40 protein-coding genes, 1 tRNA gene and 1 pseudogene (1 of these 42 cut by a window edge) are annotated in these 57671 nt (G+C 65.1%); 14 read left to right on the forward strand and 28 right to left on the reverse strand.

All coding sequences use genetic code 11. The features are described from left to right. Positions 1–487, forward strand: partial view of a hypothetical protein gene (locus tag ACM9LZ_RS00490; protein WP_416617374.1) — the 3' portion only. Its footprint begins 353 nt before the window's first position; 487 of the gene's 840 nt are visible here — the last part of the coding sequence; the start codon falls outside the window, past its left edge; it ends in the stop codon at positions 485–487. A gap of 9 nt (positions 488–496) precedes the next feature. On the opposite strand, the gene ACM9LZ_RS00495 is transcribed toward ACM9LZ_RS00490, so the two are convergent. Genes ACM9LZ_RS00495 through ACM9LZ_RS00505 form a run of 3 tightly spaced genes read right to left on the reverse strand, consistent with a single transcriptional unit; the run spans position 497 to position 2917 of the window. Next, a complete protein-coding gene (locus tag ACM9LZ_RS00495) occupies positions 497–1240 on the reverse strand; it encodes a nucleotidyltransferase domain-containing protein (protein ID WP_416617375.1) in 744 nt (247 codons plus the stop codon). Between the two features lie 5 nt (positions 1241–1245). Continuing rightward, positions 1246–1737, reverse strand: a complete 492-nt coding sequence (locus tag ACM9LZ_RS00500; protein ID WP_416617376.1) for a CinA family protein — start codon at positions 1735–1737, stop codon at positions 1246–1248. 4 nt (positions 1738–1741) lie between these two features. After that, on the reverse strand, positions 1742–2917 hold the full coding sequence (locus ACM9LZ_RS00505) for a bifunctional 2-C-methyl-D-erythritol 4-phosphate cytidylyltransferase/2-C-methyl-D-erythritol 2,4-cyclodiphosphate synthase (protein WP_416617377.1): 1176 nt from the start codon (positions 2915–2917) through the stop codon (positions 1742–1744). A gap of 277 nt (positions 2918–3194) precedes the next feature. On the opposite strand from ACM9LZ_RS00505, the gene dusB reads away from it, so the two are divergent. Genes dusB through ntrC form a run of 3 tightly spaced genes read left to right on the forward strand, consistent with a single transcriptional unit; the run spans position 3195 to position 6781 of the window. After that, complete coding sequence (gene dusB / locus ACM9LZ_RS00510; protein WP_416617378.1) at positions 3195–4211, forward strand: tRNA dihydrouridine synthase DusB; 1017 nt, start codon at positions 3195–3197, stop codon at positions 4209–4211. Continuing rightward, positions 4211–5329 (forward strand): two-component system sensor histidine kinase NtrB, encoded by a 1119-nt coding sequence (locus ACM9LZ_RS00515; RefSeq protein ID WP_416617379.1) that lies wholly within the window; start codon positions 4211–4213, stop codon positions 5327–5329. Before dusB ends, ACM9LZ_RS00515 begins: the two co-directional genes overlap by 1 nt. A 3-nt stretch (positions 5330–5332) precedes the next feature. Beyond that, the gene (gene ntrC / locus ACM9LZ_RS00520) at positions 5333–6781 is read left to right on the forward strand and encodes a nitrogen regulation protein NR(I) (protein ID WP_416617380.1); all 1449 of its coding nucleotides are present in this window, start codon (positions 5333–5335) and stop codon (positions 6779–6781) included. Positions 6782–6836: 55 nt separating this feature from the next. Here ntrC and ACM9LZ_RS00525 read toward each other — a convergent pair. Next, positions 6837–6941, reverse strand: a pseudogene (locus ACM9LZ_RS00525) (IS5/IS1182 family transposase); the annotation flags it as partial. A 392-nt stretch (positions 6942–7333) separates the two neighbouring features. Here ACM9LZ_RS00525 and gap point away from each other — a divergent pair. The 3 genes from gap to ACM9LZ_RS00540 all read left to right on the forward strand — a co-directional run bounded on the left by gap (position 7334) and on the right by ACM9LZ_RS00540 (position 10350). Further along, positions 7334–8341: a type I glyceraldehyde-3-phosphate dehydrogenase gene (gene gap / locus ACM9LZ_RS00530; protein ID WP_416617381.1), complete on the forward strand. Its 1008-nt coding sequence runs from the start codon at positions 7334–7336 to the stop codon at positions 8339–8341. A gap of 135 nt (positions 8342–8476) precedes the next feature. After that, entirely contained in the window at positions 8477–8710 is a 234-nt protein-coding gene (locus tag ACM9LZ_RS00535) for a DUF3126 family protein (RefSeq protein WP_416617382.1), read from the forward strand. Between the two features lie 245 nt (positions 8711–8955). Continuing rightward, positions 8956–10350, forward strand: a complete 1395-nt coding sequence (locus ACM9LZ_RS00540; protein ID WP_416617383.1) for a hypothetical protein — start codon at positions 8956–8958, stop codon at positions 10348–10350. Positions 10351–10393: 43 nt separating this feature from the next. Here the strand turns inward: ACM9LZ_RS00540 and ACM9LZ_RS00545 are convergent, their stop codons facing one another. Continuing rightward, on the reverse strand, positions 10394–11764 hold the full coding sequence (locus tag ACM9LZ_RS00545; RefSeq protein ID WP_416617384.1) for an aspartate aminotransferase family protein: 1371 nt from the start codon (positions 11762–11764) through the stop codon (positions 10394–10396). A gap of 245 nt (positions 11765–12009) precedes the next feature. On the opposite strand from ACM9LZ_RS00545, the gene dprA reads away from it, so the two are divergent. The 3 genes from dprA (at position 12010) to ACM9LZ_RS00560 (ending at position 16429) form a co-directional block, all read left to right on the forward strand. Then, positions 12010–13131 (forward strand): DNA-processing protein DprA, encoded by a 1122-nt coding sequence (gene dprA / locus ACM9LZ_RS00550; RefSeq protein WP_416617385.1) that lies wholly within the window; start codon positions 12010–12012, stop codon positions 13129–13131. A 49-nt stretch (positions 13132–13180) separates the two neighbouring features. Then, on the forward strand, positions 13181–15859 hold the full coding sequence (gene topA / locus ACM9LZ_RS00555; RefSeq protein WP_416617386.1) for a type I DNA topoisomerase: 2679 nt from the start codon (positions 13181–13183) through the stop codon (positions 15857–15859). A gap of 99 nt (positions 15860–15958) precedes the next feature. Next, on the forward strand, positions 15959–16429 hold the full coding sequence (locus ACM9LZ_RS00560) for a hypothetical protein (RefSeq protein ID WP_416617387.1): 471 nt from the start codon (positions 15959–15961) through the stop codon (positions 16427–16429). Here the strand turns inward: ACM9LZ_RS00560 and ACM9LZ_RS00565 are convergent. The 3 genes from ACM9LZ_RS00565 to recO form a co-directional block, all read right to left on the reverse strand. Continuing rightward, the gene (locus ACM9LZ_RS00565) at positions 16416–17657 is read right to left on the reverse strand and encodes a substrate-binding periplasmic protein (protein WP_416617388.1); all 1242 of its coding nucleotides are present in this window, start codon (positions 17655–17657) and stop codon (positions 16416–16418) included. The two genes, ACM9LZ_RS00560 and ACM9LZ_RS00565, sit on opposite strands and share 14 nt — an antisense overlap. Positions 17658–17765: 108 nt before the next feature. After that, positions 17766–20030, reverse strand: a complete 2265-nt coding sequence (gene parC / locus ACM9LZ_RS00570) for a DNA topoisomerase IV subunit A (protein ID WP_416617389.1) — start codon at positions 20028–20030, stop codon at positions 17766–17768. A 60-nt stretch (positions 20031–20090) separates the two neighbouring features. Further along, positions 20091–20882 (reverse strand): DNA repair protein RecO, encoded by a 792-nt coding sequence (gene recO, locus ACM9LZ_RS00575; RefSeq protein WP_416617390.1) that lies wholly within the window; start codon positions 20880–20882, stop codon positions 20091–20093. 216 nt (positions 20883–21098) lie between these two features. Between recO and ACM9LZ_RS00580 the strand changes: the two genes are divergently transcribed. Further along, positions 21099–23597: a bifunctional diguanylate cyclase/phosphodiesterase gene (locus ACM9LZ_RS00580; protein ID WP_416617391.1), complete on the forward strand. Its 2499-nt coding sequence runs from the start codon at positions 21099–21101 to the stop codon at positions 23595–23597. Positions 23598–23631: 34 nt separating this feature from the next. On the opposite strand, the gene ACM9LZ_RS00585 is transcribed toward ACM9LZ_RS00580, so the two are convergent. Next, the gene (locus tag ACM9LZ_RS00585; protein WP_416617392.1) at positions 23632–25743 is read right to left on the reverse strand and encodes a methyl-accepting chemotaxis protein; all 2112 of its coding nucleotides are present in this window, start codon (positions 25741–25743) and stop codon (positions 23632–23634) included. Between the two features lie 282 nt (positions 25744–26025). Between ACM9LZ_RS00585 and aat the strand changes: the two genes are divergently transcribed. Continuing rightward, complete coding sequence (aat, locus tag ACM9LZ_RS00590; protein ID WP_416617629.1) at positions 26026–26679, forward strand: leucyl/phenylalanyl-tRNA--protein transferase; 654 nt, start codon at positions 26026–26028, stop codon at positions 26677–26679. On the opposite strand, the gene ACM9LZ_RS00595 is transcribed toward aat, so the two are convergent. The 4 genes from ACM9LZ_RS00595 to ACM9LZ_RS00610 all read right to left on the reverse strand — a co-directional run bounded on the left by ACM9LZ_RS00595 (position 26613) and on the right by ACM9LZ_RS00610 (position 29455). Then, positions 26613–27131 carry a DUF2155 domain-containing protein gene (locus ACM9LZ_RS00595; protein ID WP_416617393.1) on the reverse strand — a complete coding sequence of 173 codons (519 nt, stop codon included), beginning with the start codon at positions 27129–27131 and terminating at the stop codon, positions 26613–26615. The two genes, aat and ACM9LZ_RS00595, sit on opposite strands and share 67 nt — an antisense overlap. A 79-nt stretch (positions 27132–27210) precedes the next feature. Then, a complete protein-coding gene (gene mlaD / locus ACM9LZ_RS00600; protein WP_416617394.1) occupies positions 27211–27723 on the reverse strand; it encodes an outer membrane lipid asymmetry maintenance protein MlaD in 513 nt (170 codons plus the stop codon). 132 nt (positions 27724–27855) lie between these two features. Further along, positions 27856–28245 carry an NADH:ubiquinone oxidoreductase subunit NDUFA12 gene (locus ACM9LZ_RS00605; protein WP_416617395.1) on the reverse strand — a complete coding sequence of 130 codons (390 nt, stop codon included), beginning with the start codon at positions 28243–28245 and terminating at the stop codon, positions 27856–27858. A 157-nt stretch (positions 28246–28402) separates the two neighbouring features. Then, positions 28403–29455 carry a putative bifunctional lysylphosphatidylglycerol flippase/synthetase gene (locus ACM9LZ_RS00610; RefSeq protein WP_416617396.1) on the reverse strand — a complete coding sequence of 351 codons (1053 nt, stop codon included), beginning with the start codon at positions 29453–29455 and terminating at the stop codon, positions 28403–28405. Positions 29456–29863: 408 nt separating this feature from the next. On the opposite strand from ACM9LZ_RS00610, the gene ACM9LZ_RS00615 reads away from it, so the two are divergent. After that, the gene (locus ACM9LZ_RS00615; RefSeq protein WP_416617397.1) at positions 29864–33649 is read left to right on the forward strand and encodes a vitamin B12-dependent ribonucleotide reductase; all 3786 of its coding nucleotides are present in this window, start codon (positions 29864–29866) and stop codon (positions 33647–33649) included. 24 nt (positions 33650–33673) lie between these two features. On the opposite strand, the gene ACM9LZ_RS00620 is transcribed toward ACM9LZ_RS00615, so the two are convergent. Then, the gene (locus ACM9LZ_RS00620) at positions 33674–35173 is read right to left on the reverse strand and encodes a tryptophan halogenase family protein (RefSeq protein ID WP_416617398.1); all 1500 of its coding nucleotides are present in this window, start codon (positions 35171–35173) and stop codon (positions 33674–33676) included. A 347-nt stretch (positions 35174–35520) separates the two neighbouring features. Further along, complete coding sequence (locus ACM9LZ_RS00625; protein WP_416617399.1) at positions 35521–38493, reverse strand: TonB-dependent receptor; 2973 nt, start codon at positions 38491–38493, stop codon at positions 35521–35523. 670 nt (positions 38494–39163) lie between these two features. Here ACM9LZ_RS00625 and ACM9LZ_RS00630 point away from each other — a divergent pair. Continuing rightward, positions 39164–41725 (forward strand): glycoside hydrolase family 3 protein, encoded by a 2562-nt coding sequence (locus tag ACM9LZ_RS00630; RefSeq protein ID WP_416617400.1) that lies wholly within the window; start codon positions 39164–39166, stop codon positions 41723–41725. 216 nt (positions 41726–41941) lie between these two features. On the opposite strand, the gene ACM9LZ_RS00635 is transcribed toward ACM9LZ_RS00630, so the two are convergent. The 13 genes from ACM9LZ_RS00635 to ACM9LZ_RS00695 form a co-directional block, all read right to left on the reverse strand. Further along, a complete protein-coding gene (locus ACM9LZ_RS00635; RefSeq protein WP_416617401.1) occupies positions 41942–42856 on the reverse strand; it encodes a tetratricopeptide repeat protein in 915 nt (304 codons plus the stop codon). Positions 42857–43244: 388 nt separating this feature from the next. Further along, a complete protein-coding gene (locus ACM9LZ_RS00640) occupies positions 43245–43694 on the reverse strand; it encodes a hypothetical protein (RefSeq protein WP_416617402.1) in 450 nt (149 codons plus the stop codon). 44 nt (positions 43695–43738) lie between these two features. After that, positions 43739–46876, reverse strand: a complete 3138-nt coding sequence (locus tag ACM9LZ_RS00645; protein ID WP_416617403.1) for an efflux RND transporter permease subunit — start codon at positions 46874–46876, stop codon at positions 43739–43741. Between the two features lie 11 nt (positions 46877–46887). Continuing rightward, the gene (locus ACM9LZ_RS00650; protein ID WP_416617404.1) at positions 46888–48546 is read right to left on the reverse strand and encodes a hypothetical protein; all 1659 of its coding nucleotides are present in this window, start codon (positions 48544–48546) and stop codon (positions 46888–46890) included. 78 nt (positions 48547–48624) lie between these two features. Beyond that, a complete protein-coding gene (locus tag ACM9LZ_RS00655) occupies positions 48625–49050 on the reverse strand; it encodes a hypothetical protein (RefSeq protein WP_416617405.1) in 426 nt (141 codons plus the stop codon). Positions 49051–49195: 145 nt separating this feature from the next. After that, the gene (locus ACM9LZ_RS00660) at positions 49196–49399 is read right to left on the reverse strand and encodes a hypothetical protein (RefSeq protein WP_416617406.1); all 204 of its coding nucleotides are present in this window, start codon (positions 49397–49399) and stop codon (positions 49196–49198) included. A gap of 149 nt (positions 49400–49548) precedes the next feature. Next, positions 49549–49624 (reverse strand) — tRNA-Glu (locus ACM9LZ_RS00665). A 95-nt stretch (positions 49625–49719) separates the two neighbouring features. After that, positions 49720–51243 (reverse strand): hypothetical protein, encoded by a 1524-nt coding sequence (locus tag ACM9LZ_RS00670; RefSeq protein ID WP_416617407.1) that lies wholly within the window; start codon positions 51241–51243, stop codon positions 49720–49722. A 187-nt stretch (positions 51244–51430) separates the two neighbouring features. Continuing rightward, the gene (recJ, locus tag ACM9LZ_RS00675; RefSeq protein ID WP_416617408.1) at positions 51431–53224 is read right to left on the reverse strand and encodes a single-stranded-DNA-specific exonuclease RecJ; all 1794 of its coding nucleotides are present in this window, start codon (positions 53222–53224) and stop codon (positions 51431–51433) included. Between the two features lie 156 nt (positions 53225–53380). Next, positions 53381–54355 carry a class II fructose-bisphosphatase gene (glpX, locus tag ACM9LZ_RS00680; RefSeq protein ID WP_416617630.1) on the reverse strand — a complete coding sequence of 325 codons (975 nt, stop codon included), beginning with the start codon at positions 54353–54355 and terminating at the stop codon, positions 53381–53383. 129 nt (positions 54356–54484) lie between these two features. Beyond that, entirely contained in the window at positions 54485–55783 is a 1299-nt protein-coding gene (locus ACM9LZ_RS00685) for a homoserine dehydrogenase (RefSeq protein ID WP_416617409.1), read from the reverse strand. An 11-nt stretch (positions 55784–55794) separates the two neighbouring features. Next, the gene (locus ACM9LZ_RS00690) at positions 55795–57024 is read right to left on the reverse strand and encodes an LL-diaminopimelate aminotransferase (RefSeq protein WP_416617410.1); all 1230 of its coding nucleotides are present in this window, start codon (positions 57022–57024) and stop codon (positions 55795–55797) included. A 153-nt stretch (positions 57025–57177) separates the two neighbouring features. Beyond that, entirely contained in the window at positions 57178–57624 is a 447-nt protein-coding gene (locus ACM9LZ_RS00695) for a hypothetical protein (RefSeq protein ID WP_416617411.1), read from the reverse strand. Positions 57625–57671: the final 47 nt, after the last annotated feature.

Raw genomic sequence — 57671 nt, forward strand, 5'->3', positions numbered from 1 at the left:
TCGCCGGTTCTGTTCGGCAGCCCCCGGTGATGGCGCGGTGAAAACGCAGCGGGTTGTACAATGGCTGGGCCTGAACCCCGACGTGCCCTATGCCCAGGTGGTGGAGATGTGGATCGCCGCCGACAGGCTGGTCCGCCCCTGCCCCGTCACCGACATCACGGCCGCCACCTGCGGCTTGGACACGGCGGACCAGTGGGGCCCCCCGGCCGTGCCCGGCACGGCCAGCCGCCCCGTCTGCACTATCGGCGATGCCGCATGCCTGGAGAATCAGAGTTACTGGGACTGGTTTTCCAGCAACATGCGGCTCAACCTGAAGGAAGGGGGCGCACCCTGGACACGGCTGGGCTACACGTTCGATTGGAAGCCAAAGGAAAATGGCGGTTTTGAACAGTATGGCGCCAGCGAATTCGTCATGAAGCCGGGCGCGACTTACGAGATCAGTACAGCCTATAGCCTGGCCGAATACTGCGCCACCCCCGGATCATAGAGAGCACCTTCAATCCCCCAGCCGCCAGTCGGCCGGTGCCGGCCGTCGGTCGCCTGCCATGAACCGGCCGCCATAGGGTGCCAGGCAGAGATCGACCAGGGCCAGCACCTCTCCTGCGTCCTGCTGGGCGAACAGTTCCTTGAACGCATGTTCGAAGGTGGCCGCCAGCATCGGGTCCAGGCGCAGCAAGGCCTTGGCCAGGCCCTTGCCGGTACCTGTCCACGCCCCGGCCGCGCGGACGGTGAAATCCGCCAGCTCGATATAGAGGCGGGCACCAATGGCCAGTTGTTCCGCCGCGTTGCGCGGCTGGGCCAAATCCGCCGCCAGATCGGATATGGAATAGCGGCGGGTGCGCAATTCCTCCTCCGTCAGAAGGGGTGGGCCACCATCCAGTACGGACTGCGCCTGTCGCTTCAGTTCCTCGATCAAGGCGGGATCACCGGCGATGGGCAGGCCATTGGCCACCATGCGGGCCAGTGAAGGCTTGCCCAGCCGGCGGTCGGCGTCCCAGAAATAGGCCAGCGTGTCGGGGTCGTGCAGGAACAATTCCACGGCCACGCCCTGCCGGTCGTGGGTTTCCCGGACAGCGGCCGGCAGGTGATGATAGATCAGCACCGCGTCGATGTCCGACCCCGGTCCCGCCGTTCCCCGCGCCACCGACCCGGCCAGAAAGGCGGCGATGATATCGGGCTGGTCGGTCCATTCGCGCAGGATGGCGTCGGCCAGATCGATGGTAGGGGTGATGGCGGTCATGTCTGTCAGGCCCTTCCCGCTTCCAGCACCAGTTCCAGGGCCCGGCTCACCGTGGCCAGCCGCACCGCTTCGCGGTCGCCGGGAAAGACATGGTGTTCGACCCGCACGCCGCCACCCCGGTGCGCGACGCCCAGATGCACCAGCCCGACGGGCTTGGCATCGGTCCCACCACCGGGGCCGGCAATGCCGGTGACCGAGACGGCGATGTCGGCGCGGCTATGGGCCAGCGCTCCTTGGGCCATGGCCGCAGCGACAGGGCCGCTGACGGCGCCCAGTCGGGCGATCAGGTCGGCGGGCACGCCCAGCATCTGCACCTTGGCATCGTTCGTATAGGTCACGAAGCCCCTGTCCACCACGGCGGAGGAACCGGCAACGGCCGTCAGGCACCCGGCGATCAGACCGCCCGTACAGCTTTCCGCCGTGGCCACCCAGAGCCCGCGGGCCGACAGCGTATCACGCACATTCTCGGCCAGGCGGATCAGGTCGGGCGCGAACATCGGCCTACCCCATGACCAGGGGGAGGCGGACGGTGGCCGCGGCCTGGGCCGCTATGCCTTCGCGCCGGCCCGTGAAGCCCAGCCCCTCCGTCGTCGTGGCCTTTACGCTGACGCGGGACGGGTCGAGCGCCAGGATCTCCGCCACACGCGCCACCATGGCCTCGCGGTGGGGGCCGACCTTCGGCCGCTCGCAGATGATGGTGATGTCGACATGGGCGATGACCCCGCCCCGAGCAGCCACCATCTCGGCGGCATGGCGCAGGAAGCGCGCGCTGTCGGCACCCTTCCATTGCGGGTCGGCGGGCGGGAAATGCTGGCCGATGTCACCGGCCGCGATAGCCCCCAGGATGGCGTCGGTCAGCGCGTGCAACGCCACATCGGCGTCGGAATGCCCGTCCAGCGCCGCATCATGCGGCACCCGCACGCCACACAGCCACACATGGTCGCCATCGGTGAACTTGTGGACATCATAGCCGGTGCCCGTGCGGATATCGCCCAATGCGGCCAGGAACAGTTTCTCGGCGCGGGCCAGATCGTCTTTGTTGGTCACTTTCAGATTGTCCGGATCGCTGGGAACAAGGGTGACGGGTAGACCCGCCGCCTCGGCCACGGCGGCATCGTCGGTCAGGTTCAGGCCGGCGCCGCGCCGGTGGGCCGGCAGGATATGGGCGAAGCGGAAACCCTGGGGCGTCAGCGCACGCCACAGCGCCGTGCGGTCCACTGTCCCGTCGCTGCGGATGCCCCCGCCCGCCTCGGCCCCACGCTTCAGCGTGTCGGCCAGCGGGGTGGCGGCGATGGCGGCAGGGGCGGTCTCCAGCGCCGCGATGACGCCGGAGATATCTGCGTGCGAGACCAGCGGCCGCGCTGCGTCATGGATCAGCACCAGATCGGGCGGATGCCCGGCCATGGCCTCCAGGCCATTCAGCACACTGTCCTGGCGCGTCGGTCCGCCCGTGATGGGCGGCGGCAGATCGAGCCCGGCCACCGCCCGGTCATAGAGATCGCGGAAGGCCGGATCGATGACGACGCGCACGGCATTGACCTGCGGATGGCGCAGGAAAGCCTCCACGGTGCGGCGCAGGATGGGCTGGCCGGCCAGCGGCAGATACTGCTTGGGCAGGTCGGCCCCGAAACGCAGGCCGCGGCCGGCGGCGACGATCAGGGCGGTACAGGTGGGCATGTGTTCTCATGGGGCTGCGGGACTAGCCCCGCGACCCTAGCGCGGATGGCGCCCTGCGCCAATGGCCTGCACGGCAGGCAAGCCATGCCGGCCCAACCCCCGCCCTCTCCCCCTGCCCACCCATTTCCCGGGGAAAAAGCCGCCATGCGGTGGTGATCATTGTGTTTTTGCAGGCTTATGTTAATCTCTGTGCCTAAATTTCATGCATCCGCAAGAGTTGCCTGCCATTTGTGCAGAAATCGGCCGGCGGCGGATCAGGTCCAAGGTTGCGTATCCCATGGTCAAGCCGCTTGCCCCCCTTCAGATCGGTCCGGTCCGGATTGATGATCCCGTGATCCTGGCGCCGCTGTCGGGCGTCACCGACATGCCATATCGCCGGCTGGTCAAGCGGACGGGCGCGGGGCTTGTCGTGTCGGAGATGATTGCCAGCCAGGCCATGATCCGCGCCACGCGGGAAAGCATGCTGAAGACGGAATGGAGCCTGGATGAGGCGCCGATCTCCATGCAGCTTGCCGGGTGCGAGCCGGCCGTGATGGGAGAGGCGGCGAAGCTGAACGAGGATCGCGGCGCCCATATCATCGACATCAATTTCGGCTGCCCCGTGAAGAAGGTCGTGAACGGCTTCGCCGGGTCGGCCCTGATGAAGGATGAATTGCTGGCCGGCCGTATCATGGAGGCCACGGTGAAGGCCGTTTCCGTGCCGGTGACGATGAAGATGCGCAAGGGCTGGGACGCGAACAACCTGAACGCCCCGAACCTGGCCCGCATCGCGCAGGAATGCGGCGTGAAGATGCTGACCGTCCACGGCCGCACCCGCTGCCAGATGTATAACGGCACCGCCGACTGGAAATTCATCCGCCAGGTCAAGGAAGCGGTGAACATTCCCGTCATCGCCAATGGCGACATCAACAGTTTCGAGGATGCGGTGCGCTGCCTGGAGGAATCCGGTGCGGATGGCATCATGATCGGCCGCGGCACCTATGGCCGGCCCTGGTTCATCGCCCAGGTCATGCATTACCTGCGCACAGGCGTCATCCTGCCCGAGCCGCCGCTGGCGGCGCAGTTGCAGACCGTCCTGGAGCATTACGACGCCATCCTGGCCCATTACGGGGTTCAGGCCGGCATCAAGATCGCCCGCAAGCATGTGGCCTGGTATTCCAAGGGCATGAACGGGTCGGCCGATTATCGCAACCAGATCATGACCAGCGAAGACCCGGAGAAGATGAAGCAGCAGATCATCGCCTTCTATTCCGCGGCGCTGGACCGCGGCGTCACCGAGCGGGCGGCCGCCTGATGGCGCGGGTCCCGGCGGCGCGCCGGCTTGGTGCCGACATCGATCCGACCTCCATCCTGGCCGCCCTTCCCGACCCCGTCATGGTGGTCGATGGCGACGGGCTGATCCGGTTCATCAACCTGGAGGCCCAGGAATTCTTCGATGTCAGCGCCACGCGCGTGCTGGGCACCCGGCTGACGGACCTGATCCCCGAGGACAGCCCCGTCTTCGCCCTGCTGGACCAGGCGCGCATCACCCACGCCACAGTCTGCGAATATGGGGTGACGGTGGAAACCCAGCGCGTCGGCCCCCATTCCGTCACCATGCAGGCGGCCCCCCTGGGCGACCCGCCGGATCAGGTGGTGCTGACCATCCATGAACGGTCCATCGCCCGGCGCATCGACAAGCAGTTGAACCATCGCGGCGCCGCCCGATCGGTCGTCGCCATGGCCGCCATGCTGGCGCACGAGGTTAAGAACCCGCTGTCGGGTATCCGCGGCGCGGCGCAGTTGCTGGAGGAAAATGCCAGTGAGGACGACCAGATCCTGACCCGGCTGATCTGTGATGAGGCCGACCGCATCGTGGCCCTGGTGGACCGGATGGAGGTGTTCACCGACGGGCGTCCGCTGGAACGCCAGGCCGTGAACATCCATGCCGTGCTGGAGCATGTGCGCCGCATCGCCCAGACGGGCTTTGCCCGCCATATCCGCTTCATCGAGAAATACGACCCCTCCCTGCCGCCCGTTCTGGGCAACCGCGACCAGTTGGTGCAGGTCTTCCTGAACATGGTCAAGAATGCGGCGGAGGCCTGCCCCGACCAGGGCGGGGAAATCCTGCTGTCCACCGCCTATCAGCACGGGGTGCGTCTGGCCGTGGCCGGATCGGACAGCCGGATGCATCTGCCCCTGCTGGTCAGCGTGGCCGATAACGGCCCCGGCATCCCGGAAGATATCCGCGCCAACCTGTTCGATCCCTTTGTTACGACGAAGATGAACGGAACCGGCCTGGGTCTTGCATTGGTTGCCAAGATTATCGGTGACCATGGCGGGGTCATCGACTTTGAAAGCGTGCCGCGGCGCACGATCTTCAAGGTTTCCCTGCCAGTCACCGACCAGAACGGTCACGGAGAGGGTGCCTAAAAAATGGGCGCAACCATTCTCGTTGCGGATGACGATCGGGCCATTCGGACAGTGCTTACCCAGGCCCTCGCCCGCCTGGGACATGAGGTGAAAACAACGGGCAACGCTGCCACGCTGTGGCGGTGGGTGCAGGAGGGCGAGGGCGATCTGGTCATCACCGATGTGGTGATGCCGGATGAGAACGGCCTCGACCTCGTGCCACGCATCAAAAAGCTGCGGCCGGAGTTGCGCATCATCGTGATGAGCGCGCAGAACACCCTGCTGACGGCCGTGAAGGCGGCGGAAAGGGGGGCCTTCGACTATCTGCCGAAGCCCTTCGATCTGAAGGACCTGATGGCCATCGTGCAGAAGGCCCTGTCCACGCCCGTGCCATCCACCAGTCCGGCCCCCGCCCCCGCGGAGGACCCGGAGGAGGAGGCGCTGCCCCTGATCGGCCGGTCGCCGGCCATGCAGGAGATTTACCGCGTCCTGGCCCGCCTGATGGGAACGGACCTGACGGTGATGATCACGGGCGAAAGCGGCACCGGCAAGGAGCTGGTGGCCCGCGCCCTACATGATTATGGCAAGCGGCGGGGCGGCCCGTTCGTGGCCATCAACATGGCGGCCATCCCGCGCGAACTGATCGAGTCCGAGCTGTTCGGCCATGAGAAGGGCGCCTTCACGGGTGCCACCATGCGCTCGACGGGCCGGTTCGAGCAGGCGCAGGGCGGTACCCTGTTCCTGGATGAGATCGGCGACATGCCGCTGGAGGCACAGACCCGCCTGCTGCGCGTGTTGCAGGAGGGCGAATATACGACCGTGGGCGGGCGCACACCCATCAAGACCGACGTGCGCATCGTCGCCGCCACCCACCGCGACCTGCGCACCCTGATCCGCCAGGGCCTGTTCCGCGAGGATTTGTTCTACCGCCTGAACGTCGTACCCATCCGCCTGCCGCCCTTGCGCGAACGGACGGAGGATGTGCCGGCGCTCGTCCGCCATTTCCTGAACCAGGCGGCCCAGCAGGGCCTGCCGGCCAAGACGGTGGACAATGCCGCCATGGACCGGTTGAAGCGCTATCGCTGGCCCGGCAATGTGCGCGAGCTGGAAAACATGGTCCAGCGGCTGGCGGCCCTGTACTCGCAGGAGGTGATCAGCCTCGATGTCATCGACACCGAACTGGCCGAAACCAATCCGGCCGCCGCCCCCACGCAGGAACCCGTGAACGAAGGCCTGTCGGCGGCCGTCGAACGCCACCTGCGGGAATATTTCGCAGCCCATAAGGACGGCATCCCGGCGGCGGGGTTGTATGACCGCATCCTGCGGGAGGTTGAACGGCCGCTGCTGTCGCTGTCCTTGACCGCAACCCGTGGCAACCAGATCAAGGCCGCGCATATGCTGGGCCTGAACCGCAATACACTGCGGAAAAAGATCCGGGACCTGGATATTCAGGTGGTGCGGGGGCTGAAGTAGGTTAAAGCGCCTGGGGAAACCTTTAGAGTCTGATTCGATATTAATGTGAATTGTATCAACATCTTGCGATACTTCGAATGAAGAGTTGAACGGATGCGATGAAGAGCGACGCGGTGGCGGAAGCGATTGTCTGTTGGAGGTCCGTGGCGAGCCGTCGAGAGGCGCCAACATTCGTTGGCTTGGCGACGCCGCACGAGCGGGGCGGCGGCGGTCGCCGCCGGACCACCTTGCGATGAGTTCTACTCATCGCAAGGTGGTATAAACCCAATTAAGAAATGATTCTCCAAACGAGCATTCATCATCGACCGCACCATCCCCGCACAAACCCTGCCCTCAAAGAGTCATGCCGGTAACGCCGTTACCTGAATTGCGGCCGGTTCACAAAAAAACTAAGCTGCAACCCGTGCGCTTCACGCATGGCGGAAGGGACGGTTGTGCCCTTGTATGCGGGGGGTTCAGGGGTTAATTCGGGCTTGGAACATGGGCCGTCCCGCTGCCCATCGGCCCCCGGTGCCAAAGCCGGCGCGGGGTGCCGTTCAATCGGAGGAAAGCATGGCTGTCAAAGTTGCGATCAACGGGTTCGGGCGTATCGGCCGTCTGGTTCTGCGCGCTCTGTACGAGAGCGGCCGGAACGATATCGAGGTCGTCGCCATCAACGATCTGGCCGACGCCAAGTCCAACGCTCACCTGCTGAAGTATGACAGCGTGCATGGCCGTTTCCCCGGCACCGTGGAGGTGGTCGACGGCAATCTGGTCGTCAATGGCCACACCATCCGGTCGGTGCAGCAGCGCGATCCGGCCCAGCTTCCCTGGGGTGAGCTGGGCGTGGATATCGCCCTGGAATGTTCCGGCATCTTCACCTCGCGCGAGGCCGCCTCCAAGCACCTGACCGCCGGTGCCAAGAAGGTGCTGATCTCCGCGCCCGCCACGGACGAGGATCTGACCGTCGTCTATGGCGTGAACCATGACAAGCTGACGGCCGAGCACAAGATCGTATCGAACGCCTCCTGCACGACCAACTGCCTGGCCCCGGTGGCCCATGTGCTGAACCAGGGCATCGGCATCGCGCATGGCTTCATGACCACCATCCACAGCTATACCGGCGACCAGAACACCGTGGACACGTTCCACAAGGATCTGCACCGCGCCCGCGCCGCCGCGCTCAACATCATCCCGACCAGCACCGGTGCGGCCAAGGCCGTGGGCAAGGTTCTGCCGGAACTGAAGGGCAAGCTGGACGGCACCTCGCTGCGCGTGCCGACCCCGAACGTGTCGGTCGTCGACTTCAAGTTCGTGGCCAAGCGCGACACGACCGTGGAAGAAGTCAATAAGCTGATCACCGAGGCCGCCAACGGCCCGCTGAAGGGTATCCTGGGCGCCTATGCCGAGCCGCTGGTCTCCACCGACTTCAACCATGACAGCCACAGCTCGATCTTCGCGCTGAACGAGACCAAGGTCATGGAAGGCAATTTCGTGCGTATCCTGACCTGGTACGACAATGAATGGGGCTTCTCCAACCGCATGGGCGATACCGTGATCGCCATGAGCAAGGCTGGCTGATTTCCCGACTGGTCATGCCGCCGCCCCCGCGTTTATCCTGGGGGCGGCCTCTACCGACAGGGGCGCCGTTCCGGCAAGGGCGGCGCCCCTGGCTTTTCACCCTTCCCGACATGAAAGCAAGAAGGCGGATTGGATATGACCCCCAACGAGATCGCCCGGCTGCAGGCCTATCTGCGCCGGAATTTCGGCAACGACAAGATCACCGTGAACCCCCCGGCCAAGAAGGGCCAGCCCGTTGAAGTGACCATCGGTGACGAGTTCATCGGCACGCTCTATCGGGACGAGGATGATGGCGACATCTCCTATGCGTTCAACATGACCATCCTGTCGGAAGACCTGCCCAATATCGCCCCCGCCAAGGCGAAGTGACACGCCCGTAAAGGTCGTATTTCCCAATAGGGCGCCTGCCGCGAAAGTGGCAGGCGCCCTATTGCTTTTGGTTGAAAATATTTCAGATACCATTCAATATTCCCTCATTGGTTGATCATGTCCTATGCGTAACAGGGCGCAGGTGGACAGGACCGGTCACCATCGATCAACGGGGGGTAACAAGGATGGAACGCAGGTCATTCAGGCGGGGGGGAGCGGCGGCGATGCTGGCGGCAGGCTTGGCAATGGCCGGACTGTCAGCCACCCCCACCCGGGCGGAAGGCAATGCACAGTCGCTCCAGCAGGGCATGGTTCCGAAATCGGCCGTACCCTTCATGCTGCCTGCGGAGCCGACGCCAAAATACCAGCTCAAGTTTCCCGATTTCGGCTATATGCCGCCACCGACGGACTATACGGGCCGCGTCTTCGTCCTGTCCCAGGATTTTCCCAAGACCAAGCCGGCCATTGAACCGGCTGTGGAAAAGATCCTGAAGATCGACTACCGCAAGGACTGGCGCGCCTATCTTGATGCCGTCAAACAATATGTCTTCCAGGGCAATATCGATGCCGAGAATGGTGTGGAAGATGATTTCTTCCTGGAGGACAATACGGTACGCCGCTGGTTTCATGTGCCCTGGCAGCATTGGGGACCCAACGGGCGCGAGGGCTATCACGGCCTGACCAAGGAAGGCCCGCTGCCGGTCGGGTCGCTGGCCCCCGAACAGACCGTCAAGTCCAGCGCCTATGCGGTCGGCTTCTACAACGCCATGGGTGGCTGGACCATCGGGCAGCTCTGGCCTTCCGCCCAGGCGCCGGACATGTCCTATTTCCAGAAGGGCGGCGGCTTCCCCGACGGCACCGTGGTGGCCAAGCTGCTGTTCACGACGCTGGATGAAAGCCAGGTGCCATACCTGACCAATCCCGTTTCATGGAATGCCTATGTCTATCAGGCCGACGTGCCCGGCATGCCGGCCCCCCCGACACCAGGCCAGCGCGTGACGGCGAAGGTGCATCTGCTTCAGATGGACATCATGGTGCGCGACAGCCGGCTGGACAAGCAGGGCGGCTGGGTGTTCGGCACCTATGTCTATAATGGCCGCATGGGCAAGGCCAACCCGTGGGAAAATCTCGTCCCCGTCGGCCTGATGTGGGGCAACAATCCGGAGGTCACGGTCTCCCACACCAATCCCACGCCGACAGCCACGCGGATCAACCCGGCCATCACGGAAACCATCATCAATCCCGACACAAGGGAATTGCCACCCATGCATCTGGGCTGGAATTCCCGCCTGAACGGTCCGGCCGATAATTCGGCCAGCAGTTGCATGTCCTGTCACAGCACGGCGCAATATCCGGCCATTTCCGCCATCATGCCGCAATTCAACAACCCGGCCTTCCCCACCCCGCCCGACGGCCAGGATGCGGGACCGGAATTCATGCTGTGGTTCCGCAACATTCCGTGGGGCCAGGCCTTCAACAAGGGCCACGCCGTGAGCCTGGATTTCAGCCTGCAGATGCAGGGTAGCATCATCAACTGGATCGCCTATACCGACAGTGTCCAGCAAGGCCGGTTCTCGGCTGAATATTGGTCCAAGGGCAATAGGGTGTCGCGCAATCCCGGCCCGGCGCCAGCACAATGACGCCGTGATGCGACCGGGGCGGGACCATTGCCCGCCCCGGTCACTACGTCACCCCCAGGTCGCGCGCCGTCAGGTCCAGCGCCCGCCGGGCCCGTTGTGCGACCTCGTCGGCCTCATCCTCAGTCATGGTCAGGGCCGGGGCGTAGACCAGGCTGTCGCGGATGCCGCGCATGATCAGGTCATTGTGGAAGCAATGGTCGCGTGCCATCAGGCCGACCCTGCCATTGCCGGGAAACCGTTCGCGTGTCCGGCGGTCCTTCACGATCTCGATGGCGCCGATCATGCCCTCCGACCGGATTTCACCGACGATCGGGTGGCCGTCCAGCACCTCTTCCAGCCGCGTGCGCAGATAGGGGCCGATCTCCTCCCCCGCCCGCCGGACAAGCCCGTCGCGTGCGATGATGTCCAGATTGGCCAGGGCCACGGCACAGGCCACCGGGTGCCCGGAATAGGTGAAGCCGTGGTAGAACTCGCCCCCTTCCTCGATCAGGGTCCCGGCCACACGGTCGCCGACCATGACGGCCGACAGGGGGATGTAGCCTGACGTGATGCCCTTGGCCAAGGTCATGAAATCGGGGCTGATGCCATAGCGCTGGCAGCCGAACCAGTGGCCCAGCCGCCCGAAGCCGCAGATCACCTCGTCGGCGATCAGCAGGATGTCGTGTTCGCGGCAGATGCGCCCGACCTCCGGCCAATAGCTGTCGGGCGGGATGATCACGCCGCCCGCACCCTGCACCGGCTCCCCGATGAAGGCGGCCACATTCTCCGGCCCCAGTTGCAGGATCTTCTCCTCCAGCGTGCGGGCCGCCAGCCGGCCGAACGCCTCGGCACCCATCTCCCCCTGTCCCTCGAACGGATAGGGGGCCATCACATGGGCGAAATCCGGCAGCGGCAGGCCGCCTTGCGCATGCATCGCCGGCATGCCGTTCAGCGATGCGGCCGCCATCGTGGTGCCGTGATAGCCATGGTCGCGCCCGATGATGATCTTCTTGCCCGGCTTGCCCTTCAAGGCCCAGTAATGCCGGACCATGCGCACGATCGTGTCATTGGCTTCCGACCCGGAATTGGCGAAGAAGGCGCGCGACAGGCCCGGCGGCGTCAGTTCGGCCAGGCGGGCCGCCAGTTGCACGGTTGGCGCCGTGGTCGTCTTGAAGAAGCCGTGATAGAAGGAAAGATCGGTCAGCTGGCCATAGGCCGCATCGGCCAGTTCCCGCCGCCCATATCCGACATTGACGCACCACAGCCCGGCCATGGCATCCAGGATGCGCACGCCGGCGCTGTCGGTCAGCCACACCCCTTCGGCATGGGTGATGATGCGCGGCCCGCCCAGCGCGGACAGTTCCTTGTGGTCGGTGAACGGGTGCCAGTGATGGGCACCGGACAGGCGCTTCAGTTCGGCGGTATCGACGGACATGGACAAACACTCCCCGGATCGGACAGGCAGACGGCATTGCGGACGGACGAAACCCGTCCCGCCGGCGGGTTGAACCCGATCCGGGCGCAATGCAGCAGCATCTCTTCCTTGGGCGTGGGGCCGGTATAGGTCATGGGCGGATCATAGCGTGCCCGGCACCGCCCGTCACCCGGTCGCCCATCACCCGTTTTGTCATGACCGGGAAAGCCGTTGACAGCAGATGGCGATTGCAGAACCATGCACCCATGCAATCACAGAATTCAACCCTGCCGCTGACCGAACGCATCGACCGCGTCCGCCTGATCCGTGCGGAAAATGTCGGGCCTGTTACCTTCGCGCGACTTCTGGAACGGTTCGGCACGGCCAGCGCGGCGCTGGCGGCACTCCCCGACCTGGCCCGGCGCGGCGGCCGCAAGGCACCCTTGCGCGTGCCCGCGCGGACAGAGGTGGAGCGGGAAGCCGCGGCGCTGGAAAAGCTGGGCGGGCGCTGGCTGTTCCGGGGGGAGGCGGATTATCCCCGGCCGCTGGCCGCCATCGACGATGCGCCGCCTGTCCTGGCAGTGTTGGGCTTCCCGGCCTTGCTGGCCCGTCCCTGTGTGGGCATCGTCGGCGCGCGCAATGCCAGCATCGCCGGGCGCAAGATGGCCGAGCGGCTGGGCCACGACCTGGCCGATGCCGGCTTCACCGTGGTATCGGGCCTGGCCCGCGGCATCGACACAGCGGCCCATCAGGGGGCCATCGGCGGCGGTACCGCCGCCGTGGTGGCCGGCGGCGTGGACATCATCTATCCGCCGGAAAACGCCGGCCTTTACCATGATATCGCCCAGCGCGGCACGGTGCTGGCCGAATCACCCCTGGGGACGGAACCGCAGGCAAGGCATTTTCCCCGCCGCAACCGTCTGATCTCCGGCTTGTCGCTGGGGGTTGTCGTGGTGGAGGCGGCGCTTAAATCCGGGTCCCTGATCACCGCGCGCCTTGCCGCCGAACAGGGGCGCGATGTGTTCGCCGTGCCGGGCTCCCCGATGGACCCGCGCGCCCAGGGCTGTAACCGCCTGATCAAGGAAGGTGCTGCCCTGGTGGAGAATGCGGACGATATCGTCACGCACCTGCATGCCGCCGCCGCGGGCCCCTTGCGCGAGCCGGCCGGGGGACATTTCCGGTCCCCCATTCCCGCCACGGAGGACGAGCGCGAACTGGCCAAAGCACGCCATCTTGTGGTCGAGAGCCTGTCCCCGACCCCGGTTCTCATTGACGAAGTCATCCGCGGCTGCCAATTGTCTGCCGGGGTGGTGTTGACCGTGCTGCTGGAACTGGAACTGGCGGGGCGGCTGCAGCGTCATCCCGGCGGTCAGGTCAGCCTGGTCTGACCGGTCCAATTCGCGGTTTTCCATCGTTCCTCGAAAGGCGGGTCCTTCAGTGGCTGGCAGTGTCGTCATCGTTGAATCCCCGGCCAAGGCCAAGACCATCAACAAGTATCTGGGACAGGACTATACCGTCCTGGCCAGCTTCGGGCATGTGCGCGACCTGCCGCCCAAGGATGGGTCGGTGCGCCCCGAAGAGGATTTCGAGATGGATTGGGAACTGGGCGACCGGTCCAAGCGCCATGTCGATGAGATCGCCCGCGCCGTGCGCGGTGCTTCCCGCGTGTTCCTGGCCACCGATCCGGATCGCGAGGGAGAGGCCATCGCCTGGCACGTGCATGAGCTGCTGAAGGAAAAGCGGCTGGCATCCAAGGCCGAGGTGCGCCGCATCACCTTCAACGAAATCACCAAGAGCGCCGTGCTGGACGCCATTTCCAAGCCGCGCGACGTGGACCAGGAATTGGTCCAGGCCTATCTGGCCCGCCGCGCGCTGGATTACCTTGTGGGCTTCAACCTGTCACCGGTCCTGTGGCGCAAGCTGCCCGGGTCCAAGTCCGCGGGCCGTGTGCAATCCGTGGCGCTGCGCCTCATCTGCGAGCGGGAGGCCGAGATCGAGGCCTTCAAGCCGCAGGAATACTGGACCATCGAGGCAGAGTTCAAAACCCATGACGGCGCCACCTTCACGGCACGCCTGACGCAGTTGGACGGCAAGCGGCTGGAGAAGTTCAGCCTGGGCGACAAGGGGGCGGCTGAGGCGGCGCTGGCCCGTATCCGCCCCATGCTGTTCAAGGTGGGCCGCGTTGAACGGCGCGAGGTGAAGCGCAATCCCTATGCGCCCTTCACCACCTCCACCCTTCAGCAGGAAGCCAGCCGCAAGCTGGGCTTTGGCGCCGTCAAGACCATGCGCACGGCCCAGAAGCTCTATGAGGGCGTGGATATCGGCGGCGAGACGGTCGGCCTGATCACCTATATGCGTACCGACGGCGTGTCCTTGAGCCAGGAAGCCATCGACGGGTCGCGCCGTCTGATCGACCAGACCTGGGGTGATGCCTATGTGCCGGACAAGCCGCGCATCTACAAGACGGCCGCCAAGAACGCCCAGGAGGCGCACGAGGCCATCCGCCCCACCGACCTGTTCCGCCGCCCGGACCAGATGACCCGTTATCTGGACAAGGACGAACTGCGGCTTTACGAGCTGATCTGGAAGCGGACCGTCGCGTCGCAGATGGCCAGCGCCATCATGGATCAGGTGACGGTGGACATCATGTCCAAGGGGGCGGAGGCCGTGTTCCGCGCCACCGGCTCCATCATCCGGTTCGATGGCTTCCTGCGCGTCTACCAGGAAGACAAGGATGATGATGGGGAGGAGGAGGAGAATCGCCGCCTGCCCCCCATGAAGGATGGCGACGACCTGACGCGCGGCAACCTGAAATCCGACCAGCACTTCACCCAGCCCCCGCCCCGCTATACGGAAGCGAGCCTGGTGAAGAAGATGGAGGAACTGGGCATCGGCCGGCCCTCCACCTATGCGTCCATCCTGCAGGTGCTGCAGGAACGCAATTATGTGCGGCTGGAAAAGCGGCGGTTCGAGCCGGAGGACCGCGGCCGGCTGGTCACCAGCTTCCTGGAGAATTTCTTCAACCGTTATGTGCAGTATGACTTCACGGCGGCCCTGGAAGAGAAGCTGGACGATATCTCCGGCGGGCGCATCTTCTGGAAGGATGTGCTGCGGGAATTCTGGAAGCATTTCCACGCCGCCATCGACGACACCAAGGACCTGACCATCACCCAGGTGCTGGATGCGCTGGATGCCGCACTGGGGCCGCATTTCTTCCCCGACCGCTTCGACGCGGAAGGGCAGAAGATCGATGTGCGCGCCTGCCCGACCTGCGGATCGGGCCGCCTGTCGCTGAAACTGGGCAAGACGGGCGCCTTCATCGGCTGTTCCAACTATCCCGAATGCCGCTATACCCGCCCGCTGGCCGTGGCGGGGGAGGATGCGGAGGCCGATGCCGACCGGGAACTGGGCACCGATCCCGATACGGGCCTGACCGTCGTGCTGAAACGGGGACCCTACGGCGTCTATGCCCAGTTGGGCACGAACCTGCCGAAGGAGGAAAAACCCAAGCGCGTGTCACTGCCGCGCGGCATGAACCCGCAGGATGTCGACCTGACCATTGCCCTGGCCTTGCTGTCCCTGCCCCGCTCCCTGGGCATGCATCCCAGCACGGGCGTGGAAATTCAGGCCGGTATCGGCCGCTTCGGCCCCTATCTGAAACATGGCGACGCCTATAAGAACATCCCCGCGGACGATGATGTGCTGACCATCGGCCTGAACCGGGCCGTGGTGCTTCTGGGCGACGGGCCGGCGAAGAAGGCCGTGCAGGGACGCGAATTGGGGAACCACCCCAAGGATGGCAAGCCGATCTCCATCGGCTCCGGCCGGTTCGGCCCCTATGTGAAGCACAACAAGCTGTTCGCCAGCATTCCCAAGGCCCAGAATCCCGACACGCTGACGCTGGAACAGGCCGTGGAACTGCTGGCGGCCAAGGCCGCCAAGGACACGGCCAAGAAGGGGGCGGCCCCCGCCGCGGATGCCCCACCGGCAGAGGAGAAGCCGAAGAAGAAGGCCCCGGCCAAGAAGGCGGCCGCGCCGAAGATGGCCGCGAAGACCGGGACCAGCAAGACGACAACGGCCGCCAAGAAGCCGGCGGCGAAAAAAAAGACAGTGTGAGCTTGCTTTCAGGAACAGGATGAACCACGTTCATTCGTATAAGGGGCATTGGTCGGCGCTCGTGATCGGGCGGCCGGCTGCCATTGCCGGGAGGCTGACATGCGCGCCCTGTTCCTGACGGGTCTGGTCCTTTCGATCATCGCCCTGACCGCCGTGGCGGAAGAGACGAAGCCCGTCAATACTTTCACCCTGCTGAACAAGCCCGGCACCCTGCCCGCCGTCCCGGATTACAGCCAGGGTGTGCCGGCCGCTGCTGCCCCGGCCGAAGATCCAGGCTGCCGCGTGCGCAAGACCGTGGAAGCCGGCGTGTCCATGGGTGGGGTCAGCGGCAAATATGCCGGTGCCCGATTGGATTATGGCAAGGATGACAGGGCGCTGGATCGCGGCTATGCCCCCAACCCCTGCCCCCAGACAGGTTTCGCCATGTCGCTTTCCATGTCTGCCAGCGACATGGAAATGAAACGCCGGGGCGAGAATTATCCGGCCGGCCGGCCCATTGTCGAAGGTATGGACGATGGCATGGCCGATATCGGCAATAACCGGCCCGGCCACCGCCTCAATGGCGATTGAGTGTCCGTTCGATATCCAGTCCGATCGTAACGCCACCCAGCACCGAACCGGGCTTATCGCCGGCAATGGCGAAACTGACCTGGACGTTGAACTGGCCCGTCGACTGGTCGAAGGCGATATTGTCGACGAAGATCGTGTCAGCCCCCTTGGCAACGGTCATGGCATATTTCGCCTCGTCGGCTTGCCAGAGGTCGGAGGGAAGCGGATCGGCGGCCACGGCCACGCCCGCATTGTCGAACAGAAGGATTTCTGAAACCACCCCGCCAGTCGCGGCCCGCAGCCGGGCCAGGGCCGTGGATAGCGGATGATCGCGCAACGACCATACCAGCGAATGGTCGGCCGCAGCACGATGGCTCTGAAATATCTGGTCCTCCTCCACGATGCGGCTGACGGGTTTATCCGCGTTGAGCCTGCCGGCCGCCTTCAGCGCCGGAAGCAGGGACGGCTCGGTCAACAGCCTGTCATGGACCTGTCGGGCCACAGCCAGGGCCAGCCCGCGCTCGGATGCCGTCAGAACCATGTTGGCCGCCGCACAATGGCCGATCTCGCCGTTGAACCGTTCCAGAAAATGCGGGTTCGACCGCAGGAATGGGGCCGCGAAATAGACACCCAAGGGCATATAGCGCTGAAAGCTGACCTGGAACTGCGCAGGATCGGCCCCCGCCTGCTTGATCGCGGACAGCAGTTCCGCCTGGTCCATCAGAACCGCTTCCACCCGGCCGGCCGCCAGCATGCGCAGCAATTGCGTCGATGTCCGGGCCATGCCATCGACATCCCTTCCCTGACCGCGCAACCATTTCAATTGATTGGATCCCAGCACGGCGGCAATGCGGCGGCGTTGGTGCAGATCCATCTTCACGAGACGAATGCCCGCCGGTGTCACCCACACCCAGCGTTCGAGGGCCAAAGGCAGGGAGAGATGCCCGTCACGCGGCCCCTCGGGATCCGGCGCCACGGAGAAAATGCCCGCCACGGCTCCCTGGCGCACCTGTTCGCGGGCGCGCAGCCAGGGCGCAAGGTCAACCTCGTATCGCTGATCCAGCCGGTCCATGATGCAGTCGAGCGCGCGCAACGATGTGCCGCCCAATTCCCCGTTCACCATCTCCTGATAGGGGGGCGCGATATTGGTCAGCAGATGCAGCACTTCCGACGCGCGGGCCTGCACGGTGGTGGATAAAGCCATCCATACCACCAGCAACAGGCGCCCCGCCATGATGACAAGGCGCATGATCCACTCCCCTGCATGCCCGGTTCCGGGACCAAGCCTCAGGAGAAAGTGTAGGTCGGCCCCCGTCGTCCGGATAGATATCCGGAAGGTGCGGAAACTGGCCCTGCATTAACCGGTGAATTTGTTGTTCTTGGGAAAGCCGGTGGGCGGCAGCTTGCCCTGGCTGCCGCGAAAGGCCACCCAGCCGGACAGTTCCGGCAGGGTCACGGTGCGGATACGGCCTTCGACTCCGCCCATTTTCCAGGACAGCCCATCAGCCAGACTGAAGCATTTCACATCCGACAGGCTGGCATCCTTGTATTTCTGCAGCGCCACGCCCTTGCCACGCGCCATGACGGGCAGTTCCTCCAGCTTGAAGACCAGCAGCTTGCGGTTATTGCCGATAACGGCGACCGCATCCCCCTCCACCGGGATCACCAGGGCAGCGACCCCGCCATCGGACGGGTTCAAAACCTGCTTGCCGGCCCGCGTCTGGGCCACCACCTCGTCGGCTTCCACCTGGAATCCACGGCCGTCGCTGCTGGCCACCAGCAGCCTTTGCCCCGGCACGTGCGGGAACAAGGACACGATCTCGGCCTCGCCCAGATCGGCCATCAGGCGCACAGGTTCCCCGAAGCCACGGCCACGCGGCAGCTTGTCGGCGCCCAGCGTATAGAATTTGCCATTGCTAGCGAAGACAAGCAGCTTGTCCGTGGTCTGCACGCGCAGGACAAAACCTTCCTTGTCACCATCCTTGTATTTGGCGTCCGCCGCCTCAGCCGGCGACATATGTCGCGACACGGCGCGTATCCAGCCCTTTTCGGACAGGAAGACGGTCAGCGGCTCCCGCTCGATCATGGCTTCCACCGGCACGACGATATCGGTCGGGGCCTCCCCCACCTCCGTCCGGCGTTCACCCAGCGCGGTCGACCGGCCGAACTTCCTGTCCATCTGCTGCACGTCGGTGCGGATGGCCTTCCAGCGCTTGGCCTCATCCTCCAGAAGGTCGGTCAGCTTAGCCTTCTCGGCCGTCAGCGCGTCATGCTCCTTCCTGATCTCGAACTCTTCCAGCCGGCGCAGGGAGCGCAGCCGCATGTTCAAGATGGCCTCTGCCTGAACATCGGACAGGTGGAAGCTGCGCATCAGTTCCTTCTTGGGTTCATCCTCCTCGCGGATGATGCGGATGACCTCGTCCAGGTTCAGATACGCGACCAGATAGCCGCCCAGCACCTCCAGCCGGTGTTCGATCTCCCCCAGCCGGTGGCGGGACCGGCGGATCAGCACGTCCTGGCGGTGGGCCAGAAAGGCGCGCAGCACCTCATGCAGGGTCATGACGCGCGGGATGGTGCCGCCATCCAGCACGTTCATGTTCAGACTGAAACGGATTTCCAGGTCCGTGTTGCGGAACAACTGCTCCATCATCACGGCGGGATCGACATTCCGGCTCTTGGGCACCAGCACCAGGCGGATATCCTCCGCCGATTCGTCGCGCACATCCTCCAGCAGCGGCAATTTCCGTTCCGACAGAAGTTCGGCGATCTTCTCCACCAGCCGCGATTTCTGCACCTGATAGGGGATCTCGGTGACGACCACCTGCCAGGTGCCCTGACCCAGCGGCTCCTTCATCCAGCGGGCCCGCAGGCGGAAGGCGCCACGTCCCGTGCGGTACGCCTCGATGATATTGGCGCGGCTTTCAACCAGGATGCCGCCGGTGGGGAAATCAGGCCCGCGTATCCAGCTCACCAGCTCTTCCACGCCGACGGGCCGGCGCTTTTCCGGCGGGGGCAGCAACTCGCGCTCGATGATCAGGTTCAGGGCGCCGCAAATCTCCCCCACATTATGGGGCGGGATGCTGGTGGCCATGCCGACCGCGATGCCGGCCGATCCGTTGGCCAGCAGGTTGGGAAACGCGGCCGGCAGCACGATGGGCTCGTTCCCGTCGCCGTCATAGGTGGCGCGGAAGTCGGTGGCATCCTCATCCAGGCCCTGCATCAGGGCCTTGGCCACCTCGGTCAGGCGGGCCTCGGTATATCGCATGGCCGCGGCATTATCGCCGTCGATATTGCCGAAATTGCCCTGCCCTTCCACCAGCGGATAGCGGCTGGCGAAATCCTGTGCCAACCGGACCAGGGCGTCATAGACGGACTGGTCGCCATGGGGATGGAACTTGCCGATCACATCGCCGACCACGCGGGCCGACTTCTTCGGCATGGTGGAGGGGTCCAGCTTCAGCTGGCTCATGGCGAACAGGATGCGCCGATGCACCGGCTTCAGCCCGTCGCGCACATCGGGCAGCGAACGGGAGACGATGGTGGACAGGGCATAGGACAGGTAACGCTCCCCCAGCGCGTCGGCGAGGCGTTTGTCCAGGATTTCATGGGCGGCGTCGGTCATGCCCCATCCATACCAGATAGGGTAGGGGCGTGGGTACTGGCTTCTATCCGTCCTGTCGGCTTATTGCGCCGGGCCGGGGGAGATGGCCCCATCCCCATCGGGCGGTATCCCATGCATCCGTCCGTACCGTTCCACGAAACGGGCACGGGCTGCGGGCAGCTCGGCATGGCGCTGGGCAAACGCGCTACGCGCCAGGAAATGGCCCGTCAGGGCCAGGCCCCGCATCACCTCCACCGGCCCGCCATCGGAAAGGCCCAGCAGGAAGGCCGGCAATTCGAACAGCTTGTCCTTGTACGGTTCGGCCGCTGAAAGGGAAACAGCACGGCCCGTGCGCGGGCTGACATGGCTCAGCCCGTCATTGCCGGCCAGCAGGTCGGCCGCGGTCCGGCCACTGACGGCGCAGCGCGACAGGTCCAGGCCAAATCCGATCTCGTCCAGCAGACCGATCTCCCACCGCACATAAATCTCCGCCCAGACATCGGTTTCCATCGCTTCCAGCAAGGCAAGCGTGGCGTCGAACAGGCCGGGATGCGGTTCCCGGTCGGCCAGCAGCCCATCCAGCAAGCCGCAGGCCGATGCCAGACAGGCGAGTCGCAACGGATCATCCAGCAGCGGGGCGGCATAGGCACGTTCCAGTTCCAGCGACCAGGTCCCCAACTGGTCTGCCAGCCGGGCCCGCCAGGACACGGCCAGCCGGCTTCCCGGCTCCAGCGACGCACGCATCCGTGCCGATTGCCCGCCATGCACCAGCCCCGCGTGCCGGCCATGCGCGCGCGTCAGCATCAGCGCCAGGGCGGCGGTTTCCCCATACGGACGTGCGGATAGCAGGATCGCCTGGTCGTTCCAATCCATGACCCAAATCCAGAGCAGTTCAGCACAAACCGGAATCATTCGGGAAAACCACGCCCCCGCCCCCGGATCCGGGACCGCAATGGTACAGCAAGGCTCCATGTCTGCGAAAGTTCAGATGAACATAAATAACGGGCGGCAGCGAAGGGGCATGGCCCCACCCGGTGAAAGTGGTATAGAGTTTCCCCGCTCACCTTTCACTTGTCCACCGGCCCTGCCTTGCCCGACATTCTGCCCGACGATCTTCTGGCCCGGCGATACATGCTGGCCGGTCTTTCCAGCGGTGAGGCCGTCTGGGACTGGGATATCGCCGCCGACCGCCTGTTCCTGTCGCCGGGCTTCCGCGATCATCTGGGGCTGGATCCCGCGGCAGAAACGACGGGCGGTGAAGGCAGTCCGCACGACTGGTTCGACCGCGTGCATCCGGAAGATCTGCAATGGCTGGAAGCCACACTGCGGCCCCTGCAGGATGAACCGGAACGGCGTTTCCTGATCGAACACCGGGTCCGCAACCGGCGGGGCGACTGGACCTGGCTGACGGTGCGCGGTGCTGCCATCGGTGATGGCAGCGGCGCGGTGGTCCGCCTGATCGGCACGGCCAGCGACATCACCCAGCGCAAGGAGGCCGAGGAAAGGCTGCGTATCAGCGAGGAGCGGCTGGCCCTGGCGGCGGCGGCGACCAATGACGGGCTTTACGACTGGGACCTGCGCACCGACCGCATCTATTACGCGCCCCGCTGGTGGGCATTGTTAGGGCTGGACCCGCAGAGCGACGGGCCGGAAGAATGGCTGTCGCGCGTGCATCCGGAAGATCTGATCTGGCTGCAGGCCACGCTGGACGCGCAGATGTCGGCGGGCGGCAAACCATTCCAGATCGAATACCGCATCCAGCACAGCCGGGGCGCCTGGCGCTGGATGCTCTGCCGCGGCATCGCGGTGATGGATGTGCAGGGCGAGCCGGCCCGTCTTGTCGGCTCCCAGTCCGACATTACCGACCGCAAGGTGGCGGAGGAACAGCTGCGCATCAGCGAGGAACGCTATGCGCTAGCGGCCCAGGGTGCCAATGACGGCTTGTGGGACTGGCGTATTCCGGAGGGGGAGGTTTATTATTCCCCGCGCTGGTCGGACATGCTGGGCCTGCCGGGTGGGGAATGGGTCGGTACGATCGAGGATTGGTTCGCCCTGGTCCATGCCAGCGACCTGCCGGGGCTGCGCGCGGCCTTTCAACTGCACCTGTCGGGCGGCATCGACCATCTGGAGCATGAGGTCAGGGTCCGCCACGATAGCGGGGCGGAACTGTGGGTGCTGATCCGCGGTGTGGCAATCCGGGATCCGCTGGGCGATGCCATGCGCATGGCCGGTTCGATGACCGATATCACCGCGCGCAAGCGGGCAGAGCAACAGATCCTGTTCGATGCCTTCCATGACGGTCTGACCGGGCTGCCTAACCGGTCGCTGCTGATGGACCGTATCAACCAGACCATCGACCGCCGTCGCCGGCCCGATGATCCGCCTTGTGCCGTCATCCTGTTCGACCTGGACCATTTCAAGACCGTCAACGACAGTCTGGGCCCCAATTTCGGGGATGATGTGCTGCGCACCCTGGCCAAGAGGCTGGAGGCCCAGCGCCGGGCCGGCGACACGATCGCACGCATATCAGCCGACGAGTTCGGCGTGCTGATGGATGGGGTCGTGGATGCCAAGGCCGCCATGACCGCCGCGCTGCGTCTGGCAGCAACCATCGCCGAACCCATCCGGCTGCCCGGCGGGCAGGAACTGGTGCTGACGGCATCAGGCGGGATTTCAATGTCGCACACGGGCTATGCCCAGGCCGCCGACATGGTGCGCGACGCCAGCCTGGCCATGTTCCGGGCCAAGGGGGCGGGGCGCAACCGGGTAGAGGTGTTCGACGATGCGCTGCGGGCCCGCGCCATGTCGCGCCTGCGCACGGAGGCGGACCTGCGCCTTGCGGCCGACCGGCATCAGTTGACCCTGTTCTATCAGCCCATCGTCCGCCTGTCCGACCAGTCCATTGCCGGGTTCGAAGCGCTGATCCGCTGGATGCATCCCGAGCGCGGCATGATCTCCCCCGCCGATTTCGTGCCACTGGCCGAAGATACGGGCTTGATCCTGCAGATCGGGCGCTGGGCCATGCAGGAGGCGGCCGAACAACTGGCCCGCTGGCAGAAGGATTATGGCAGTGGCCTGTTCATGAGCGTCAATGTGTCGGGCCGGCAGATGCTGGACGACCAGATGGTCGACAGCGTCCGTCAGGTCCTGGCCGACAGCGGCATCCCGCCGGAAACCCTGAAGCTGGAGATCACCGAAAGCCTCCTGATGGACGATCCGGCCCGCGCGGTCGTCATGATGCAGCAAATCCGCGATCTGGGCGTCAGCCTGTCGCTGGATGATTTCGGCACCGGCTATTCCAGCCTGTCCTATCTGCATCGCTACCCGGTCAATTCACTGAAGATCGACCGGGCCTTCGTCAGCGGGGCCGGCAGCGGCGACCGGCGGGAGGAGATACCCCGCATCATCCTGCTGCTGGCCAAGAGCCTGGATCTCGACGTGGTGGCCGAAGGGATCGAGAATCCGGAACAGGCGGGTTTCCTGCGGTCGCTGGAATGCCGGTACGGCCAGGGTTTCTACTTTTCCCGCCCCGCCCCCGCCGCAGAAATCGAACGCCTGCTGGTCCTGCCCTGCCTGCCGGCTTCCTGACACCGTCCGCGCGGCAGCATCCCGTCGGCCCTCATCATCCCTGCGCGCTGCGGGCCAGGATGTCGGCCAGCCTTTCGCGCAGCGCGCGCATCTCCGTCGTCACCTCTGTCGCCCGTTCCCCCAGTTCATGGGCCAGTGTCCTTGTTTCACTGGCATCGGCGGCGACGGTGCGGATACGGTCGAAGACCTCCACCGTACCGCCCGCAGCACTGGCGGCACTGGCACTGATGCTCTCCGTGGCGCTGCCTTGCTCGGTCACCGCGGCGCTGATCGTGCCGGCGATCTCGTCGATGCGGGCGATGACGGCGTGCAACTGGTGGATATCGCCGATCACGCGCTCGGTCGCCCGCTGAACGGCCGTGATCTGCGAGGTGATCTCCTCCGTCGCCTGGCCCGTCTGGTTGGACAGGTTCTTCACCTCGGCCGCAACGATGGCAAAGCCCCGCCCCGCTTCGCCGGCGCGGGCCGCCTCGATCGTGGCGTTCAGCGCCAGCAGGTTCGTCTGGCCGGAAATATCACCGATCAGTTGCGCGGCCCGGCCGATATTCTGGGCGGCGTCGGCAAGCTGGTTCACCATGGCGCGGGTCTGCCCGCCCCGCTGCACCGCGTCATGGACCATGTCGGCGACCTCCGTCACCTGCCGCCCGATCTCGCGCGAAGCGGTGGCAAGCTGCTCGGTGGCGGCGGCGACCGTCTGGACATTGCTGGTCGCCTCCTGCGCGGCACCGGCCACACCGTCGGACTGCTCGCCGGTGCGGGTGGCGGCGCCGGTCATGCGGTCGGCCATGGCGGCGATGCCCGCTGCCTGCTGCAGCACGGCCTCCACCCGGCGGGTCATCTCCTGTTCCAGGGCTTCGGCCAGGCTGCCCAGCCGGTCGGCCATCTCCTGCTTGTGCAGACGCTCCCGCTCCCGGTCTTCCGCTTTAAGGCGGTCCATTTCCTCCGCATTCACACGGAAAACGTCGATGGCGCGCGCCATGTCGCCGATTTCGTCATGGCGCGCCGTGCCGGGGATGAAGCTCAGCCTCTCGCCGCGCGCCAGCCCTTCCATGGCCTGCTCGATCCGGGCCAGCGGCCGGGTGATGGACCGCACCAGCAGCAGCGACAGGCCACAGAACAGGGCCACCAGAATCCCGCCAATCGCCATGGTCAGGCGCTGTGTTTGCGTGCGGATCGCGGTTTCAGCGCGCCGCGCCTCCGTCAGCCCGGCGCGGGTATAGGTGAAAAGCCCGTCGATCAGGGGAGCGGTCTCGGCGAACACGCCGGTAAATTCCCTGATGGCATCGGCCTGACGCCCCGTGGCCTCGGCCAGGGCGACCATGTCCTGCCGGTACTGGCGCGACAGGGTGTCGATCGTGTCCTTCGTCTCCTGATCAAACTGGGTCTCAGGCACGAAGAATGAAAATTCATTGTAGGCCTTGCGATGCTGGCCCAGATACCGTTCCTCCCCCGTCAGAAGGAAGGATTTCTCGGCGTTGCGCATTTCGGCCATGCCGATGAACAGGGAAGCCGCCATGGTCGCCGGCCATTTCTTCAACTCCCCCTCCGCCGCCGCCACGGACCGGACCATCTGCCCGCGCAGCCCGTCCTCGTCGGTGAAGCCCACGGCGCGGGTGGCCTCGTCCACCTTGGCGAAGGCATCGCCCAACAGGCCCAGCTTGGCGGTCAGCGTTGCGATCGTGTCGGCCTGATCGGCCGCGGCTGCGTGCGCCGTCAGGTCGGCCACGGCCGTCTCCACCTCCCCCAAGGTGGACAGAAACGCCACCCCCGCGGCGGGATCACGCTCCCGCAGGAAACGGGTGGCGTGAAGCTGCAAGGCCGTGGTGCGGCGGTTCAGGTCGGCCGCCGTTTCCGCGAAGCCCGACAGGGCCGTCATGCGGCCCGTCGCCTCTTCCCGTCTTGCATCGCCCAACAGGAACAAGCCCGCCGTCATCAGGACGGTCAGCAGGGCGGCTCCCACCAGGAAGCCGATGCGGGTGGAAATGGAAAGCCGGGCAAGCCAGCCGCCCTCCCCCGTCAGCCCATCGGCACCCACGCCGATGCGGGCAAGCCATGCCTGCCCGAACCAGCCGGATCGCGCCCCGCCATCGGATGGCATCTCGTGCGAGGCCTGGGCGCGGTCGTTTGTCAGCGTCAGTTCCGTCATGCGGCACATCCGGATGTTGGGGTTTGTCTAAAATTGTCGACAGTCCAGAGACCCGAAACCCCCAACAGACCCCGGCTGCCGCCGAGTACCTTGGGGGTATGCCGAATGACTTAAGGAACGATTGGTAAAGGCTTTGTCGCAGTTCGATGAAGTTTGCGTGACAGTGGCCGTTCCAGGGCCGCCGCCAACCCCGTCCGATGGGACCGGCGCCGGTGATATTTGTAAGCGGGCGGGGGGCTTGCTATGCTCGCCGACGAATTCCGCAACGAAACATCGGGGATCATGGGGATACTCACACCGGACCTTCTGATCCGCGCCTATGCCGGCGGGGTGTTCCCCATGGCCGAAAGCGCGTATGCGGACGACCTTCTCTGGTTCGATCCGCCGTTCCGCGGGGTGCTGCCGCTGGATGGGTTCCATGTGCCGCGCCGGCTGCGCAAGACGATCCGGCATTTCCCCTTCGATGTGCGCGTGGACAGTGATTTCCGGGCCACCATGCGCCATTGCGCCGAACCGGCACCCGACCGGCCGCAGACCTGGATCAATACCGATATCCTGGAGGCCTACTGCCAGCTTCACGCCATGGGCCATGCCCACAGCGTGGAATGCTGGCAGGACGGAACCATGGTCGGGGGGCTGTATGGCGTTTCCCTGGGGGGTGCCTTTTTTGGGGAGAGCATGTTTTCCCGTGCCACCGACGCCAGCAAGGTGGCGCTGGTGCATCTGGTGGCGCGGCTGTCGGCCGGCGGCTTCCTGCTGCTGGATACGCAGTTCCTGACCGGGCACCTGTCGCAATTCGGCGCACGGGAAATACCCCGGCACCGTTATCGCGCGCAACTATCCAAGGCTTTGGCCCGGAACGCCGAATTTCACTGTCTGGAGGATGAGCGGGCGCTGGTCGGCACCTTCTTGCAATCCTTGACCCAGACGTCATAGACCGGGTGTTCCATCGCCGACAGGGCCGGGCTGGATGCGAACATCCAGCCATTGAACACGGCCACCTCACCCCCGTCCGGCCGCTGCTCCTGCACATTCAGGAAAGCCGCCGATTCCGGGGGATCGATGGGGGGTGCCTTGCGGCAGGCCTCGACCCGGATGGACAATTGGCCGAACCGCACCACCTCACCCACCTTGGCTTCGAAGGTGGAGGTGCGGGCCGTCACCTTGTCCAGCCCCTGCAGCAATGCGACCGGCATGGGATCAAAACTGCGCTCCGGCGGTGGCGGGGGCGCGGGGCGCTGTACGGCACCCGGCAGGGAAGACGCCTGTCCCTCGTCCAGCGCCGGCTCCCCGGCAGGTACCTGTTCCTGCGCGCGAACCGCGGGCACAATTGCCAGCAGCATCAGACACAGCGACGAAAGACGGAAACGGGTCTGGATGGGTTTCACGGGAGGGCATCCACTGGCCGACAGGGCGTCCTTGAGAGAAAAGCGGCCATTTCGGGCGGTTTCAAGGCCGCCCGCGAAATCACATGGGCGGCAGCGGCGTTTGTCCGGCCGCGGGTGGGGCACCGGCATCACCGCCACTGGCGCCACCGCCTCCCGTCGAACTGAAAATGAAGCGGCCCAGCAACTCCTCCAGGTTCACGGCACTCTGCGTATATTCGATCATGTCGCCAGGCTTCAGCCAGTCATCCTCCCCACCCGGATCAAGCTGGAGATAGCGACCGCCCAGCAGGCTTTCGCTGGCGATCGATGCCGAGGTGTCGCGCGGAAGCTGGACATTGCTGTCGATCTCCATGCGGATGACCGCCTGATAGGTCTGTTTGTCCAGATATTGCTGGGTGACGGTGCCAACCTTGACGCCGGAGATACGGACATCGGCACCGGCCGAAAGGCCGCCCGTGCTGCTGAACCGCGCCTCCAGCGGATAACCGGAGATGGCCCGTACACTGCTGCTCGTATAGGCGAAGAACAGGAAGAAGCCGGCAACCAGAAGGACGACGGCACCCAGCACTGTTTCGATCACGTTCCTGCGCATGGACAGTTCAGCTCCCTGACGGGCCCGTGGTGAATGACCGGGCCGGACCTTCCCTCAAACACACATGCCTTAAACACACATGGCGGCGCTTTCGTGGCGCCGCCATGGGCCTGCTCCCAAAGATAGGGATGATCAGTTCGGTGTCCAGGCCTGGTAATCGCCCGTGGCCTTGTCGCGCTGGCCGCCGGCAAACAGATGGCCCGGCGGACGATAGGCCTGCACCGTGCCCGTGGGGTTGGGCTGATGCGGCTTCTGCCAGGGCTTGTGGAAACCGCTCCCCTCCGGCAGGGGCGCATCCATGTTGTAATGCAGCCAGCCATGCCATTCCGGCGTCACCTTCGTCGCCTCCGGTGCGCCCTTGTACAGCACCCAGCGGCGGGCCTTCATGCCCCGGCGGGCCTTCTTTTCCTCGAAATAGCGGTTCCCGGCGGCATCGCTGCCAACCTGCCGTCCGACACGCCAAACCAGAATATTGATCTGGATATTGGCCATCCATGTGGCCAGGGAGAACTTCTCGCTCATGACTTTTCCGTGATGCAGCACGAGGAACGGCGGCGACTATGCACCGCCGCCGCAACAAAATCCACCCCCACGGTGGAAGGCGGACCTGCGCCCCCCGCGGGGCCGTATCAAGATGCCGGCGCGACCAGTTGCACGGGAAAGTCACGCGCCAGCGCCCTCAGCCATCCGTGCCCCGCCCGCGCAGCCGGTCCGCCGCGCGCCCGAAACGGCCGGTATGGTGGCGGATCTCCCAGGCCGCAATGCCAAGGCCCGCGGCCGCCAGCGGCAGCACGTAATAGAAGAAGCGATAGGCCAGCAGGGCGCCCAGGATGGCGCTGGCTGCGTCATGGTGGGCAAGACCGAGCAGGATGATGCTCTCGAACACCCCCAGCCCGCCGGGCACATGGCTGAAGATGGCAACGATCAGCGCCGCGCAATAGAGCGCCACGAAGGATGTATAGGGAACCTGGACTTCCGTCGGCAGCAGCATCCACAGCACGCCGGCCGCCAGCACCAGTTCGGCCGACGCGATGGTGATCTGCGAGACCACGCCACCCCAACTGGGCAGTTGAATGGACCAGCGCCCGAACCGCACGGGCTTGTGCGTCACCGCCGTGATGACGCAGACGGCCAGCAGGCCCAACAACATGGCCGCCCCGGCCGCCTGCACCGCGATTTCCGGCACGTTCAGCAACAAGGACACCGGCTCCGGCCCCACGATCATGCCGACGGCCCCCGTGAAGGTCAGCCCCAGTGTGAAGGTGGTGGTCGAGAAGACGACGATCTTGGCCACGTCGGCCGGTGACAGGCCGGCCTTGCCATAGGCGCGCAGCCGGACCCCGGCTCCACTGATCACCGCCCAGCCGACATTGTTGGAAATGGCATAGCCGCAGGAGGCCGCGAAGGCCGTGGTCGCGTAGGGCACCTTGCGCCGCAGATAGATCTGTGCCGACAGGTCGTACAGCGTCAGGACCCAATAGGCCCCTATCGTCAGCGCCATGGCCTGCAGGACCTTCGACAAGGGCAGGTCCGTCAGATAGAGCCAGACCTCGGCGAAATCGATTTCCTTGATCACATGCTCCACGGCGACGGCCAGCAGCACGACCAGGAACATGATGGTGGCGACGCCCAGCAAAGCCTTGTAATGCCGGATCAGCCAACCACGAACGGCGGCGGCCCTTGCGGGTTTCGATGAAGCGGGCGTCTGTTCGGGATCGGGAAGTCGGGTCATTCAGGAATGCAACACGCGAAACGAGACCGGCCACAGCGGCGGGCGCACCCTGCCACCATTACAAACGGAAAGAAACCCCCAGGCCGGTGCCAACGCCCCGCGGAAGCAGAACCTCTCCCATTGCACCTGGGAGATTGGGGGGGCGGGCGACTCAGACAAGGCGCGGAACAGGAAAATCCAGCGATGCCGCCGCTTCCGGCCCCCAAAAAGGGGGATTCCGCCCCACCACCCGCGTCAACACAATAAGCTGTATATGCTTTTGAAATAGCCAACAAAATATGGTTGCCGGGCCTTCCCCTGTGGCCTAGCCTTCCGGCCGTCACCATATATAGCGGCGCTGCTGCCTGTCCGTCATGACGCACGGCCGGCACGCACGACCCGCCGCCTTGTTTGGGAAAGGCTTGGACCATGCGCATCGAACGCCGTTTCACCGTTGAAGGCCAGGACGCCTATGCCGGCATCCCGTTCCGCCAGGCGACGAGCGAGATTCGCAATCCCGACGGTTCCACGGTCTTCCAGGCCAGGGATATCGAGGTTCCGGCCGAATGGAGCCAGGTGGCCTGCGACATCCTGGCCCAGAAATATTTCCGCCGGGCTGGCGTGCCTGCGGCCCTAAAAAAGGTGGAAGAACACAGCGTCCCCCCCTTCCTGTGGCGCCATGTCGCGGATGAGAAGGCGCTGTCCGGGCTGCCCGCGCAGGAGCGGACGGGGGCGGAAACCTCCGCCCGGCAGGTTTTCGACCGTCTGGCCGGCACCTGGGCCTATTGGGGCTGGAAGGGCGGCTATTTCGAGTCGGAAGCCGATGCCGCCGCGTTCCATGACGAGATGCGCTTCATGCTGGCCCGCCAGATGGCGGCACCCAACAGTCCGCAATGGTTCAATACCGGCCTGTCCTGGGCCTATGGTATCGACGGGCCCAGCCAGGGCCATTTCCATGTCGATCCGGCAACCGGGGAGGTCGTTGCCTCTGCGTCAGCCTATGAGCGGCCACAGCCCCATGCCTGTTTCATCCAGTCGGTCGCGGATGATCTGGTGAACGAAGGCGGCATCATGGACCTGTGGGTGCGCGAGGCGCGCCTGTTCAAGTACGGGTCCGGCACGGGCACCAATTTCTCCCGCCTGCGCGGAGAGAACGAGAAACTGTCCGGCGGTGGCAAGTCGTCCGGCCTGATGAGCTTTCTCAAGATCGGCGACCGGGCGGCCGGCGCCATCAAGTCCGGTGGCACGACGCGCCGGGCCGCCAAGATGGTGACGGTCGATCTCGACCATCCCGACATCGAAGCCTATATCGACTGGAAGGTCGTTGAGGAGCAGAAGGTCACCGCCCTGGTGACCGGTTCCAAGCAGGTTTCCCGCCATCTGAACATGATCATGGCGGCCTGCAACGAAGGTATGGGCACCGATGCGGACCGGCTGGACCCGCTGACGAACCGGGCCCTGAAACGCGCCATTGTGGCCGCCCGCCGCGACCTGGTCCCGGAAAACTACATCCAGCGGGCCATCCAGCTTGCCGGCCAGGGCTATGCCGGGATCGATATCCGCACCTTCGACACCGATTGGGATTCGGAAGCCTATCTGACGGTCAGCGGCCAGAATTCCAATAATTCCGTGCGCGTGCCCAATGCCTTCCTGGAGGCTGTGGAAAGTGACGGCCCCTGGAACCTGATCCGCCGCACGGATGGCAAGGTTGCCGGCACGCTGCGCGCCCGCGAATTGTGGGACAAGATCGGCTATGCCGCCTGGCAGTCGGCCGATCCGGGCGTACAGTTCGATACGACCATCAATGAATGGCACACCTGCCCCGCGTCCGGTCGCATCAATGCGTCGAACCCGTGCAGCGAATATATGTTCCTGGACGACACGGCGTGCAATCTGGCGTCCCTGAACCTTATGGAATTCCGCCAGCCCGACGGTCGGTTCGACATCGATGCCTTCACCCACGCCTGCCGGCTGTGGACGCTGGTGCTGGAAATCTCCGTGGCCATGGCGCAGTTCCCGTCGCGGGAGATCGCGCGTCTTTCCTATGATTTCCGGACGCTGGGCCTTGGCTATGCCAATCTTGGCGGTCTGCTGATGGCAGCCGGCCTGCCCTATGACAGTGTGCCGGGGCGGGCGCTGGCCGCGGCCATCACCGCATTGATGACCGGCGTGGCCTATGCGACCTCCGCCGAGATGGCGCGCGAGTTGGGGCCCTTCCCCGGCTTCGCCGCCAACCGGCAACCGATGCTGCGCGTGATTGCCAACCATCGCCGCGCCGCCCATGGCGCACGGACGGGCTATGAGGGGCTGTCGGTGGCACCCGTGCCGCTGGTCGCGGACGAATGTCCCGACGCGAACCTGGTCGATGCCGCCCGTCGCGCCTGGGATGCAGCACTTGCCATGGGACGCGACCATGGCTATCGCAACGCGCAGGCCACCGTCATCGCACCGACAGGCACCATCGGCCTGGTCATGGATTGCGACACGACGGGCATCGAACCCGACTTCGCCCTTGTGAAATTCAAGAAGCTGGCCGGTGGCGGCTATTTCAAGATCATCAACCGCGTTGTGCCGGAGGCTTTGTCACGGCTGGGCTATGACGATACCGCAATTGCCCGGATCGAGCGCTATGCCGTGGGGCATGGCACGCTGGTGGGGGCGCCTTGCATCACCCATGACCGGCTGCGCCGTCTGGGCTTTGGCGACGAACAGATCGACGCTGTGGAATCCGCCCTGGAATCCGCCTTCGACATCAAGTTCGTCTTCAACAAATGGACGCTGGGTGCCGATTTCTGCACACGCACCCTGGGCATACCGGGCGATCTGCTGGAGATGCCGGGCTTCGACCTGCTGGCGCATCTGGGTTTCACCCGCAAGGAGATCGAGGCGGCCAACGTCCATGTCGCCGGCGCCATGACGCTGGAAGGCGCGCCGGGCCTGCGGGATGAACATCTGCCCGTGTTCGACTGCGCCAGCCCCTGTGGGCGGATCGGCACGCGCTTCCTGTCGGCGGAGGCGCATATCCGCATGATGGCCGCAGCCCAGCCTTTCATCTCGGGCGCCATCTCCAAAACCATCAACATGCCCAACGGCGCCACGGTGGCGGCCTGCACGGATGCCTACATGCTGTCATGGCGCCTGGGGCTGAAGGCCAACGCGCTCTATCGCGACGGTTCCAAACTGTCCCAGCCCCTGAACGCACAGGTGCTGGAGGATGAAGAGGAGACGTTGTCCGAGGATGACCAGACCCTGCTGGAGCGCGTGGTGGAGGCGCCCGCCGCCGCCCGCGTTCCCCTGGTGGCTGAACGGGTCGTGGAAAAGGTCGTCGAGCGCGTCGTGGAAAGGGTGGTGCGCAACGACGGGCGGGAAAAGCTGCCGCAGCGGCGCAAGGGCTATACCCAGAAGGCCATGGTGGGCGGTCACAAGGTCTATCTGCGCACGGGCGAGTACGAGGATGGCCGCCTGGGAGAGATTTTCATCGACATGCACAAGGAAGGCGCGGCCTTCCGGTCGATGATGAACAATTTCGCCATCGCCATCTCGCTGGGTCTGCAATATGGCGTGCCGCTGGAAGAATATGTCGAGGCCTTCACCTTCACCCGGTTCGAGCCGTCGGGCATGGTGCAGGGCAACGATGCCATCAAGATGTCGACCAGCATCCTGGATTATGTGTTCCGCGAACTGGCCATCTCCTATCTCGGCCGCAACGATCTGGCCCACGCCACGCCAGAGGATCTGCTGCCCGACACGATGGGACGGGGCGACGCACAGGCGGATCTGGCCGGCATGCCGGAAGCCGCCAACACGGCCCCCGAATTGCCCGACCATGCGGCGCGCATGACGCAGGAGACGCTGGCCGCCGTGGCCCGCATCGCCTCCACCGGCTATATGCGCTCCAACCTGCGTGTCGTGCCCGGCGGGCAGCAGGGCCGGGTCGTGGCGGGGTTCCAGCAGGCGACCACGGGCTATGCCGCCACGGGCACCGACGCGCCGTCGGCCTTCGCCGGGGGGGCGGTCCATGCCGACAGCCTGTCCAGCACCGCCCTGCGCGGCGGCACGGTGGGCCGGCACGATGCACGGTTTGAGCGCATGAAGGAAGCCCGCGCCCGCGGCTATGAGGGCGATCCCTGCCCGGAATGCGGCAACATGACCCTGGTGCGCAATGGCACCTGCCTGAAATGCGACACTTGCGGCGGGACGACGGGGTGTAGCTGAGCCCGAAGTCCAGAGGGAGGGCCTTCAGGCCACCTTCAGCCCGGCGAGATACGCCTCGTGGGTCGGCATGCTCCCGGCGGCCTGAAGGATGCGGGCACGCATCGTCGCCATCCGCTCCCGCATGGCGGGCAGCGGGTGCAAATCGACCAGCGGGTCATGGCTTTCCGGCATGATCCCCTGCCCCAGCATCACGGCGATCCAGCTTGTATCCGTGAACAGCGCCCGGGCGCGGGTGGAAACCCGGCCGTTACGCCGGAACAGCTCGATACGGGATTTCAGGCTATCGGGGATATCCATGGTCCGGCAATGGTCCCAGAAGGCACTGTCGGACCGTTCCGTCGCATGATAGTGCAGGATCAGGAAATCGCGCACAGCCTCGAATTCCGCCTGTGCCAGCGCATTATATTCGGCGACTGCCACCGGATCGATCTGCCGTCCGGGAAAGAAATCCAGCAGCTTGGACAGGCCCGTCTGGATCAGGTGGATCGATGTGCTTTCCAGCGGTTCCAGAAAGCCGGATGCCAGCCCCAGCGACAGGCAGTTTCCAACCCAGGCCTGCTTGCGCCGGCCGGTGACGAAGCGCAGCAGCCTCGGCTCCGCCAGGACCTTTCCGTCGACATGGGACAGCAAGGTGGCCCTCGCCTGCTCCTCCCCCATGAAATGGCTGCTGAAGACATAACCGTTGCCCACGCGGTGGCGCAGCGGGATACGCCATTGCCAGCCGGCCGGCCGTGCCGTGGAGCGGGTGAAGGGCGGGATGCGCCCGTCCCCGGAGGTCGGAACGGCCCAGGCCCTGTCACAGGGCAGCCATTGGCTCCAGTCCTCATATCCCGTCCGCAGGGCCTTTTCGATCAGCAGACCGGAAAAGCCTGTGCAATCGATGAAGAAATCGGCCTCCAGCCGCTCCCCGCCGTCGCAGATGACGGCCTGCACGAAGCCGTCATGCCCGCGTAATGCGACATCGACGATCTTGCGGTCCAGCCGCTCCACCCCCAGCCGTTCCGCGTAGCGACGCAGATAATCGGCGTAAAGAGCAGCATCGAAATGATAGGCCGAGCGGATGGTGGAGGCGATGGACCGTTCATCCGCTACCGGACCGGTATAACGGCCCAGTCTGGCCATGACATTGCACAGGGCATAATCCTCGATATCCCCGCCTTCCCCCTCCTGCCGCAACCGCAGCCAGTATTGATGGGTGTGGGTGGCATCCAGGGTCAGCCCATGGATGCCGAAAGGATGGAAGTAGCGATGACCCGCGCGCGTCCAGTCACAGAACTCGATGCCAAGCTTGTAGGTGCCCTGGGTGAAGGTCAGGAAATCCGCCTCATCCAGGCCCAGCATCCGGTTGAAGGTCTTGATGGGCGGGATGGTGGCCTCCCCGACGCCGACGGTGCCGACAGCGCTGCTTTCCACCAGCCGGACCCGTACCTGTCGGCCCACGGCACGGGCCAGTGCCGCCGCCGCCATCCATCCGGCCGTACCGCCACCCACGACCAGGATGCTGCCCGGAAGATTTCCGGCCATGATCTCTGTCCCCCTAATACTATTTTGCGGTAATCAGAACCTATTGGTTCTGGTCACCGCCCTCAAATGCCGGCGCCAACATACGTTGGCTTGGCTCCGCCGCACGAGCGGCGCGGCGGCGGTCGCCACCGAACCAACTTGCGATGAGTTCTACTCATCGCAAGTTGGTATAACCAGCTGCCAAACAACAACCAGGCCAGGATTGGAAACCGCTCCAACCTGGCCTGGTGTCATGCTTGAGGCGCTCCACACGCGAAGATGACGGGGCACCGTGCCTGCTTCCCTTGTGATGGAAGGCAGGCACGGCCCTCGTTTCCCCGCATGCGGGCGCCGGCGCCGTTTCCCGACTAGCCGCCCAGCTTGAACCGGACGCCCGCCATGATGCGCTGCGAACCGGAGGCATAGGTGAAGGGCAGATTGTTGAACTGCAGATACTGGCTCTGATCTTCCTTGGTCAGGTTGATCCCTTCCAGCGTCAGACCGATCTGCTCGGTCACCTGATAGCCGATCTGGGCGTCCAACTGGCCGTAGGAGCGGTTCCAGATGCCCAGCGTCCGGTTCACCGCACCGTCGCCGAAGCCGAAATTGCCGGAGAAGGATTTCGACCGCCACGTATAGGACACACGCGCCTCAAGTCCGTGATCCTCGTAGTAAAGCTGACCGTTGAAGGCATGCTTGGAAACGCCCGGAATGGGCAGGCCCGTGTCGAAATCATTGAAGAGCGGCGACTTGCTGTCCGAATAGGTGTAGTTGACATTGAAGCCCACACCCCAGTCGAACGCATATTGACCACTCAGTTCGAAGCCCTTGATCCGGCCACCATCGCCGTTGATCGGGCGCTGGATGGGCACGTTGCGGCCACCGGCCTGATCCATGACGAATTCAGGCTTGGTTTCCGTGCCGATGAAGCTGTCCACCTCCTTCCAGAAGCCGACCGCCGACACCAGACCCTGGGTGCCGAAATAATATTCGTAGCCGACATCGAACTGCGAGGCGCGGAACGGATCGAGGTCGGGGTTGCCGGCCGAACCGTTCGTGGCCTCGAACAGGTCGGTGGTGGGGTTGCGTGTGAAGTCCACGCGGAACCCGCGGCCCAGATCGAACAGGTTCTGGCGGGCTACGACACGCGAGGCGGCGAAGCGCACCTTCTGCCCCTCGTCCAGGTCGAAAACCATGTTCAGGCTGGGCAGGATGTCGGTATAGGAACGCTCATTGGCGATCGTCTCGCTGTCACGCAGGACGCCGTTCCAGCTGTCCGTGCCCAGATAGACCGGATCGGGATCGGTGGCACGGTTCTGATACACGGTCAGCGTCGTGTGGATCAGCCGGGCGCCGACATTGATGTGATATCCGTCGCCGGCATCACCGACATCCGCCATCATGTAGCCGGAATGGGTTTCTTCCTTCACGCGGAAGCTTTCCAGCGGCTCCTCGTAATAGGCGAACGGCGTGTCCGGATAAAGGGCCTGGATCCACTTGGCGCCGTTCTTCATCTGGCCGCGATCCTGGACCAGGATCTTGCCGCCCACCATGTCACCGGAGGAGAAGAAGTTGTTGATCGTCTCCACACGACCACCCGCATTCGTGAAGGTCTGGAACGGCGTGATCAGAGGCGGGGAATTACCAAAGCGGTTGGTGCAGCCCGCCGGGATTCCGGGCGTGCCGGCCGGCAGTTCGCAGGACTTGTAGCCGATGGCGCCATCCTGGAAATAGCCGTAGGGCGTCCATTTCTGTCCGAACTTCGTGCCGTCCAGTTCACCCTTGCCGGAATAATCGGCCAGATAGCGGCCACGGCTGTAATCCACATCGCGGGACGCGAAGCGATAGCCGCCCGACAGCGTCACATTGCCGGCCCCGATGAATTCCGGCTCATACTCACCATCGGCGCGCAGGGAATAATTCTCCAGGTCCGCCCGGTCGCCGAACACCCAGTGCGACTTGAAGAAGCCGTAGGCCGGGTTGGTATAAAGATCCGGGATGCCGGGCAGCGAGAAGGAAGGCAGTTTCCCGTTACCGTTATTGTAGGAAAACAGATAGTTGGACGGCGCCGCGGGGTTGGCAGGCTGATGGCTGAACCCCGTGGGGCTGGTCGGATCGGCCGTCGGCACACCATAGGAGGTATAGCGCACATCGTTGTTAGCGCTGTCACTGAACAGGTCGGCCTTGGCATAGGCACCGCGGACGGAGCCCCGGAAATTGCCGCCATCATCGAACTTCAGCTTCAAGCCGAAATTGTCCGCCTTCACAGAGGAATTCTGGACATAGGAAATGGCTTCGGCCGAGTTGGCGATCAGGGTGCCGTTCAGCAGCACCCCGTTGCCATCGATCGAATAGGGCTTGGTGGCGTCCAGGCCCGGGCTTTCGATGGCGAACGGGAACTTCAGCGAGGCTTCAGAGGTCAGGATGTCCAGTTCGGAATGGAACCATTCGCCCGACAGTTCCACGCTGTCCGACAGGACAACGGCACCGGACAATGACCCGCCGATACGTTCGCGCGTCTGGTTGCGGTCGGTCGCGTACCGGTATTCGGGCGCATAGTAATTGGTCGGAACGGTTGCCTTGTCCCCACGTTCAGCGAAACGCCAATTACCGCGGTTCTGGCCGCCCAGCACGTCGGTCTGGGAATTCTGCTTGTCGTAGGAGAAGGTGCCGATGAAGGCGGCCTTGTCATCCCAGTTATAGCCGAAGGCTACGGCGCCCAGCGGCTTCCAGCCGCCATCGGCGCCGGTGGACTTGGCCGCGCGCACGTTGCCGGCCACGGTATAGCCGGGGTCCAGGACCAGCGGGTTGCGGGTCTTCAGGTTGATCGTGCCGCCCAGGCCGCCTTCCAGCAGGCGCGCATTGGGCGACTTGTAGACATCGACGCCGCCCAGCAATTCCGACGGCACACCCTCCAGGCTGTCTACTTCCCGCGTCTGGCCCTCGCCCAGGGTGAAGACCTCCAGGCCGGTCAGGAAGATCTCCTCGTTCAGCAAGGTGACGTTCTGGTCCAGACCGCGGATGCGCACGCGGGTGCCCTGACCATTGTTACGATCAATCTGCACACCGGAAAGACGCTGCAGGCTTTCCGCGATGTTCTGATCGGGGAACTTGCCCATATCTTCGGCGGTGATGGATTCAATGATCTCGTTTGCATTGCGCTTCGTCTGGAGCGCGCTGGCCAGCGAGGCCCGGAAGCCCGTGACGATGATCTCGTCCAGGGTCTGTTCACCCCCCGCGGCCGGGGCCGGCGCCTCTTGCGCCTGTGCCGGCAGGGCCGTGGCCAGCGCAATGGCGGCCACCCCGCCCAGATAGAATCCAAGCGCGTACTTTCTCGACATCTCTTTCCTCCCATAAGGGCATGAAGCCATTAAGGCATTTTGATTTATTTAATCTCCGGACGGAGATTCGACCAAAGGCGGGTCCATGCGAGGTTTCCTCCCCTGCGGCGTCGGGCGATTGGCCTTATCAGGTTGGTTTTCCGCCCGCCGTCACCATGAACAATGTTGACAGCGCAGTCAATAGGGTTTGATAACGCTGTCATTGCTGTGCGAATGATGACACAGAAGGGCATGGAGCGACAACATATGGCAGAAAATATGGAGTTTCTTCGCATGTGCAAAAGATTGCGCCTACCCCCGTAACCATGGCCGGGAGCAATTGACATCGCTGCCAATTTGATTTAGTCCTCAACAGGTAGAAACGGAAAAAAATTTGCAGTCCGTTGAAACTACTATCAGTTCTTGATAGCGGTAACCAATTTCCGCGCCCATGCGGTGCTTTTCGCGTTCTTCCGGTCAATTTTATGACAGCGTTAACAGAAAAGGGCCGGTTTTGATCGCCCATGACTTCCCGCTGGAGGAGAACAGTTTACCAGACTTATCGGGAGTTGAGCGTTGACAGTACGCTGAGATGATGTCATGTCATCTGACAACGATGTCAGATGACATGCGCCGGACAGGACGGCCAATGACCTGCCGGCCCATAACGAAGCAGATTGGGAGGAAGAAAGTGACGTCGAAGCGAACCGCGCGGCTTGGTCGCGCCCTGGGTCTTGTCAGCGCCTTTGCCTTGCTGGGCGGTCTCTCCGTTGGCCCGGCCCATGCCGCCGACGCCCCGGCATCGCAAGCCAGTCTGCTGCATCCGGAAAAATGGCCCAAGGGTGGTACGCCGCGCCTGATCGACCCTGCCATCGAAAAGAAGATCGACGCGCTGATGGCGCGTATGAGTTTGGAGGAGAAGGTCGGACAGACCATCCAGGGCGACATCTCCACCATCACGCCGGAAGATTTGCGCAAATATCCCCTGGGCTCCATCCTGGCCGGTGGCAATTCCGGCCCCTTCGGCGATGACCGCGCCCCACCCAAGGATTGGCTTGAAGCGGCCGACCAGTTCTATCGCGTTTCGATGGAGGAACGGCCGGGCCGCACGCCCATTCCCGTGATTTTCGGCGTCGACGCCGTGCATGGGCATGGCAATCTGGGGGCCGCCACCATCTTCCCGCACAATATCGCGCTGGGCGCCACGCGCGACCGCGATCTGCTGCGCCGCACGGGTGAGGTGACGGCCCGCGAAATGGCCGCCACCGGCATCGACTGGACCTTCGCCCCTGCCCTCTCCGTCGTTCGGGACGACCGCTGGGGCCGGTCTTATGAAGGATATTCGGAAGACCCGGAAATCGTGGCCGACTATGCCGGTGCCGTTGTCGAGGGCATTCAGGGTGTCATCGGGTCCAAGGATTTCATGAAAGCCGGCCGCACCGTCGCCACCGCCAAGCATTTCCTGGCCGATGGCGGAACCGAAGGGGGCCGTGACCAGGGTGACGCCCGGATCAGCGAGGACGAGCTGATCCGTCTGCACAATGCCGGCTACCCGCCGGCCATCGATGCGGGCGTCCTGACCATCATGACCAGCTTTTCTTCCTGGCAGGGCGTCAAGCATCACGGCAACAAGCAGTTGATGACCGATGTGCTGAAGGACCGGATGGGCTTCAACGGCTTCATCGTCGGCGACTGGAACGCCCATGATCAGGTGCCGGGCTGCACGAAGTACGATTGCCCCGCCTCGCTGATCGCCGGGCTGGACATGTACATGGCGGCCGATAGCTGGCAGAGGCTGTATGAGAACACGCTGGCCCAGGCAAAGGACGGGACCATTCCCATGGCTCGCCTGGATGATGCCGTGCGCCGCATCCTGCGCGTGAAATTCCATTCCGGCCTGTTCGACAAGCCGGCCCCGAAGGACCGCAAGGACGTGCCGCCCCTCAGCGAGCTGGGAAAGGCGGATAATCGGGCCGTCGCACGGGAGGCGGTCGCCAAGTCACTGGTTTTGCTGAAGAATCAGGGTGGCATCCTGCCCCTGTCGCCGGGTGCCCGCGTGCTTGTGGCCGGTGACGGGGCCGACAATATCGGCAAGCAGTCGGGCGGCTGGACCATTTCCTGGCAGGGCACCGGCAACCGCAATGACGAATTCCCCGGCGCCACCAGCATTCTGGGCGGCATCCGCGAAGTGGTCGGCCAGAATGGCGGCAAGGTCGAATATGACGTTGCCGGCAATTTCAAGACCCGGCCCGACGTGGCCATTGTGGTGTTCGGGGAGGAACCCTATGCGGAGTTCCAGGGGGATGTCGAAACGCTGGAATACCAGCCGGGCGACAAGTCAGACCTGGCCCTGCTGCGCCGGCTGAAGGCCCAGGGGATCCCCACCGTGGCCGTCTTCCTTTCGGGGCGGCCGCTGTGGGTCAATCCGGAAATCAATGCGTCGGACGCCTTTGTCGCGGCCTGGCTGCCGGGCAGCGAAGGTGGCGGTATCGCCGATGTGCTGTTCGCGGACAAGGCCGGCAAGGTCCGTCACGACTTCCATGGCAAGCTTTCCTTCTCCTGGCCGCGCACGGCGGCACAAACGCCCTTGAACCGTGGTGACGCCAATTACAATCCGCTGTTCGCCTACGGATTTGGCCTGACCTACAAGGACAAGGGCGATCTGGCCGCACTGCCGGAGGAATCCGGCGTGCCGGCGGAGGCGAGCGGCAATACCGGCATCTATTTCCGGGGCGGTCGCGCGCCGGCTCCCTGGTCGCTGGCCATCGGTGATCAGGTGGGCGATCTGCGCGTGACCACGACCAGCGGCACCAGTCCCGGCCAGGTGGTTGACCTGAAGTCGGTTGATGTTGCCGCGCAGGAGGATGCCAAACAACTGACCTGGAACGGCAGCGGCCTCGGCTCGCTGGTGATTTCCGGACGGCCAGTCGATCTTTCCCGCCAATCCAACGGCGATGTGACCTTGTCGTTGCGGTATCGCGTGGACCAGGTGCCCACCGGCACGGTGAACCTGACCATGGCGTGCGGCCCCGATTGCCGTGGCACGCTGGATGTCACCAAGCTGCTGGCAGGTGCCAAGCCGGGTGATTTCCACACCACCAAGATTTCCCTGAAATGCTTCGCCGCTGCGGGTGCGCAGATGGCGACCATCGAGGCACCCGTGGTGATCAGCACCGAGGGTCGGCTGGGCCTGACAGTCACCGACCTGAAGCTGGATGCCGATCCGGGCAACGCCGTCTGTCCCGGCGCGTGATTGCCGGGCAGACCCGTTTCGCCCCCAAACGGCACGGGATGGGGGCGATGACGGTTCTCTCTCTTCTTGTCACCCCACTCCAGACCATCCGTTCGCGGATGGTCTTTTTTTATCCTCATTTCATGCGGACACAAAAACGCCCGCCGGTGAAACCGACGGGCGTTCGACGACATCACGGCGCAAGTCCGACCTGCCCGAAGCCTCTGGCGCCGGATATCAGGCCTGACCCAGGGATGCAGCAGCCGGTTCGGCCGGCGGAGCCGCATCGCCATTTTCCGCAGCACCGTTCTCCCTGGCCACCTCTTCCAGCCGCGCGGCAATCTGGGGCACGATCGGGCTGTCGGGGTGGGTTTCACGATAGAGATCGGCCAGCGCCTGCGCCTTGGGCAGATCGATCCGGGCGACGCCGGCGATCATGTTGGCAAGCTGAACATGGCCCACCTGCACCTGCGGGGCAAGACGGGTGGCGGCCAGATAGGCCTCGGCCGCCGTATCGACATTGCCCGCCGCCTCATGCACACGGCCAAGGGCATATAGCGCTTCCGGCATCTGCGGACGGCGGGCCAGGCACGATTCGAAGGCCGCGGCCGCATCGGCCAATTGCCCCATCCGGAACAGAACATTGCCCAGGTTGAACAGCGGTTCCAGTGCGTTGGGATCGGCCTGGGTGGCCCGCTGCCACGCCTCCGCGGCCAACGGCAATTCCCCGGTCTGTTCCCGCACCAGAGCCAGACCCGACCAGGCGTCACGGAAATCGGGATCCAGCTCCACCGCGCGGGTCAGGCTTTCGATGGCTTCGTCCAGCTTGCCCTGCTGGGCCAGCGCCATGCCCAGATTATGATGCGGCGGCGGATGGTCCGGCTTCAGCGCGCGGGCCTTCTTCAGGGCGGTGATCGCCTCGTCGATCTTGCCCAGGCCCTGCAGGGTGGCGCCCAGGTTGGACCAGGCGACACGGATGTCCGGATGTTCGGCATAGATCTTGGTGATCTTGCGCAGCGTATCCGCCGCTTCCTTCAACCGGCCCTGCCGGTGCAGTTCCGTCGCCGCCCGCATGTCGGACGGAAAACTATTCAGCATCGCATCGGACTTGGTCAGGTCGGCGATCTTGCGACGGCGATCATGGCGATTCATGAAAAGACTACCCGGATTCCTGGTGGGACCTTGTCAACACCGACTTGATAGCAAGTCGTAAAGGAAAACGAAACCACGCAGCAGTCTTAACCCTGCGCTTTGACGATAAAAAACGGGGCCGGTCCCTTTCGGGACCGGCCCCGTCTTCCATGACGATCATGGACGATCCGCTTTGGCGGTGGACCCCGCCTGCGGATGCTTTCCGATCAGCCGGCGAGAACCCGGATGCCGGAGAGATCCGCGCGGGTCCGCAAAGTGGAACGAGACATCGGATCACCTCCTTTCTGCAAGTTGCAACGACAAGACAAAGATGGGGCGTTTCGCACCACAGGTCAAGCCAATTCATCCGATATCGGAATAGTCACGCCTTGGGGGCCGGATGCCGGGGTCAATGCCCCTCATGCCCGGTATGATCCCCGTGGTCGCCATGATCGTGGCCGTGCGCCTGCGTGTCGGCCGGCTTCCACTCGTAACGCGCCTGCAATGGTCCCTTGCCGGCCAGGGTGACGAGGGTGGCGATGCGGGTCCCGGCGGGCACCGCCTGATCCAGGCGGCCCGACAGGCTGTTGGGACCGGCGGGTGCCAGAGCGACCTGCACCGGCGCGCCATCCAGCAGCAGGGTCGCGGTGCCTGTCGCCCCGGCCGTGTCCACCGGCTTGTCGTGCATCGTGTTGAGGTAGAGCGTCAGGGTGCCGTCGGCGATCATCAGTTCCTGATGCAGCGGCCCGGCATGCACCTGCATACCGCCATGCGGCCCGACGGGCGGCGCATGGGCCAGCGCCGGCAATGGCGACACCGCCAGCGCAGCAGCCAGAATCAGGGCAAATTGCTTGTTCATGGACATTTCTCCTTTCAGAAATCCCGGCCAAGTGGCCGTTAGGGTCAGAAAATCTCGGCCGGGTGGCCGTTTGCGCTGGTTTCAGGGGATTTATCGCCCCGCAGCCGTTCAATGGCGGGACCGCCGAACCGGGCGAACAGGATCGGGGTCAGGATCATGTCCAGCAGCGTGGCACTGATCAGACCGCCGAAGATGGTGACGGCGACGGGATGCAGGATTTCCTTGCCCGGCGCATCGGCCCCGATCAACAGCGGCACCAGCGCCAGCCCGGCTGATAGGGCCGTCATCAGCACCGGCACCAGTCGTTCCCGGCTGCCGCGCCGGATCATGGCGGGGCCGAAAACCTCCCCCTCGATCCGGCAGAGGTTGATGTAATGGCTGACTTTCAGAATGCCATTGCGGGTGGCAATACCCGCCAGGGTGATGAAACCCACCATGCTGGCCACCGACAGGGGCAGGCCGGCCAGCCACAGGGCCGCCACGGACCCGATCAGCGCCATCGGCACGGTGCCCATGATGATCAGCACGGGCACGAGCGAGCGGTAGCGGCTGTAGAGCAGCAGCAGGACCAGCACGAAGGAAACCAGGGATAGCAGCACCATGGTCCGCGCCGCCTGTTCCTGCGCCTGGAAGGTGCCTTCCAGGCTGGCATGCGTGCCGGCCTGCATCGGGGTGTCGGCCAGAACGGCTCGAATATCCGCGACGATGGCCGCCATGTCCCGGCGCCCGTCGCCATTGGCCAGAATGGCCAGCCGCCGCCGGCCATTCTCGCGCATGATCTCGTTCGGGCCATCGGCCTCCGTCACGCTGGCCAGATGGGCGAGCGGCACGGGGCCGACGGCCGTGTCGATCAGAAGCCGGCCCAGCGCCGCCGGCCGGCGATCCTCATCGACCAGCCGCAGGACAAGATCGTGCCGGCGCTCGCCTTCGATGATCTCCGCCATCGTCTCGCCATTGGAGAGAACCTCCACGGCGTGCAGCACGGCGGCCGGGGTCACGCCATGGGCACGGGCGCGGTCCGGGTCCACCGCCACGCGCACCTGCGGGATCAGCACCTGCTTTTCGATCTGCAGGTCGACCAGCCCCGGAATGGTGGACAGGCGCTGTTGCAACCCGCCCGCCAGTGCCCGCAGGGCCTGCATGTCCTCGCCATACAGCTTGACGGCCAACTGCGCCCGCACGCCGGACAGCATGTGATCCAGGCGGTGTGAAATAGGCTGCCCCAGATTGACCGACACGGGCAGTGCCGACAGCCGCTGGCGGATATCCGCCAAGATCTCCGCCTTTCCCCGTGCAGATGGCCGCAGATGCGCCTCCATCTCGGACATGTGAACGCCCATGGCATGTTCATCCAGTTCGGCCCGTCCCGTCCGACGGGCGATGCCCGTCACCTCGGGCACCTCCAGGATCAGACTTTCCGCCATGCGTCCCACCGACGCCGACGGGTCCAGCGCGATGCCGGGGTTCAGCGACAGCGTTATGGTCAGCGTGCCTTCGTTGAAGTCGGGCAGGAAGGCGCGTGGCAGGAAGGGGACGGCCGCCAGCGCCGCCAGGATGGCAACCGCCACGCCGCCCAGGACAGCCCCGCGATGCGCGAAGGCCAGGTCCAGCAGCCGGTCGTTGCCCGCCTTAAGACGGCGGACCAGCCAGCCTTCGCGATGGATGGCCCCCGCCAGGCGGGGCAACAGATGAAAGGCCAGCACCGGGGTCACCGTGATGGCCGTGACCAGACTGGCCAGGATCGCGGTGATATAGGCGATGCCCAGCGGCGCGAACAGCCGCCCTTCCACCCCCGAAAGGGCGAACAGCGGCACGAAGACCAGGACGATGATGGCCGTGGCGTAAACGATGCCCGACCGCACCTCCGCACTGGCTGCCAGCACGATGGAGAATACAGGCCCCGGCGCGGGCCGGGCCGCATTCTCCCGCAGGCGGCGGAAGATGTTCTCCACATCCACCACCGCATCATCGACCATTTCGCCGATGGCGATCGCCAGCCCGCCCAGCGTCATGGTGTTGATGGTCAGGCCCAGCGCCTTGAAAACCAGCACCGTGACCAGCAGGGAAACGGGAATGGCCGTCAGGCTGATCAGCGTGGTCCGGGCATTACCCAGGAACAGGAAGAGGATGATGGCCACCACCACCCCGGCCTCCACCAGGACGCGGCCCACATTGGCGACACTGTTCTCGATGAAATCGGCCTGCCGGAAAACGATGGCGGGTGCCGCCACGCCTGCGGGCATGCCGGCAGACAGTTCATCAAGCGCCTGTTCCACAGCCCGCGTCAGGGTCAGCGTGTCGGCATCCGGCTGCTTCTGCACCGAGATAAGCACGGCCGGACCGCCATCCAGCCCGGCATCGCCGCGACGCGGACGGGGGGCATGCTCGACCAGCGCCACATCGCCCAGGGTGATCACGGCACCGTCGCGCACGGCCACGGCAAGACGGCGCAGGTCCTCCAGCCGGTCGGTGCGGCCGATGCCGCGGATCAGCAGTTCCTCCCCCTGCCGGTCCACCACACCGCCGCCGGCATTGGCACCATAGCCGGCCAGCGCCGTCCGCAGGTCGGCCAGCGTGACGCCCAGAAGGGCCATGCGGCCCGTATCGGGTGCCACGCGGAACTGACGCACCTGCCCGCCCATGGGAATGACTTGGGAGACGCCAGGGATGGACAACAGACGGGGCCGCACATTCCAGTCGGCCAGATCGCGCAGGCGCATCGGATCGATCGCCCCATCGGCCGCCGGCGTCAGGGCGACCAGCATGATCTCTCCCATGATGGAGGAGATGGGGCCCATCTGAGGCACCGCCCCCGGCGGCAGACGGTCCGACAGCCGTGACAGCCGTTCCGCCACCTGTTGCCGGTTGCGATGGATTTCCGTGGCCCAGCCGAACTCCACCGTCACCACGGACAGGCCGGCGGCCGATGTGCTGCGCACCCGCTCCACACCGGGCATGCCGTTCATGGCGGTTTCGATGGGAAAGCTGACCAGCCGTTCCACCTCCTCCGGCGCCAGGCCGGGGCTTTCGGTCATCAAGGTGATGGTCGGCCGGTTCAGGTCCGGGAAGACATCCACCGACAGACGGTCCAGCGTGAAAACGCCATAGACCATCAGCAGCAGGGCGACCACCAGCACCAGCACACGGTTGCGCAGGCTGGCGGCGACGATTGTCGTGAACATCGCACGCCCCCCTATCGTATCTGGTTCAGCAGGTCGGCGCCCTGCACCACGATGCGCATGCCGGCATCGGCGCCCGCCAGCACGCGGACATGTTCCGCCCCGGCCGGCACCGTGCGCACGGCATGGGGCACGAATCGCTGCGCACCCGCATGTTCGAGTATGGCGGGCAGCCCGTCGGGCCCGCGCACCAATGCGGTGCGCGGCAGCAACAGCCCCTCTTCCACCGGACCGGTCCTCAGGAACAACGACAGGATGGCACCGGCAACGGGCGGCCTTTCACCCCATGTTTCTCCGTCCGGCAGGCGCAACAGCAGGCGGGTGGCCCCCGCCGGCCCCGGCCCCTGTCCCACCAGGACCAGCGGCACCGCGCGCGCGCCGATCGCCGCGACAAAGCCGGCACCGGGCGGCGGCGGGCCGTCGAAGGACAGGGCCTCCACCAGCAGCACCCCGGGATCGGCCAGTTCGAAGATCGGGGTGACATCCCGATCCTCGATCATCATGCCGGCGATGGCGCTGGTGGCCGTGATCACCCCGTCGATGGGGGCGACCAGCGGCACACGGGCCACCTGGGCCCGGGACAAGGCCCGGCGTTGCCGCAGCAGGCCATCCAGGTTGGTTTGTGCGGCATCGATCTCCCGCTGCGGCACGGCACCCGACAGCTTCGACACACGCTCCCATTGCTGGCGGGCCAGCCGGATCTCGCGATCCAGTCCGGCGAGCTGTTCAGAGATGCCGCCCCCCTCCTCCACCCGCAGAACCGGCTCGACATAGGCCAGCACCTGTTCCGCCTTCACAACAGTGCCGGGCAGGGGAAATCCCCCTTCCGGCGGCATCAGCCGTCCCGATTGCGGCGACTGCACCCAGCCGGACCGGTTGGGATCGGCGATGATGCGGCCCGCCAGGGGACGGACGGGGGCCACCTGTCCCACGTCCAGAAGCATGGTGCGCACCGACAGCAGACGCTGCGTCGGTTTGGGCACAAAAAGGCCGCCATCGGGCAGACGGGCCGGCCGCGTGCCAAACGGGGGCGCCACATCCGCCGGCCCGCCATGGTCATGACCCTCATGGGCCAGCACGCGGCCCGCAGGCCAGGACAGCAGCACCAGCAGCACCAGGACCAAGCCCGTCCCGCGGCGGCGCATCAGGGCGATGCCGGCGGCCAGCAGCAAACCCAGGGCGAAGCCCACCCCCATACCGGCCAGCAGCGCACCAAGCCCGATCCCCCCGTCGGGGCCTTTTTCTGTTGCCGCACGGGGAACCGTCAGGGTGCCGACCAGCAGGTCGGCCATCCCGTCACCTGTCACGGTCAGGGCCAGCGCGTAATCGCCGGGCCGGCCGGCCCATGGAACGGCCAGTTGATATGTCCCGTCGGCGGCGGCCGGCACGGGCACCGGTGCCCCCCCATCCACGGAAAGGGTGACTTTCGCTTCCGTGACCGGGCTGTTGTCAGCCAGCCGGTCGATGAACAGGGTCAGGTCGGGTCCCCGCAACAGACCGACAAGCTGAACATCACCGCCATCGGCTTCAAGCATGGACGGGGTATCGGCGCGATCAGCGGGGACAGGCGCGGCGGGGCCGTGATCATGGCCTTCATGAGAAATAGCGGGCAACGGCACCATCAGGGCCGCAAGCAGCAACACCCCGCAGAGCAGGCGCATCGGGACAAGCATGGGATATTCCATCGACGGCACGTGAAACAAGCCGGCCCACCCTTCCCGACAGGAAGGGCGCCGGCACGAACATCGGCGTCAGGTGGAAAGCGGGGGGCGAAGATCGGGGGGTGGGTGCCGCCCGGCGGGATCATCGCTGCGGGACGGCGGCAGGCACAGGCCCGACACGGCCCGGACAAAGGGTCCGGACCCAGCCGGCAGTCCGGCCGGCATATGGGTCATGCAGGCAGACAGGCAACCGCAGGCGCAAAGATCCTGACAACGGCCATCGGTCCCGTGATCGCGCCGATGATCCTGCCCAGCGGCCGTGACGCCATGGCCGGCCATGTCATGGCAATCACCATGGGCCGGCGCCGAAACGAAACTTGTCGGCGTTGCCGTTCCGTCACCGGCATGGTGCGCACCATCATGAGCCGCGGCGGCGGACAGGCCGAACAGGGCCAGCACCAGCGCCACGGCGCCGGCCTTCAGCAAACCTGTCCAATAAAGCCCGATGCGCGACATGCGTCCTTCCCGGTGCGATAACCTGTGGAAGAATGGGCCGACGTGCCGGCCGCCGCAAGCGGCTTGACCGGTGATCAGCCATTAAAAAGGCGGGCATCGCCTGCGCGAGCCCGCCTTTGCAGGGGTCCGGCCCTTTGGAGGCCGGTCAGCGTCGCGATTTCGTCTCGCCGGCCGCCAGTTCGGCCTTCAGGGCGCGGATGCGCTCCAGCATCGTGTCCTTCAAACCGGGAGTCGGCTTCGGGCCCAGGGCGGCCAAGGCCGATTCAAGCTGCAACAAGGCGCGGCGCTTCTCCGCGTCGTTGCGCTTCAGGGGCCGGTTGTCGCTGCGCTGTCCTTCCATCGAACGCATGATCAATCCCTTAACGGTTACGGTAACCAGTGATAGGCAACGAAAAAGCCCCGGCCTTTCGGCACGGGGCTTTTTCCGTATCTGCCAAATGATGCCAAAGTCAAGCATCCGGCTCCGGCGCCACACCCAAGAATTACCTTCCTGGAAGGTGGCGTCCCCAACGGGATTCGAACCCGTGTTACCAACGTGAAAGGCTGGTGTCCTAGGCCTCTAGACGATGGGGACGTCGTCGGTGGGCGGTTAATTAGCCGGGACGACGGGCCTGATCAAGCACTTTTTTTCATGATCCTGCATATCGCCCATTCCGAGACCCGAAGGGATCATTTCTTATATCGGTCCAGGGTCCGCTCGACACGATATTCCAGGTCGCGGATGATGTTCAGCGACGGCAATCCCTTCAGCACCTTCAGCACGCCGGCCAACTGGGCCAGGGCGATTCCGTGACGGGGCCGCGCACGCAGATACTCCACACGGAAATTGATCCCGATTTCCAGCCGCTGTTCCAGGTCGGCCTCCTTGGCGCGCACCAGCCGTTCCTGGCCCTCCTGCTCCATCAGCTTCTTCACGGCCGTGAACAGGACGGTGGCGGCCTGGGCGATGCCCAGTTCCTCTTCCGTCGGGGCGTGGGTCATGTCGGGTTCCAGCCGCACCTCCGCACCCTTCTTCTCCTGCAACTGCTTGACGGGCAGCACGATGGCGCAATCCTGCATCGCGGCTGCCAGGAAACTGTCGACCGCCTGCATGACGCGGTTGCGCGCCTCGGCCAGCAGGCGCTGCCATTCCGGATTCGGCTCGACGTGAACCTCCTCCGCCAGGCCCTTGATCATCACCTGCGCATCCGACACCAGCCGGGCGCTGGTCAGCAACCAGACGCGCCGGGCCATGACGGGGCCGCCAGCGGCACGGCCGATTTCCGTCAGGGTGCGGGTCAGATCAGAGAAAAGCCGGGCGGGGATGAGCCGGGCCGGGTGGTTGCCCGACACATGCGTCATGTCCTGGGACAGCATGCGCACCAGCCGCAACGCCTGGAACGGTTGCGCCAGCATGGTCATCAGGCCGAAGAAGAAATATTCCACGATGTCGGTACCGGCATTGTGGATGTTGAGATAGGCGGTGCGGGCCACGGCGACCGCCTTGGGCGTAAAGTCGAAAACGGGTCCTTCCTCCACCCCCGCCATGCGGCGGATGCGGTGCAGCGTGGGGGTCAATTGCCCGTTCAGGCTCAGCAGCACGGCAATTTCCTCCATATCCTCCAGCGCGCGGTCGCTGCCCAGGATGGCCGCCAGTTCCCCACGCCGGCCATAGGACCGCCGTGCCTCATCCAGGATGGCACGGGTGGCGTCCGCCGCCGCCAGGGCGCCCCGGTCGGCAAAGGTCTGAAGATCGGTCCAGCGCTGCTCACGCACGGCGCGGCCATATTCCGCCTCCATGGTCAGCAACAGGGTGCGGTGGGGAGAGGTCTGCAGGATACGCCACCAGGGCGCCAGAATCTGGCGCGGCAGCGCGGCCTTGCGCTTCTCCTCATGCGGGTCGCCATTATAAAGGAAAAGCTCTACCCCCATGCACACGGCACGCTGGAACGTCTGAATGCGGGCGGGTTTCAGCGAACGCAGCCGCGGGCGCAGCGTGTCCAGGATCTGCTCGTCGGTCGGATCGCGCCGTTCGGCGGCACGGGCCATTTCCACGGCGCGGGCCACGCGCAGCAGGGACGGGTCGTCCAACTGGTCGAAATGGGCCTGCAGCTTCGATACGGCTGAACCGGAGTCCCCTGGCGCCTCCGCCGCGGGTTTCGTCTTTGTTTCCTCGGACTTCTGTACCGGCGTTCCCGCCGACCGTACCGTCATGACAATGATCGCCCCGTTCAAGAAACCGCTTGCGACCACCCCCCGTTTCGCACGGCCCGACCCGGTCGGGGAGCGATGGGAGACTATAAGACAAAGGCCGGCGCCTGTCTTTAACGATCTGGTAACAATTTAACGCGAACGGGTTAAGGTCCGATCAAGGAAAGGTGAAATCTCGATGATGGTTGGTTCAGGATGGATTTCCGGAAACAGCGGCATCATCGATCAACAACTGCACCCCGTCATTGCCATTCCAACGGTCGGGCCGCAAAGTTCCCGCCAAATGCATGGGCCGGCCGCCACTTTGCAGCAAGGCAGGCCCCAGATCGCCATCCATGGCCCGGAAAGCGATGGATTTCAGGCGGCTGCCATCGCTGCCCGTCAGGATGCAGCGCACATGATTGGCCCCCACGACATCAGCCTTCACGATACGCGCGTCGGTCACCGCGAAACGCGGTTCGGCATTGCCCGTGCCATAGGGAGCCAGGCGTTCCAGATGGCGCAGCAATTCGGTGTTGGCGGCACGAACCGACATTGCGCCATCCAGCGACATCGATGGCACAAGCGGCCCGACATCATCCAGTTGCCGGGCGATGCGTTCACGCAGGAAAGCCCGCAAATCGTCGATTCTCTCCCGTTCCACGGTGAAGCCGGCCGCCATCGCATGCCCACCGCCCGCCACTAGCAAGCCCGCCTGACGGGCGGCGATGATGGCGGAGCCCAGATCCACGCCGCGCACCGACCGGCCCGACGCCTTGCCCAGCACGCCGTCCAGGGCCACGACGCAGGCAGGGCGGCTGTACCGGTCCTTCAGGCGCGATGCGACGATGCCGATGACACCGGGGTGCCACCCCTCGCCCACGGCCAGGACCAGTTCGGGACAGGTATCGACCTCCGCATCCATCATGGCGATGGCATCGTCCAGAACCGCCGCCTCGATGGCACGGCGTTCGGCGTTGAAGGCGTGCAGTTCCTTGGCCAGCGCCGCCGCCTCCGCGGCCGACTCCGTCGCAAGCAGCGTGGTGCCGAGATCGGCCCGGCCGACACGGCCACCGGCATTGACCCGCGGCCCGATAATATAACCGGCATGGTAGGCATCCATCGCCTCGTTCACACCCGCCACGTCGGCCAGGGCGGAAATGCCGATATTGGCCCGCTTGCCCATGACGCGCAGCCCCTGCGCCACGAAGGCCCGGTTCAGGCCCACCAGCGGCACAACATCGCAAACCGTTCCCAGCGCCACGATATCCAGCCAGGACATCAGGTCCGGCTCCGTCCGGCCATTGCTGTAGAAGCCGGATTTACGCAGCGCACGGTTGACCGCCACGATCAACAGGAAGGTCACACCGACGGCGGCCAGCGTCGATAAAGGCCCGCCGGCCGGTTCATCCAGGCGATTGGGGTTGACCACAGCGGTCACGGCCGGCAGGCGCGGCTCGGCCTTGTGATGGTCCACCACCACCACTTCCAGCCCGGCCGCCACAGCCCCGTGCAGCGGATCAAAGCTGGTGACGCCGCAATCAACCGTCACCACGAGCACGACCCCTTCCGCCTTCAGCTTCAGCAGGGCGGGCAGGTTCGGGCCGTAGCCCTCCTCGATCCGGTCGGGAATATAGACGCGCAATTCCCGTCCCAGTGAGCGAAAGAACCGGTTCAGCAAGGCCGTCGATGTGGCACCATCAACATCGTAATCGCCGAAGACGGCCACCTTCTCCCCATCGCGGATGGCGCGGGCCAGCCGTTCGGCGGCCACGTCCATGTCGTGCAGCACCGATGGATCGGGCATGAAGGCCCGCAGGGTGGGGGTCAGGAACCGTTCCGCCTCTTCCACGCCGACCCCACGTCCGGCCAGCAGGCGCCCCACCAGTTCCGGCAGCCCATGCGCCTGGGCCAGCGCCAGCGCCAGCCTTTCGTCACTGTTGCGGGCCTTCCAGCGGCGGCCGGTGATGGAGCTTTCAACGCCCAGAAAGGCGGGATTGGTCATGGCAATGTGAACCGTCGGGTGAAAGGATTCCGGCCTCACCATAGCAAAAAGCCCCGCCACCGGAAGGGCGACCTTCCCATGACGGGGCCTTGATCAGGGCAGGAACGATTTTACCGCCCCAGCGAAAGGCATGCCGGAGAAAACCGGCGTACAGGCTTACCGCTTCGCTTCCGGGATCATGCTGGTCTTGGTGCGGAAATTGTGATGCGCTTCGACATAGCGCACCGTGCCCGACTTGGAGCGCATCACCACCGAATGGGTGATGGCACCACCGGCGAAGCGACGCACGCCGCCCAGCATCGGACCCGTGGTCACGCCCGTGGCGCAGAACATCACGTCGCCCTTGGCCAGATCGTACAGCCCGTACTTCTTGTCCAGGTCCGTCACGCCCCAACGCTTGGCACGCTCCCGCTCGGCATCGTTGCGGAACAGCAGACGGCCCTGGAACTGCCCGCCGATACAGCGCAGCGCGGCGGCGGCCAGCACACCTTCCGGCGCACCACCGGACCCCATATAAAGATCGATGCCCGCCGCCGGCTGGGCGGTGGCGATCACGCCGGACACGTCGCCATCGCCGATCAGCATGATACGCGCACCGGCCTCACGCACCCGGGCGATCAGCTCGGCGTGACGCGGGCGGTCCAGAATGCAGACGACCAGTTCGGACACGTCCGCACCCTTTGCCTTGGCCAGGTTCCGCAGGTTGGCGTCGACCTTCTCGTCCAGGTCGACCACCCCATCCGGCAGGCCGCCGCCCACAGCGATCTTGTCCATATAGACGTCGGGCGCATTCAGGAAGCCGCCGGCCTCCGCCATGGCGATGACGGCCAGGGCGTTGGGACCACCCTTGGCACAGATGGTCGTGCCTTCCAGCGGGTCCAGCGCGATGTCGATCTTGGGGCCCTGGCCGGTGCCGACCTTTTCCCCGATATAAAGCATCGGGGCCTCGTCACGCTCCCCCTCCCCGATCACGACCGTACCGTCGATGGACAGCGCGTTCAGCGCCTTGCGCATGGCATCCACGGCCGCCTGATCGGCAGCCTTCTCGTCGCCGCGGCCCATCAGCAGGGAGGCCGACAGGGCCGCCGCCTCGGTGACGCGGACGACTTCCAGCGCCAGGTTGCGATCCATGACCAGCGAGATGTCGCCCTTGGGATTGGTCGTGCCACTCATTGCTTGTCCCCTTCTTGTCGATGCCGGCGTCTTGTCTGCGGTCCGTCGCCCAGGCGCCGTTCCCGGCCGGTATGGTACCGGTGTTGGTCAGAAATCCTCGATGCGGATCATGCGCGGCGGCTCCGTAACGCTGTCCAGCGATGCGATGGTGGCGAGCGCCTGCTGCATGGCCGCCTCATCCGTATCGTGCGTGGTCCAGACAACCGGCACGGCCTCACCCGGCGCGCGGCCGCGCTGCAGGAACGCCTCCATGGAGACATTCTGGTCACGCAGAGTCGCCGCGATCTCTGCGATCACGCCCGGACGATCCACCACCATCAGACGCACATAATAGCGGCCGCGGCGGTTGCTGATCGGCGACGCCTTGGCCACCTCCAGAGCGGAAGCCGGGACACCGAAGGTCGGGGTGGAACGGCCGCGCGCGATATCGACCAGATCGGCCACCACGGCGGACGCCGTCGGCCCCTCGCCGGCGCCCCGGCCCACCAGCACCACCTTGTCCACGAAATCGCCATCGGCCACCACGGCGTTGAAAACGCCGTCCGTGGCGCCGATCGGGCTGCTGATCGGCACCATGCAGGGATGCACGCGCTGCTCGATCCCATCCTCCGTCCGCCGGGCGATGCCCAGCAGGCGGATGCGATAGCCCAGTTCCTGCGCATAGGCGATGTCGAGCGCCGAGATATGGCGGATGCCCTCGATATGCACCGACCTGAAATCGACATGCACACCGAACGCCACGGCCGTCAGCACCGCCAGCTTGTGCGCGGCGTCCACCCCATCCACGTCGAACGACGGATCGGATTCCGCATAGCCCAGGCGCTGGGCATCGGCCAGCACGTCGGCAAAGTCGCGTCCCGTGGTCCGCATCTCCGTCAGGATATAGTTGCAGGTGCCGTTCAGGATGCCGTGGACTTCACGGATATTGTTGGCGGCCAGCCCTTCCCGCAGCCCCTTGATGGCGGGGATGCCGCCGGCCACGGCCGCCTCATAGGCCAGCGAGACGCCAGCCGCTTCCGCCCTGGCGGCCAGCGATGCGCCATGATGGGCCAGCAGGGCCTTGTTGGCCGTCACCACGGGCTTGCCGGCGGCGATCGCCGCCTCCACGGCCTGCTTGGCAACCCCGTCCGAACCGCCGATCAGTTCCACCAGCACATCGATGCCGTCATCGACGGCCAGATCGGCGGCATTGTCGTGCCAGCGCAGGCCGGACAGATCAATCCCGCGATCACGGGACCGGTCGCGGGCGGACACGGCCGTCACCTGGATGGGACGGCCGGCACGCCGGGTCAGCAGTTCGCCATGGGTGGCCAGGAGCTTCAGGACCCCGCCGCCGACCGTTCCCAGGCCGGCGACACCGATACGCAGGGCTTTGCCATCAACCATGAAGAAAATCCTTACTCAACAGCGGCGGATTCAGACGTGACAGGCGCATTGGCCTTGCGCGCCTTGTCCAGGAACAGCTTGATATTGCGCGTGGCCTGACGGATGCGCTGGGTGTTCTCCACCAGGCCGAAACGCACATGGCTGTCGCCATATTCGCCGAAGCCGATGCCGGGGCTGACGGCCACCTTGGCCTCCTGCATCAGCAGCTTGGCGAATTCCAGGCTGCCCAGGTGCTTGAACTGGTCCGGGATTTCGGCCCAGACGAACATGCTGGCCTTGGGCACGGCCACGTTCCACCCGGCCTGATGCAGACCTTCAACCAGCACGTCGCGGCGGTGGCGATACATTTCCCGGATTTCCAGCACGCAATCCTGCGGGCCGTTCAACGCCGCCGTGGCCGCCACCTGGATGGGGGTGAAGGCGCCGTAATCGACATAGGATTTGAACTTGGCCAGCGCCCCGACCAGCTTCTTCGATCCCACGCCGAATCCGACACGCCAGCCCGGCATGCTGTAGGTCTTCGACAGGCTGTTGAACTCCACCGTGATGTCGCGCGCCTCGGGGATCTGAAGGACCGACGGCGGCGGGTTGCCGTCGAAATAAATCTCGGCATAGGCGATGTCGGACAGGATGTAGATCCCGTGCTTCAGGCAAAGATCCACGATGGGGCGGTAGAAATCCAGCGTCACGGTCTGGCCCGTCGGATTGGACGGGAAGCTGACGATCAGGGCCGTGGGCTTGGGCACCGAATGCTTGATGGCACGCTCCAGGGCCGGGACGAAATCATCCAGTCCCTTGTCCACGGGAATGTGGCGCAGGGCGGCACCGGCCAGCATGAAACCGAACGGATGGATCGGATAGCTGGGATTGGGCACCAGGATCACGTCGCCGGGGCTGGTGATGGCCTGTGCCAGGTTGGCCAGCCCTTCCTTGGAACCGATGGTGACGATCGCCTCGGTCTCCGGATCGATATCGACATCGAACCGGCGTTTGTAATACGCGCTGATCGCCTTGCGCAGGCCGGGAATGCCGCGGCTCTGGCTGTAGCGGTGGGTCTTGGGGTTCTGAACCGCCTCGACCATCTTCGCCACGATATGCGGCGGCGTCGGCTGGTCGGGATTGCCCATGCCGAGGTCGATGATGTCCTCCGCGGCGGCCCTAGCTCGCGCCTTCATCGCATTCACTTCTGCGAAGACATAGGGCGGAAGCCGCTTGATGCGGTGGAATTCAGTGTCGCTCATGGACCTGGGCACCGGTTTGAAGATGATCGGGGCGAAATATGTAGCGCACCGCAACAGCCCCAAGCGACATGAATTTGCGCGCCATCCCCGCCATTCAGCCATGACCGGCGGGGATGGCGGACGGCATCATGCCGTCACATCCGGCGGGGGACGTCAGCCTTCGGGTGGGCGGGGCAGGGCCTGCGGCGCGGCGGGCGGCGCTTCGGGCACCTGCGGAATGTCGTCGGGCCGCCCGCGCGGTCCCAGCGGCGCTGTGCGCAGCGCGTCACCCGCGGCCTGCCCGCTGTCGCGGTCGGCCTGCAGGCGGTCCATCATGGCCTGACGTTCGATGGGGCTGGAGAATTCCTCCGGCCGGGCGGGCACGGCGCCGAGGTTGGCGGAGCCCTTGGCGGACGGGTCGGCCCGGCGGATCGCCCGTTCCCCCGTCAGCACGCGGACGGGGTCGGCGTCGGTGATGTCCTGTGGCCGTGCCGGGGCGGGACCGTCATCGAAGACGATGTCGGGCACGGGCACGCGCGCACAGCCGGCCAGGGCCAGCAGGCCCATGACGGCCAGGACCGCGAAGTGACGGGGCGATACGTATGCGGCGGTGAAAATCATGGCCGGATCGTGTATGAAAAAAAGTGGGACGGCAACCCGCCTGCCAT

This window comes from Niveispirillum fermenti (genome assembly GCF_048066175.1).
GTDB lineage: Bacteria > Pseudomonadota > Alphaproteobacteria > Azospirillales > Azospirillaceae > Niveispirillum > Niveispirillum fermenti.

Coding starts and splice junctions, on each gene's coding strand:
- aat (WP_416617629.1), top strand. CDS start 26,026: ATGGGGATACTCACACCGGACCTTCTGATCCGCGCCTATGCCGGCGGG.
- ACM9LZ_RS00620 (WP_416617398.1), bottom strand. CDS start 35,173: ATGGCCGGAAATCTTCCGGGCAGCATCCTGGTCGTGGGTGGCGGTACG.
- ACM9LZ_RS00635 (WP_416617401.1), bottom strand. CDS start 42,856: ATGAATCGCCATGATCGCCGTCGCAAGATCGCCGACCTGACCAAGTCC.
- ACM9LZ_RS00585 (WP_416617392.1), bottom strand. CDS start 25,743: ATGACGGAACTGACGCTGACAAACGACCGCGCCCAGGCCTCGCACGAG.
- ACM9LZ_RS00515 (WP_416617379.1), top strand. CDS start 4,211: ATGGCGCGGGTCCCGGCGGCGCGCCGGCTTGGTGCCGACATCGATCCG.
- glpX (WP_416617630.1), bottom strand. CDS start 54,355: ATGGATCGCAACCTGGCGCTGGAAGTCGTCCGCGTCACCGAGGCGGCG.
- ACM9LZ_RS00640 (WP_416617402.1), bottom strand. CDS start 43,694: ATGAACAAGCAATTTGCCCTGATTCTGGCTGCTGCGCTGGCGGTGTCG.
- ACM9LZ_RS00565 (WP_416617388.1), bottom strand. CDS start 17,657: ATGCGCCTTGTCATCATGGCGGGGCGCCTGTTGCTGGTGGTATGGATG.
- ACM9LZ_RS00695 (WP_416617411.1), bottom strand. CDS start 57,624: ATGATTTTCACCGCCGCATACGTATCGCCCCGTCACTTCGCGGTCCTG.
- gap (WP_416617381.1), top strand. CDS start 7,334: ATGGCTGTCAAAGTTGCGATCAACGGGTTCGGGCGTATCGGCCGTCTG.
- ACM9LZ_RS00495 (WP_416617375.1), bottom strand. CDS start 1,240: ATGACCGCCATCACCCCTACCATCGATCTGGCCGACGCCATCCTGCGC.
- ACM9LZ_RS00650 (WP_416617404.1), bottom strand. CDS start 48,546: ATGCTTGTCCCGATGCGCCTGCTCTGCGGGGTGTTGCTGCTTGCGGCC.
- ACM9LZ_RS00670 (WP_416617407.1), bottom strand. CDS start 51,243: ATGACGGTACGGTCGGCGGGAACGCCGGTACAGAAGTCCGAGGAAACA.
- ACM9LZ_RS00545 (WP_416617384.1), bottom strand. CDS start 11,764: ATGTCCGTCGATACCGCCGAACTGAAGCGCCTGTCCGGTGCCCATCAC.
- dprA (WP_416617385.1), top strand. CDS start 12,010: ATGCAATCACAGAATTCAACCCTGCCGCTGACCGAACGCATCGACCGC.
- ACM9LZ_RS00540 (WP_416617383.1), top strand. CDS start 8,956: ATGGCCGGACTGTCAGCCACCCCCACCCGGGCGGAAGGCAATGCACAG.
- ACM9LZ_RS00685 (WP_416617409.1), bottom strand. CDS start 55,783: ATGGTTGATGGCAAAGCCCTGCGTATCGGTGTCGCCGGCCTGGGAACG.
- ACM9LZ_RS00625 (WP_416617399.1), bottom strand. CDS start 38,493: ATGTCGAGAAAGTACGCGCTTGGATTCTATCTGGGCGGGGTGGCCGCC.
- recJ (WP_416617408.1), bottom strand. CDS start 53,224: ATGACCAATCCCGCCTTTCTGGGCGTTGAAAGCTCCATCACCGGCCGC.
- ACM9LZ_RS00535 (WP_416617382.1), top strand. CDS start 8,477: ATGACCCCCAACGAGATCGCCCGGCTGCAGGCCTATCTGCGCCGGAAT.
- ACM9LZ_RS00605 (WP_416617395.1), bottom strand. CDS start 28,245: ATGAGCGAGAAGTTCTCCCTGGCCACATGGATGGCCAATATCCAGATC.
- ACM9LZ_RS00655 (WP_416617405.1), bottom strand. CDS start 49,050: ATGTCGCGCATCGGGCTTTATTGGACAGGTTTGCTGAAGGCCGGCGCC.
- parC (WP_416617389.1), bottom strand. CDS start 20,030: ATGACCGACGCCGCCCATGAAATCCTGGACAAACGCCTCGCCGACGCG.
- recO (WP_416617390.1), bottom strand. CDS start 20,882: ATGGATTGGAACGACCAGGCGATCCTGCTATCCGCACGTCCGTATGGG.
- ACM9LZ_RS00560 (WP_416617387.1), top strand. CDS start 15,959: ATGCGCGCCCTGTTCCTGACGGGTCTGGTCCTTTCGATCATCGCCCTG.
- ACM9LZ_RS00610 (WP_416617396.1), bottom strand. CDS start 29,455: ATGACCCGACTTCCCGATCCCGAACAGACGCCCGCTTCATCGAAACCC.
- ACM9LZ_RS00660 (WP_416617406.1), bottom strand. CDS start 49,399: ATGCGTTCGATGGAAGGACAGCGCAGCGACAACCGGCCCCTGAAGCGC.
- ACM9LZ_RS00505 (WP_416617377.1), bottom strand. CDS start 2,917: ATGCCCACCTGTACCGCCCTGATCGTCGCCGCCGGCCGCGGCCTGCGT.
- dusB (WP_416617378.1), top strand. CDS start 3,195: ATGGTCAAGCCGCTTGCCCCCCTTCAGATCGGTCCGGTCCGGATTGAT.
- ACM9LZ_RS00500 (WP_416617376.1), bottom strand. CDS start 1,737: ATGTTCGCGCCCGACCTGATCCGCCTGGCCGAGAATGTGCGTGATACG.
- ntrC (WP_416617380.1), top strand. CDS start 5,333: ATGGGCGCAACCATTCTCGTTGCGGATGACGATCGGGCCATTCGGACA.
- ACM9LZ_RS00645 (WP_416617403.1), bottom strand. CDS start 46,876: ATGTTCACGACAATCGTCGCCGCCAGCCTGCGCAACCGTGTGCTGGTG.
- ACM9LZ_RS00690 (WP_416617410.1), bottom strand. CDS start 57,024: ATGAGCGACACTGAATTCCACCGCATCAAGCGGCTTCCGCCCTATGTC.
- ACM9LZ_RS00615 (WP_416617397.1), top strand. CDS start 29,864: ATGCGCATCGAACGCCGTTTCACCGTTGAAGGCCAGGACGCCTATGCC.
- mlaD (WP_416617394.1), bottom strand. CDS start 27,723: ATGCGCAGGAACGTGATCGAAACAGTGCTGGGTGCCGTCGTCCTTCTG.